Source organism: Intrasporangium sp. (genome assembly GCF_032907665.1).
Lineage (GTDB): Bacteria > Actinomycetota > Actinomycetes > Actinomycetales > Dermatophilaceae > Intrasporangium.
The window spans coordinates 36,934-78,573 of the sequence record NZ_JAJJPG010000004.1; the positions used below are offsets into that span (position 1 = coordinate 36,934).

Sequence of the window (41,640 nt, forward strand, 5' to 3'; positions counted from 1 at the left end):
TGAGGAGGGGGTGAGAAGAGCGATCGTGCGGGTAGGACACCTGCCGTGAGCGGGTCGGTCGGGCGAGGAGGAGGGGGTCGGGACACAGCCCTAGCAGACGCTGCGCCCGGCAGGCAAATATCACTGTACGGCTTGACGTGGGGTGCATGACACGCTTGTAATTTCATTGTTGTACTTGTCGGCTGGCCCGCCTTAGGCCAGTCCTGAGGGGGGAGCAACCGACAAGGGACGCAACAAAGGCAGTGCTGACAGAGGAAGTCAGGGTCGAGGAGGGGTCATGCACGAGCTGGTATTGGTGATGTCGGATGTGGGTGGACAGGAGGGCGAGCTCTCCTGGCAGGAGCGGTCGCTCTGCGCCCAGACCGACCCAGAGGCGTTCTTCCCGGAGAAGGGAGGCTCCACACGCGAGGCCAAGAAGGTCTGCGTGGGGTGCGAGGTGCGTGCCGAGTGCCTCGAGTACGCCCTGGCCAACGATGAGAGATTCGGCATCTGGGGCGGCCTCTCCGAGCGGGAGCGTCGCAAGCTGAAGAAGCGCGCGGTCTGAGCATGCGGTCCGAGCCCGGGGCCCGCACGGCACCCGGGTGGAGGAGCACGCTGTGCCCGACGAGCTGAGCCAAGGCAACACACCACCCGCCGGCGCCGGGGCTGCCGCATCGTCCTCTCCCCCCTCCACGGGACGATCGGCCCCCGCCGTGGGCGCGCTGGTCAGCGCCGTGCTCGTCGTGCGCAACGGCGCCCGCTGGCTTGCGGAGTGTCTGGACGGGATCGCCGCCCAGACGGTTCCCCCAGCCCGCCTCATGATCATCGACCTCGCGAGCACGGACACGTCGGCAGCGATCGCGCAGGCCCACTCCCGAGTGCGACGGGCCGTCGCCGACGTGCGGATCCACCGCATGGACCACGCGGTCCCGATCGGCCGGGCCATCGACGCCGCCGTCGACCTGCTCGGAGAACCGGTTGGCGTCATCCACACCGCGGAGAGCGACACCCCGCGCGGGGGTGCGCCGCCCGAGTGGATCTGGGTGCTGCACGACAACTGTGCACCGGGGCCGGCCACGCTCGCGCGCCTGCTCGCGGCCGTTCGCAAGTCGCCCTCGGTCGGCATCGCGGGTCCGAAGGTCGTCGACTGGGACGACTCGCGACGCCTCGTGTCTCTCGGGATCCAGGTCACCAGGTCGGGTCGACGCATCGCCTCGCCTCTCCCGGGAGAGGCCGATCAGGGCCAGCACGACCGGCGGACGGATGTGCTCGCTGTCAGCACGTGCGGCATGCTCCTGCGGCGCGACGTCCATGCAGACCTCGCCGGATTCGACCCTGCCTTCGAGGACGCCGGAGCCGAGCTCGACCTCGGTTGGCGGGCCCAGCTGGCCGGACACCGCGTCATCGTCGTCCCGGAGGCAGCGGTGCGAGCCTCGTCGGCAGACGGGGACCGCGATCCGGCGACGCCGACCCTGTCCGCCGACGCCGACGGGCGGACCAGGCGGGCGGCACGTCAGGTGGCCCTGGCCCGGTGCTCGTGGCTCGCCCTGCCCTTCCTGGCCCTGTGGATCGCGGTGTCGGCGGTGGGCGCCGCCCTCTTGCTGCTCGTCGCCAAGCGCCCCCGTGCCGCCTGGCGCGAGCTCGGAGACGTCGCGGCGCTCCTCCGGCCGGCCGCCGTCCTGGGGGCGAGGTGGCGCGGTCGTCGCACCCGACGACTGCGACGCAGCGACCTCAGCACCCTCTTCGTCTCGCCCACGGCTGCGGCCCGTTCCACGCTCGATCACATCCAGGACGTCATCACCCCGGAGCGCACCCGGGCCGCGCGCGAGGCAGCGCCGACGACAGAGACCGGTCCCACCTCGGACGAGGCCGAGGCCCTCGGCGCGCTCCCGCCGGCCCTACCCCAGCGCATCGCCACCCATCCCGGCTTCCTGGCGGTGGTGACGATGCTCGTGATGACCGCAGCGGCCTGGCGCGACGCGATCCGGGACGGGGCCCTGTCACCGACGCGCACGGGTGTCGCCGGCGGCGAGCTCCGGCCCGTGGCGACCGACTCCTCCGGCCTGTGGCACGCCTTCCGGGACTCGTGGCACGGTTCAGGGCTCGGCTCGAGCGCGGAGCCGAGCCCACACCTCGCCGTCCTGTCCGGGCTGACCTGGGTGGCTGAGCTCCTCCCAGGAGTCTCGGACAGCCGGTCCAGTGCGGGCCTCACGGCGGCCTGGCTGCTCTTCCTCGCGCCCATTCTGTCGGTCGGATCCGCCTACCTCGCAGCGCGCGTCGTCCCGGCGGGGCCCGTGGCGCGGGCCGTGATCGCGCTGGCCTGGGGAGCCTCGACGGTCGTCACCACGGCGGTCAGCGACGGACGGCTCACGGCGGCACTCGGACACGTGCTCCTGCCATTCGTCCTGGCCGGCTACGCCCTGGCGGCTCGACGGCACGGCACCTTCACCGCCACGTTCGCCACGGCGCTGGCCACGGGTCTGCTCGGAGCCTTCGTTCCCCCGCTCCTCGCCGTGTCGTCGATCGCGGCCCTGGGCCTGCTGCTGCTGGGGCCGGGCTCCCGGCGCCTGCGGGCGCTGGTCCTCCTGCTCGTCCCGCCGGCTCTCCTCGGGACGTGGGTGGGGACCGTCGTCGAGGACTGGCGGCACCTGCTCTCGGGGCCGGGCCTCGTCTCGACCGCGGAGGCCCCTGAGCCGTGGCGGCTCGTGCTCGGACAGGCAGAGACCCTGGCCGCGCGGTCCACGACGTCGGCGGGTGAGGCGCTGGCCGCAGTCGCTGAGCGACCGGTGGTGGCTTTGTGGGCTGCCGGACCGCTCGTCATGCTCGGACTGCTGGGCTATGCCGTGCGACGCAGGAACCGGGCCGAGGGTGTCGGCCTCGCCGTCGCAGGCGGCCTGGGCCTCGTCGGCCTCGCTGCGGCCCTCACTTCGGGGCGCGTCGTGCTCGGGTCGGCCGAGACCGGCGTCGGAGTCTCGGAGACCGCCTACCCGTGGTCAGGTATCGGACTGGAGCTCTGGACGGCCAGCCTGCTCGTCGGCCTGCTCGTCGGCAGCCGCGTGGTCGTCGAAGGGCCGGACCGGCGCCCTCAGCCGGCCGGGGCACGCGGGTGGCACGCCGTCGGCCGCTGGTCCCTCGCCGGACTCGTCGTGGTGCCCGTCCTCGTCCTCGTCGGGACGTGGGGCGTCTCCGGCGCGAGCCGCACCCTGACGGTCGGCGAGGCCACCCTGCCAGCCGTGGCGGTCGAGCAGTCCCACGACCCCCTGAACAATCGACTGCTCCTGCTGAGACCCTCAGCCGAGGTCGTGGACTTCGTGCTGAGCGGTCGGGAGCCCGGTGACCTGCTCCGGGATCTCGACCGCACAGTGAGCGCCGACGACCGACCCCTGGTGGACGCCGTGGCCCGCCTCGTCGGCGGGAGGTCCGCCGACCAGCTCGACGCGTCCGAGCTCGCGGATTGGGCGATCGGTTTCGTCCAGGTCCGCGCCGACAGCGCCGCTCCACTGGTTCGCCGACTCGACGCGACGCAGGGGCTCACCCGCCTCGGCGCAAGCGAGCACGGGATCCTGTGGAAGGTGCTACCACCGCCCGTCGCTCCCGGAGGCATATCACCCGCAGCTCCTTCCAGACTGCGCATCGTCGACGGCGAAGGCCGCCTGGTCGCCGCCGTGCCGACCAACGGACCGCACGGCGCAGCCGACGAGTCGATCCCGCCGGCACCTGATCCCGCGTCAGGTCCCAGGCGCCTCGTGGTTGCCGAGCCAGCAGAGTGGTCGCAGCACGCTGTCGTGCTCCTCGACGGCCGCAGGCTCGAACCGGTGACCGGACAGCCGCAGCCGGTTTATGACCTGCCGCCGGCCGGGGGCCAGCTCCGGGTCGACCTTGCGGCCGCCCAACCGTGGTGGCGCCTCGCACAGGGCCTCGTCCTGGCTGTCGTCGTCTTCATGGCCCTGCCCTTCGGCAACCGCCGGTCGAGGAGGCCGCAACCATGAACGAGTCCCGTCAGCGCCCCAGCCCCGCACCCGCCCCTCGCCCCCGTCGGCCCTGGGACCGCCGAGGACTGATCCGTGCCTCACTCATCACCGTGGCTGCGGCGGGGCTCGCGCTCGGGGCAACCGGGGTCGACGGCACGCTCCAGCTGGCCGCGCCGACCGAGCGAGCCGGGCTGCCGCAGTCGTCGGACGTGCTCATCGAGTCCGCGGCGCTGGTGTGCCCCGGTCAGCAACGGGTCGGGACCCAGGGCATGCGGGACGTCAGCGGCGACGTTCAGGTGGCTGCCGGAGCAGCCCCGAAATCCGTGATCGTCGGGCTCCCGACGACGGCGCCCCCCGCAACCGGCACGGGCGCAGCCCCGGGGCGCGTGTCCCTTCTCGACCCCAGTGGCAGATCCGTGGCCTCGACCGACCAGCGTTTCGATCCCGTGGTCGCGCCGATCGAGAAGGATGCCTTCGTCCTCGTCAGGGCCGAAGGCGACCTCGCGCCCGGCGTGGTCGCCACACAGAGCTGGCTGCGCCTGTCCGACGATGACCGCGGTCTGGCGGTGACACCATGCCTCGAGCCGTCGGCTGACGTCTGGCTCCTCGGGGGTGGAGGGGGGCCGTCACGGACCGAGCGAGTCGTCATGACCAACCCCGGCGCCAACGCCGTGAGCGTCCGTCTGGAGATCTTCGGGGCCGAGGGCCCCGTCGACACCTCCGATCGCGGGGCGGTCTCGATCCCGCCGCAGTCCCGCGTCTCCCTGTCTCTCGATGCGCTCGCCCCCGAGGAGCCCCGGCCGGCAGTCCACGTGGTGGCGACCGGCGGGGTCGTCGCTGCGGTGCTCAACGACGCCTGGGTCGACGGGGCCACGGCGCGAGGAGTCGACGACGCGACCGCGGCCGCGGTCCCCGCAGAGGACCTCGTCGTGGCCGGCGTCGACGCGGCTGCGGCAGGCCAGGGGGAGACCACCCTGCGTCTCGTGAACCCGGGCTCGACCGAGGCGGTGGCTCGCGTCAGCGTTCTGACGCCGGGCGGCCCGGTGCAACCGGCGGGACTGCGGGCCGTGCGGGTCGGCGCAGGTGCGACGTTGGACGTTCCCCTGGCGCTGGCTCCGGGCTCCAACGGCCTGCACATCACATCGGACGGGGCCATCACGGCGGCCGTTCTCGTCGACCGGAGACAGGCGAGGGAGACGGATCGGGAGGGCGACTTCGGGTGGACGCCTGCCCTGCCGCCCCTCGTGGGCACCGGCGGCATCGTCCTGGCCGGTCCCACGCGGCCCGGCACGACACGAACGCTCCACCTCGCCGCTGGCTCGACCGGCGGCAACGTCACGACGACCGTCGGAAGCGGCGACTCGGAGCGCACGGTCACGACGACGGTTGCTCCCGGGAGCACGGCGAGCGTCCCCCTCGCGGATGCGGACCGGGTGTGGCTGTCGACCACTGCACGGGACATCAGGGCCGTCGTGACGACCGGCTTCGACGACCGCGGCGTGCCCTACTACGGCATCGTGCCCATCCGGAGCGCACCGACCACCGAGACCGCGGTTCCGGTGCGCCAGGTCACGAGCTGACGCGCGTGCGCGCATGCGGCACGCGGGGCGGGCCTCACTCGCCGAAGCCGGGATCCAGCTCCTCGGGCGAGACACCGAGCAGTCCAGCGACCTGCTCGGTGACGATGTCCGCCACGAGCGCCGCCACGTCGCGTGGGTCGGACACGCGCGTCTCGACCGGACGCCGATAGACGACGATGCGCGCCGGGCGGCTGCCCGTCGCGGGGTAGAGCCGCCCCAGTGGGACCTCCCGGTGCTCCCAGGGGGCGGGGCCGCGAGGGACGTCCTCGACGGCGAACTCGACCGCGGGAAAGGCTCGTCCCCAGGTGGCCTCGAGGCGGGCCGCCGCGTCGAGAACGAAGTCGTCGAAGCGGTCGCGTCGGCTCGTCATCGCCGGCACCGGCGGCCACGCCATTGGACCTCGAGCCCCGCGGCCGTGCCGGTCGCGGCGGCGCGACCGCGCGGTCTGGCCCGGGACGTGCCGGTGGCTGGTGCTCACATCCCCACTCTAGATCGGCGATCACGGCGTGGTGTGTCGTCTCGACTCCGCGGGCCGACTAGAGTCCACGCTCGTGGGTCTCACACGAGGTTGCTCGAAGACCGGATGCGCTCGCCCGGCGGTCGCCACCCTGACCTACGCCTACGCCGACCGGGCCATCGTGCTCGGTCCCCTCGCGACCTACGCGGAACCACACACCTACGACCTGTGCCGCGACCACGCCGAGCGTCTCACGGCCCCCAGGGGCTGGGACGTCGTCCGGGTCGGAGGGGAGTTCTCCGAGCCGGTGCTCGCGGCAGATGACCTGCTCGCCCTCGCCGACGCCGTGCGGGAGGCTGGTCGGCCGGGATCGCGACGCGGGTCCACCCGGGCAGCCGGCACCGGGACTGCCGGGGCGGGGTCGCCGGACACCGCGACCCCGCGGGGGCAGGCCAGCGCGGAGGCAGGGTCCGGGGTCGTCGAGTCCCGGCGGAGAGGCCACCTGCGCATGCTCAAGGACTCGTGACGACTAAGGTCGTCGACGTGCCCGTGCTCACCGACTTCGTCAAGGCCTACGACGTCCGGGGTCTCGTCCCCGAGCAGCTCTCCGCGGACGTGGCTCGCGCCCTCGGCAGCGCCTTCGCGGAGGTCATCGTCATCCCGGACGAGAAGAGTGGCGTCGTCGTCGGGCACGACATGCGCCCGAGCTCGCCCCAGCTTTCCGCCGCCTTCGCGGAGGGGATCACCGCCCGTGGAGTCGACGTCATCCTCATCGGGCTCTGCTCGACCGATGGGCTCTACTACGCGAGCGGGGCGCTCGACCTACCGGGGGCGATGTTCACGGCCAGCCACAACCCGGCCCGCTACAACGGGATCAAGTTCTGCCGCTCCGCGGCTCGACCCGTCGGCCAGGACACGGGTCTGGCCGAGCTCCGCGATCTCGCCCAGTGGCTCCTCGACGGGCGGGCGGGCCTCCCGGCGCCGCGGACCGCGACCGGCACGGTCGAGGTGCGCGACCTGCTCTCCGACTACAGCGCGTTCCTCCGGGACCTGGTGGACCTGCGCGGCTCCCGCCCGCTCAAGGTCGTCGTCGATGCCGGCAACGGCATGGGCGGCCTGACCGTGCCCGCCGTCCTCGGCACGGCCGCGGGACTGCCGCCGCTCCCGCTCGAGATCGTCCCCCTCTACTTCGAGCTCGACGGCACTTTCCCCAACCACGAGGCCAACCCGCTCGACCCGGCGAATCTTGTCGACCTGCAGGAGGCCGTGCGTGAGCACCGAGCCGACATGGGGCTGGCCTTCGACGGCGACGCCGACCGCTGCTTCGTCGTCGACGCCGAGGGGAGAGCCGTCTCCCCGAGCGCGATCACGGGTCTGGTGGCGGCACGGGAGATCAGCAGGGCCCGGGCTGCCGGCGAGAACGACATCGTCGTGGTCCACAACGTCATCTCGAGCGCCGCCGTCCCGCAGGTGGTGCGGGAGCACGGCGCGACGCCGATCCGGACTCGGGTCGGGCACTCCTTCATCAAGGCGGAGATGGCCCGGACGGGCGCCGTCTTCGGGGGCGAGCACTCGGCGCACTACTACTTCAGGGACTTCTGGTTCGCCGACACCGGGATGCTCGCAGCACTGCACGTCCTCGCGGCTCTCGGCGAGCAGGACCGACCTCTTGCCGAGATCGCGCGCGACTTCGAGCGATACGTCTCCTCCGGTGAGCTGAACTCGACCGTCGAGGACCAGTCCGCGGTCGTCGAGCAGGTCCGCGCCTGGGCCGCGAGACAGGACGCCGGCATCGACGAGCTCGACGGGCTCACGGTGACCGCCCCGGCGGGCGCCGAGCTGTGGTGGTTCAACGTGCGCGCGTCCAACACGGAACCGCTGCTGCGGCTCAATGTCGAGGCGGCCGATCATGAGACGATGACCCGGATCCGCGACGAGGTCCTCGCGCTCATCCGAGCCGGCGCGGCCGACTCACCCGAGGACCAGGAGGAGCGTCCCGAATGAACAACGAGACCATCGAACCGTGGCTGCGGGAGATCCTGCGCTGCCCCCGATGCAAGGGCGAGCTGACGGACGAGGAGGGTGCCCAGGGGCCTGAGCTGCAGTGCTCGGCGTGCCGGCTCGCCTATCCCATCGAGGACGGCGTTCCCGTCCTGCTCGTCGATCTCGCCCGGCAGACCAAGGCCTGAGCCCGCGTGTTCGACGAGGCCCGGCTCGACGACGTCGAGGGACTCGAACGCCTCGACACGCGCGACACGCTGCGCTCCCTGGCGAGCTCGGGCGCCAGCGTCCGGCGAGCCCTCCAGCTGTCGGCGGACGCCGGCCTCGAGCGGCTCTCGGGCCTCGAGCCGCGGGGGGTCGTGGTCGCGGCCGCCGGTGGCTCTGCCGGCGTGGCGGAGCTCTTCGAGGCAGTCGCCAGGAGCGGTGGGGCGATACCCGTGCAGAGCTGCACGAGCATGCCGCTACCCGGGTGGGTGGGGGCCATCGACCTCGTCATCGCGGTGTCCCAGTCCGGCCGTGCCGCAGGACCCTTGGCGCTCGCGGCCGAGGCGGCACGTCGCGGCGCCATGCTCTTGACCATCGGCGCGCCCGACTCGCCGCTGGCCGAGCTCAGCGCCCGGTCGCGCGGGATCCACGTTCCCCTTGCCATGCCCGAGTCCTCGTCGCGGACCGCGATGTGGGCCCACGCCACCCCGCTGCTCCTCGCGGCCGACGCCCTCGGGCTGGCCACCATCTCCGCGTCCACGGTCCAGGCTCTCGCTGATGTGCTCGACGAGCGGGCAGAGGAGGCAGGCCCGTCCGTGGCTGCCGTCGAGAACCCCGCGAAGACCTTGGCCACCGATATCGCGGAGTCGTCGGCCATCGTGCTCGGCTCGGGTCCTCTCGGCGCCGTGGCGGCCGGCCGGGCCGTCGCGATGTTCGGGCGCACCGGGAGGGTGCCGGTCGCCTCAGGCGTGCTCCCCGATGCAGCGAGCCAGATCGTGGCGTGTTTCGATGGCCCCCTCGCCGGGGGCGAGTCGACCGGGCAGGACGACATCTTCGCCGACCCCTACCTCGACGGACCTCGGCGTCCACCTCTTCGACTCGTCATGCTCCGGCACGCGTCGGAGGCGGGAACCGACCTGCAGATCCTGGGCGACACGGTCGTCGCGGCCGCGGAGGACGCCGGGGTGCGCGTGTCCCTCGTCGACGCGGTCTCCGACGACCCACTGCTGCGCGTCGCCTCACATGTCGCCACCACCGACTTCGCAGCCACCTACCTCGCATTCGGCCAGGGCTTCGACCCCGCGACCTCGCCGCACGTCAGACTGCTGCGCGACGCGCGAACCGGTTGACGGTCGCGCCACCCTACGATGTAGCCCATGGCAGGTGGACTGGTCGCGCTCCTCGACGACATCGCGGCCCTCGTGAAACTTGCGGCGGCCTCGGTCGACGATGTTGGTGCGGCAGCGGCCCGCGCCAGTGCGAAGGCGACCGGCGTCGTGATCGACGACACCGCCGTGACGCCGCGCTACGTCCAGGGCCTCGACCCCGAGCGTGAGCTGCCGATCATCAAGCGGATCGCCATCGGCTCCCTGCGCAACAAGCTGCTCGTCATCCTTCCGGTCATCATGCTGCTCAGCGAGTTCCTGCCCTGGCTGCTGACCCCGATCCTCATGGTCGGCGGGGCCTACCTCGCCTACGAGGGGACCGAGAAGATCTGGGAGGCCGTATCGGGCCACCACGAGGCCGAGGTCCCGGTCGCCGTCGACGCGTCCCAGGAGGACACCGTGGTCTCCGGCGCGATCCGCACCGACTTCATCCTGTCGGCCGAGATCATGGTCATCGCCCTCAACGAGATCGCCGACGAGGCGTTCGTCTCACGACTCGTCATCCTCGTCGTCGTCGCACTGCTCATCACCGGACTCGTCTACGGCGTCGTCGGCCTCATCGTCAAGATGGACGACATCGGCCTCCGGCTCGCCCAGCGCACCTCATCAACCTCCCAGACGGTCGGTCGCGCCCTCGTCAAGGGGATGCCGGTCCTGCTTCGCCTCCTCTCGACGGTCGGCATCGTCGCCATGCTGTGGGTCGGTGGCCACATCCTCCTCGTCGGCATCGACGAGCTGGGCTGGCACGCGCTCTACGACGTCGTCCACCACCTCGAGGAGGCTGTCCAGGGAGTGGCCGGACTGGGTGGGGCCCTGGCCTGGGTCGTCAACACGATCGCGTCGGCCCTTCTCGGCCTCGTGGTCGGCGCCATCATCGTCGCGGTCATGCACGTCATCCCCAGACGGCGTGGGGCCGACGTGCGGAGCGAGGCCGACGCGCACTGACGTAGAATCGAGCACTCCGGCGTGGGTGACGACCCGCGAGACCCAGAGGGGCGCGCCGGGTCTGCACACCCATTCGAGGAGATCTTCCATGTCCTTTGACCACAAGGTGGCCGACCTCAGCCTCGCCACCGCTGGCCGGCACCAGCTGCGCCTCGCGGAGCACGAGATGCCGGGGCTGATGGCCCTCCGGGCGGAGTACGCCGACAGCCAGCCCCTCAAGGGAGCCCGGATCGCCGGGTCCCTCCACATGACCGTCCAGACCGCGGTGCTCATCGAGACGCTCACCGCCCTGGGAGCCGAGGTCCGCTGGGCCTCGTGCAACATCTTCTCCACGCAGGACGAGGCGGCCGCGGCGGTCGTCGTGGGCCCGGATGGCACGCCGGAGGACCCCAGGGGCGTCCCCGTCTTCGCCTGGAAGGGCGAGACGCTGCCGGAGTACTGGTGGTGCACCGAGCAGATCCTCACCTGGCCGGCGACTGACGGTGGTGAGGTCAGCGGGCCGAACATGATCCTCGACGACGGCGGCGACGCCACGATGCTCGTCCACAAGGGGGTCGAGTGGGAGGCAGCGGGCCAGGTGCCCGCGACGACCGATGAGGACTCCGAGGAGTTCGCGGTCTTCAAAGAGCTGCTCCGCCAGAGTCTCGCCACCGAGCCGCAGAAGTGGACCCGGGTCGCCGCCGGCATCAAGGGAGTGACGGAGGAGACGACGACGGGCGTGCACCGCCTCTACCAGCTCGCCGAGACCGGCGACCTGCTCTTCCCTGCCATCAACGTCAACGACTCGGTGACCAAGAGCAAGTTCGACAACAAGTACGGCTGCCGCCACTCGCTCATCGATGGCCTCAACCGGGCCACGGACGTGCTCATCGGCGGGAAGACCGCCGTCGTCTGCGGCTTCGGCGACGTGGGCAAGGGTTGCGCCGAGTCCCTCGCCGGTCAGGGCGCCCGTGTCATCGTCACGGAGATCGACCCGATCTGCGCGCTGCAGGCGGCCATGGAGGGTTACCAGGTCGCCCGGCTCGAGGACGTCGTCGACCAGGCGGACATCTTCATCACCGCGACCGGCTGCTACGACGTCATCACGGCCGAGCACATGCAGCAGATGAAGAACAAGGCGATCGTGGCCAACATCGGCCACTTCGACAACGAGATCGACATGGCCGGCCTCGCACGGGTCCCCGGCGTCACGAAGACCGAGATCAAGCCGCAGGTCCACGAGTGGAGCTTCGCCCCGGCGGACGGCGAGGCGGAGAAGTCCATCATCGTGCTGTCCGAGGGCCGGCTGATGAACCTCGGCAACGCGACGGGGCACCCCTCGTTCGTCATGAGCAACTCGTTCTCCAACCAGACGATCGCCCAGATCGAGCTGTTCACCAAGAACGACGACTACACCAAGCAGGTCCACACCCTGCCGAAGGCCCTCGACGAGAAGGTTGCCCGCCTGCACCTCGATGCCCTCGGCGTTCGCCTCACCGAGCTGACGAAGGGCCAGGCCGAGTACCTCGGGCTCGACGTGGCAGGCCCGTTCAAGCCCGACCACTACCGCTACTGACCGCAACAGGCCAGTCCACCCACAGCCGCCCACGATGACGTATGCCGCTGAGCCCCCCAGCCCAGCGGCATACGTCCCGCTGTGGTTGGGTGGGTCCCGACGCGACGGCGCCGCGACGGGCGGTGGCGGGTGACACATGCCGGCCGGCCCGGCCACGGCACGACGATGGGCACCGGGGACGGGACCGACGAAGGGGTGACCCGGGGTGGGTGACCAGGGAAGGTGGCGAAGCAGATGGGACACGGCAGGTGAGGGTGTAGTGAGCAGGTTCATGAGCGGTGCGGTCGCACTCGGGCTCACCGTGTCCCTCGGTGCGTGCTCGACGCTCGAGGAGGCCCTCAGCAGCCCCGGCCCCGCGATGTCTGCCCCTGCGGGCGCGGCGAGCACCCGGCCGACGACCCCGACCCCCACGGTGACGCCCACGCCGACCGAGCCCGCCATCGACCAGTCCACACCGGAGGCCGCGATGGAGTCCTGGCTCTCCGCCCTCGTCGCGGGCGAGGGAGAGACGGTCTGCGCCCTCATGGCCGCGGATGGTCGTCCGGTGGGTGATCTCAAGGGGGCGGCCCCCGCGTGCGGCGAGGCGCTGACCCCCCTGCTCTCCTCGCTCACGGAGCTCAAGGACATGTTCGACGGCGTCAGCATCGCGGGCGCCACCGTCGTCGACGACCTCGCCACGTTCGAGGCGGCCACGACCAAGCCGGCCCTCGCGGCCCAGGTCATCCACCGGTTCAAGGCGGTCCAGATCAAGGACAAGTGGTTCGTGACCGAATGACCGGACCGCGTCGTCGCACCACCCCAGGCACCGCCCACGTCCACCACCCGCGCGGGGGACGGGGCTCCCCGAGGCGACCGCACGTCAGCTCTGCTGTGTGATGATGTGGCCATGACGTGCGGCGCCGCCGGGTGCCGTGAAGGGAGAAGACGTGAAGGGTCGGGTTCTGGTCGTCGACGATGACCTCGCGCTCGCCGAGATGTTGGGCATCGTGCTACGCAACGAAGGTCTCGAGGTCACCCACGTGGCCGACGGGACCGAGGCGGTCCCCGCCTTCCGCGAGACACGCCCCGACCTCGTCCTGCTCGACGTCATGCTCCCGGGGCTCGATGGCATGGAGGTGTGCCGCCGCATCCGCGCGGAGAGCGGGGTGCCGATCGTCATGCTCACAGCCCGCACCGACACTGTCGACGTCGTCGTCGGACTCGAGTCCGGTGCGGACGACTACGTCGTCAAGCCGTTCAAGCCGCAGGAGCTCATCGCGCGGGTTCGCGCCCGGCTGCGTCGCGGCGACGAGCCGGCACCGGAGAAGCTGACGATCGGCGACCTCGACATCGACGTCGCCGGACACTCGGTCAAGCGGGACGGCACGGCGCTGTCCCTGACGCCTCTCGAGTTCGACCTGCTCGTGGCGCTCGCACGCAAGCCGTGGCAGGTCTTCACCCGTGAGGTCCTGCTCGAGCAGGTGTGGGGCTACCGGCACGCGGGTGACACTCGCCTGGTCAATGTCCATGTGCAGCGGCTCCGTTCGAAGATCGAGCACGATCCCGAGCACCCCGAGATCGTCGTCACCGTCCGCGGAGTGGGCTACAAGGCCGGTCCATCCTGAGGGTGACCTTCGGCCCTGCGCGACGGACCGAGCGGCGACGTGAGAGGTGACCCGTGCGAGGATCGATGGACCCGAACGGTGCACACGAGCGGCGGACATGAGTGACTGACATGGGCGAGACCACCGGGATCCCGGGCTCCCGGGGCACCAAGGAGCGGCTGGGCCCCCGGATGAGGGAGCTGTGGCAGCGGCCACTTCACCTCTGGCGCGCCTCGCTCGGCTTCCGGGTCGTCGTCACGACCATGCTGCTCGGCATCCTCGTGCTCACCGCGGTGGGGACCTATCTCTACGGGTCCATCGCCCAGGGCCTCGTCGACGGGCGACAGCGCATCGCGGCGCTCGACTCGCAACGCGACGCGAAGGACACCCAGAACTACTTCCAGTACACCGACAAGGTGGCCTCCACGGCAGACGTCAGCCAGACGGCGACCGACCAGATCCGGTCCCTGGAGCGCGACAGCGGCACCGAGGTCCGCTACGTCGTGCTCGCCCGGCTCGAGACGAACGACAACCCCAACATCATCGGTCCGATCGAGAGCGGCTCGGTGGGTGCGCGGTTCATCCCTGCCGAGCTGTCACGGGCCGTGGCGGAGAACCCCGACCGCCAGCAGGTCCAGATCGCCACGGTCGAGCAGGGCGACAACGCGGTCTCCGCACTCATCGTCGGGCAGCAGGTCGCGCTGCCGGTGGTCGGCCCCTACGGCCTCTACTTCATCTATCCCATGCAGCGCGAGCGCGACATCATCAATCTCGTCGGCCGCACCTTCCTCTTCGGTGGTATCGCCCTCATCCTGCTCGTCGGGGCCATCGCCTTCGTCGTGACCCGGCTCGTCGCCGATCCGGTGCGACGCGCGGCCATCGTTGCCGAGCGATTCGCGGACGGCAACCTCAACGAGCGGATGCGCGCCCGGGGGGAGGACGACCTGGCCCGGCTCGGCAACTCCTTCAATGCCATGGCGGCCTCGCTCCAGCAGCAGATCGCGCAGCTCGAGAACCTCTCGCGGGTCCAGCAGCGCTTCGTCTCCGATGTGTCTCACGAGCTGCGCACCCCGTTGACGACAATCCGGATGGCGGCAGAGCTCATCCACGACTCACGCGGTCACTTCGACCCGACCGTCTCACGCTCGGCCGAGCTGCTCATGGGCGAGCTGGACCGCTTCGAGTCCTTGCTCACGGACCTGCTCGAGATCTCGCGCTTCGATGCTGGAGCGGCCGTCCTCGAGATCGAGGCCAACGACCTGCGGGGGTGTGTCGAGCGGGCGGTCGATGCGCACCGCGCCCTGGCCCAGCGCAAGGGCACCGAGCTGGTCGTCCACGACCCGGGCGAGCCGGTCGTCGCGGAGATGGACTCACGCCGGATCGAGCGGGTCCTGCGCAACCTCGTCGCCAACGCGATCGAGCACGGCGAGGGACGCCCGGTCGAGGTGACACTGGCTGCCAACGACTCGGCGGCTGCAGTCAGCATCAGGGACCACGGTGTCGGCCTGCGTCCCGGTGAGGCAGCGCTCGTGTTCACCCGTTTCTGGCGTGCCGATCCGGCCCGAGCCCGGACGACCGGCGGCACCGGTCTGGGGTTGGCCATCTCCCTCGAGGACGCCCGACTCCACTCCGGCCGGCTCGAGGCGTGGGGGGCCCCAGGAGAGGGCTCCTGCTTCCGGCTGACCCTGCCCCGCCATGCGGGCGCGACCATCACGAGCTCCCCGCTGCCGTTGAGCCCGCTTGCCAGGGAGCCCGAGCCCGAACCGCCCGGACCGGGCGGCCGGGTCGGGAACGGCGGCGACGGTTCCTTGCGGGGTTCGCCCGACGACACCGTCAAGCTCCGCCGGATCAGCCGGCCCGCACCGCCCACCGGGACGCAGGCCGGCGCGTCCGGAGGGGGGCCAGCAGCCGGGTCTGCCGCCACCTCGCCCACCCGCGCCGAGGTGTCGGGGTCCTCGGAGGGATCGTCATGAGGCGCAACGTGCTGCGACGGGTGCGCGCGGCCCTGGCCGGCCTGGTCGTGGCCGGAGCGGTCGGCGCCTGCGCCGGACTCCCCGAGACCAGCCCGGTCACCGAGGGGCGCCGCCTCGACGAGCCCATCAACGAGCCGCAGATTCGCGTCGCGGCGCAGGGGCCGGTTCCCGGAGCCACACCGGAGCAGATCGTGCGGGGCTTCATCCGCGCCGGCGAGGACGAGAGCGAGACCCACGACACGGCCAAGGTCTACCTCAGCCATGCCTCGGTCGACCTGTGGCGCTGGGCGGCCAAGGAGACGGTGATCTACAACCGCGCCAGCGACCTTCGCATCGAGCGCACCGGCGACTCGACGATCCAGGTCAGCGTGGCACCGGTCGGCATCCTCGCCACGAACGGCCGCTATCACGACGTGCCACCGGGGCAGGTCATCCGCACGACGTTCGGCCTGACCCAGGTCGCGGGGGAGTGGCGCCTCGAGCTCCCGGAGGACGGCTTCGGCCTCTGGCTCGAGGCCAGCGCCTTCGACAACCTCTACGTGGCCGCGCCGGTCCACTACGTCACGCCGTCGGGACGTGAGCTGGTCCCGGACACTCGCTGGTTCCCGAAGGGCACTCGCCTCGCCACGAGCCTCGCCCGTGCGCAGCTCGAGCCGGTGCCTCCCCACTTGGCGGGCGCCGTGATCACCGGCTTCCCGGCCTCGACCCGTCTGGCCGTCAACTCGGTCCCGGTCGAGTCCGGACATGCCCAGGTGAACCTCAATGACGCTGCCCGAGCCGCGGGACTGGAGGAGCGGCGCGCCATGTGGGCCCAGCTCTCGGCCACGCTGGCGAGAGCGTTCGTCTCCTCGATCTCGATCTCGGTCGAGGGCACCGAGTTCGAGCTCGCCGGCCTCGGGACGACCCTGTCGAGTCCGCAGGAAGTGGGCTACGGGTTCACCCCCGCCCCGGTCTTCGACTCCGCCCTGATCCGGAACGGCGAGACCTTCAAGCGGATCGACCCGACCTTCATCCCCGATGACCTGCCGGCGCAGGACCGTCGCCGGGATGGTAGCCAGTCCCTGGCCCCGGACGACCCGGACGAGATACCGGATGGGTGGGTCCGGCTGACCCTGTCGCGGGACCAGAAGCAGGTCGCGGCGATCGGAGGCGACCTCCTGGAACTGTCCATCTGGACGGCGAAGGACGAGCCCCTGCGGTTCAAGCCAGGCTGGACCGGACTGGAGCGGCCGGTCTACGACCGATACCAGTACCTGTGGGTGGCAGGGGAGAAGGACGGCACCCCACGGATCTGGAGCCTCAACACTGCCGCCCTCGTGCCACCGCCCGAGCCGGCACCGGTCGAAGTGCCCTGGCTCGGCGAGGACGACGTGGTGGCCCTGACGATCTCGGCCGACGGCACCCGCGCGCTCGTCATCACCGAGGACGCCGAGACGCGCGCCACGCAGCTGTCCGTTTCCGGCGTCGTCCGGGCGCCCAACGGGCAGCCCACCGCCCTGGCCGAGCCGCTCCGCCAGGCGCAACCGCTCGCCACGATGCAGGACGTCACCTGGCTCGATCGCGAGTCCTTCGCCGTGCTCGGTCGCCTCTCCGACCGCGACGAGATCGCGCCCTGGATCGGCCACGTCGGGGCCGGCCTCGACGGGCTTCGGGTCCGTTTCGGGCAGACGGACCCGACGAGGGAGCGTCTGAGGCCGGTGCCCGGCGCTCGGACGATCACCACGGCAGGGGGGCTGCGCGGCCTCATCTGCATCACCGCCGACGGTCACGTGTTCGCCAAGGCGGGCCTGGGCTGGCGAGAGATCGCGACCGGAACGGACCTGCTCGTCCCCGGTCGGTGATCTTCCCCAACCCGCCTGGCGACCCGCAGCCATCCACAGCTCGTCGCGGACCCGTTCCCTCGCGCGGAGGGCCACGGTGGGATGGTCACGTGCGCAGCCATCTCTCCGACCTCCTCGACCTCGTGCTGCCGATCGAGTGCGCGGCGTGCGGCCGTCCGAGCGGCCCCTGGTGTCGACGGTGCTCCATCGCTCTCGACGACTCCGGCCTGCCCCCCGGAGCACGGCGTGTCGCGCCCGACCCGGTCCCGCACGGCCTTCCCGAGAGCTACGCCTGGGGTCGATACACCGGTCCGCTCCGGGTCGGCATCCGTGCCTGGAAGGACGCAGGTCGGCGAGACCTCGACCGGATCCTGTCACGCCTGCTCCGGGACGCCCTGGGCACGGCGCTCGACGAGTCCGGCTGGCCGCCCGGACCGGTGCTCGTCGTGCCGGTCCCGTCGTCGGCGCGGGCCGAGCGTCTCAGGGGCGATCGACCCCTCGAGCGGATCGCCCGACTCGCGCTCGTCGGACTCGGTGACGAACGGCGTGACACAGGCGTCCGTCCCGTCGGGCCTCTCCCAGCGCTCCGTCACCGGCGCGTCGTCGCCGACCAGGCCGCCCTCGGGGCCGCCGGCCGCCGTGCGAACCTCCACACCTCGATGGCGGTCACCGCTCGCTCGGCCCGGATCGTCGGGGGACGCAGGTGCATCCTCGTCGATGACGTGCTGACGACGGGCAGCACGCTGGCGGAAAGCGCTCGGGCCCTGCGGCAGGCCGGGGCGGTGGACGTCCGGGCAGCCGTCATCGCCGCGACCCCTCGCCGCGCGCCCGGGCATCCAGCACGAGCGGAGCGAGGTCGCCCCGCACCTGTCGTGTGACTTCCGTCGCGCCGAGCGACGCCTTCCCACGAGTGACCCGGCGAAGTACTGTCATCGAGAGAGCCCCGGTCCCGGGACGGCGTCATCCGGACGGCCGTCGACCCGGGGGCCTGATCGAGGGAAGGGGTGGTGCCGAGGTGACGCGTGGGCCTGTCCCGGGCCCCACAGCAGGATCACTGAGCGCCCCGAGCGCGATCAAGGAGGAACCGTGGAGATTGTCGTGACTGGACGCCATGTCCAGATCCCTGACCGATTCCGTGAGCTGTTGAACGAGCGCCTGGGCAAAGTACCCTCGCTCGCGCCCAAGGTGCATCGCATCGACGTCGTCGTCACGCATGAGCAGGTCGCTCGTGGTCGCGGGTCAGAGCGAGTCGAGATCACCTGTCGGGCCAAGGGGCCCGTCATCCGGGCCGAGGCTGCGCTCGACGACAAGTACGCCGCGCTCGACGCGGCGGTCGACAGGCTCATGGAACGACTTCGCAGGGTCAACGACAAGCGCCGCGTGAGCCGGGGGCGTCGCGTCCCCGAGTCGGTGGCCCAGGCCACGGCACGGATCGAGGCAGACAACGGCGCTCGGTCCCAGTCGGACGAGTCAACCCCGGAAGAGGCCGCCCCCTTCGGCGCCGTCGGCAACTCTCCCATCGAGGTCCGCGAGAAGGTCCACACGGCTGCCCCGATGTCCCTCGAGGACGCGGTCAACCAGATGGAGCTCGTCGGGCACGACTTCTTCCTGTTCCACGACATCGACACCGATCGGCCCAGCGTCGTCTACCGCCGTCGTGGCTGGAGCTACGGAGTCCTGCACCTCGAGACGGAGCCCGCCGTCGCTGCCACCGGCTGAGCATGACCCGGAGGGCGCCTGCCACTGCGGTGGGCGCCCTCCACCGTGCAGCCGAACGCCCGGGATGTCGGTGTCGCCTGACAGGATGACTCCGTGAGCCAGGCGCCCCTCGATGTCATCAGAGTCCTCATCGTCGACGACCACGCACTCTACAGGCGAGGCCTGCAGACCGTCCTGGCGACGGAGGACGGCATCGACGTCATCGGCGAGGCCGCTGACGGCAACGAGGCCGTCGACCTCGCCGAGGAGACTGTGCCCGATGTCATCGTCATGGACGTCGGCATGCCCAAGCGGGGTGGCATCGAGGCCTGCCGCGTCATCAAGCAGCGCATCCCTTCGGCAAAGATCATCATGCTCACCAGCTCTGACGACGAGGAGAACCTCTTCGAGGCAGTGCGTGCCGGGGCAAACGGCTACCTGCTCAAGGACGTTCCCCCCGAGGAGGTCGCAGCCGGGATCCGGGGCGTCTTCCACGGACAGTCCCTCATCTCCCCGATGATGGCCTCGAAGCTGCTCACCGAGTTCGCCAACATGAGCAGGCTCCCGGAGACGGCAAGCGCTCCGACTCCGGAGCTCGAGCTGCCTCGCCTCACGGAGCGAGAGCTCGGCATTCTCAGACTCGTTGCCCGCGGCAGGCTCAACCGCGAGATCGCCGGCGAGCTGTTCATCTCCGAGAACACCGTGCGCAACCACATCCGCAACATCCTCGACAAGCTCCAGATGCACTCGCGCATGGAGGCGGCGATGTATGCCGTGCGCCAGAAGCTCATCGAGCCGGGGGAGTGACGGCACGCATGCACGCCGGTCCGGTCCGCAGACTCACCCGTGCCCAGGCTCGCCGTGTGGCGATCGCGGCGCAGGGGTTCCTCGACCCGCGCCCGGCCCCCTTCGCGGCGACCATGCGCCACGTCCAGCGCGTCATCGACCGGGTCGGCGTGGTGCAGATCGACAGCGTCAACGTCCTCGCGCGGAGTCACTACCTGCCGTTCTTCTCGCGACTCGGGCCTTACGACCGGGCCATCCTCGACCGGGCGCGGGACCGGTCACCACGGCGCCTCGTCGAGTACTGGGCCCACGAGGCGAGCCTCATCCCTCCCGAGACGTGGCCCCTGCTCGATCATCGAATGCGGGTTGCCGCGGACAAGGCCTGGGGTTCGATGCGCCGGATCCTCGCCGATCGCCCGGAGCTCGTCAGCCTGGTCCAGGCCGAGGTCGAGCTGCGGGGGCCGATGACCGCCCGCGAGGTGGAGGCGGCGCTGGACCACGACCGTCCCCGCTCGACGGAGAACTGGGGGTGGAACTGGTCCGAGGTGAAGCAGGCGCTCGAGTACCTCTTCTGGGCCGGCCGGATCAGCTCGGTGGGGCGGACCGCGCAGTTCGAGCGGAGGTACGCAGCGCTCGAGACGACGCCTCCCAGACACCTCCGTGACGCGTGGCGGCAGCGACCGGGCCCGGAGGCAGACCCGGAGCGCTTCGTCGAGCTGGTCCGGATCGCGGCGCGGGCCCACGGCATCGGGACCGAGCTGTGCCTCGCCGACTACTTCCGGATCACGCGCAGCGACGCACGCCGCGCGATCGCCCGCCTCGAGGCCGACGGCGAGCTCATCCCCGTCGAGGTCCCGGGCTGGCGTCCGGCGTGGCTCCACGCCTCGGCCAGGTTGCCGCGGCGGGCTCACGTGGAGGCCCTGCTCAGCCCCTTCGACTCACTCGTCTGGCAGCGCGACCGGATCCACGCGCTCTGGGACTTCCACTACCGCCTCGAGATCTACACCCCGGCCCACAAGCGCGTGCACGGGTACTACGTCCTGCCGTTCCTCTTCGGGGACGCCCTCGTGGCACGGTGCGACCTCAAGGCAGACCGCGCCGGTGGTGTCCTGCGCTGCCATGCGGTCACGTGGGAGCCGGGTGCACCGTCGGAGGCTCGCGCGGCGCTCCACCGCAGCCTCGAGTCCATGGCGCACTGGTTGGAGCTCGACCACGTCACCATGGCCACGGAGACGTGAGAGGCCGCTCGGCGGCATACGTCCCGAATCCGGTCTGGGGAACTCACCGGGCGCGCCGGCCCGTTGGTCGGGAAGGCGTGGCTACGACTAGCCTAGGCAGGTCCCGTGACCCACACGGGCGATCGTGCCCCCATCGGCGGGTGGCATCACGTTGAGTCGGGAGTGAGTACGCACCATGGTCTTGGGCATCGACAAGCTGCTCCGCGCGGGCGAGGGCAGGACCCTGAAGAAGCTCCAGGGCATCGCCGCGCAGGTCAACGCCCTCGAGGCCGACTTCGAGAAGCTGTCCGACGAGGAGCTGCGCGAGGAGACCCCGAACTTCCGCAAGCGGCTCGAGGCGGGGGAGAGCCTCGATGACCTCCTGCCAGAGGCCTTCGCCGCCGTCCGGGAGGCGAGCAAGCGCACCTTGGGCAAGCGTCACTTCGACGTGCAGATCATGGGCGGCGCAGCCCTCCACCTCGGAAACGTCGCGGAGATGAAGACCGGTGAGGGCAAGACGCTCGTCGCGACGCTCCCCTCCTACCTCAACGCCCTCACGGGCGAGGGCGTCCACATCATCACCGTCAACGACTTCCTCGCCGAGTACCAGTCCGAGCTGATGGGTCGCGTCCACCGCGCGCTCGGTGTGGAGACCGGCTGCATCCTCGCGTCGATGACGCCCGAGCAGCGCCGCGCCGAATACGCCAAGGACATCACCTACGGCACGAACAACGAGTTCGGTTTCGACTACCTCCGCGACAACATGGCGTGGGAGCCGTCCGAGCTCGTCCAGCGCGGCCATCACTACGCGATCGTCGACGAGGTGGACTCCATCCTCATCGACGAGGCCCGGACGCCGTTGATCATCTCCGGCCCTGCCGACATCGCGACGAAGTGGTACGTCGAGTTCGCCCGCATCGCCGCCCGCCTCAATCGCGGCGAGGACGGGCGCGGTGACTACGAGGTCGACGAGAAGAAGCGCACCGTCGGGGTCCTCGAGTCCGGAATCGCACGCGTCGAGGACCTGCTCGGCATCGACAACCTCTACGACACGGTCAACACGCCGCTCATCGGCTACCTCAACAACTCGATCAAGGCGAAGGAGCTGTTCAAGCGCGACAAGGACTACGTCGTCATGAACGGCGAGATCCTCATCGTCGACGAGCACACCGGCCGCATGCTCCCGGGGCGCCGCTACAACGAGGGGATGCACCAGGCGATCGAGGCGAAGGAGGGCGTCGAGATCAAGAACGAGAACCAGACGCTCGCCACGATCACCCTGCAGAACTACTTCCGGATGTACGACAAGCTCTCCGGGATGACCGGCACCGCCCAGACCGAGGCGGCCGAGCTCAACTCGATCTACAAGCTCGGCGTCATCCCGATCCCCACGAACATGCCGATGATCCGCAAGGACCAGGCCGACCTCGTCTACCGCACCGAGATCGCCAAGTTCAATGCCGTCGTCGATGACATCGTGGAGCGGCATGCAATGGGCCAACCCGTCCTCGTCGGCACGACCTCGGTCGAGAAGAGCGAGTACCTCTCGCAGCAGTTGAAGAAGAAGGGCGTCAAGCACGAGGTGCTCAACGCCAAGCAGCACGAGCGTGAGGCCGCGATCGTCGCCGAGGCCGGACGCAAGGGCGCCGTCACCGTCGCGACGAACATGGCGGGTCGCGGCACCGACATCATGCTCGGTGGCAACTCCGAGTTCCGTGCCGTCGCGGAGCTCAAGCGCCGCGGCCTCGACCCCGAGCAGACCCCGGAGGAGTACGAGGCAGCGTGGGACGAGGCCCTCGCCGACGCCGAGGCAGCCGTCGCGACCGAGCACGACGAGGTCACCGCATTGGGTGGTCTCTACGTCCTCGGCACCGAGCGTCACGAGTCCCGCCGCATCGACAACCAGCTGCGTGGACGCTCCGGCCGTCAGGGCGACCCCGGGGAGTCCCGGTTCTACCTCTCGCTGCAGGACGACCTCATGCGGCTGTTCAACGCGGCCCTCGTCGACCGCTTCATGGTGTCGGCCGGGATGGAGGACGACCAGCCGATCGAGTCGAAGATGGTCACGAACTCGATCCAGAAGGCCCAGGCGGCCGTCGAGGCGCAGAACTACGAGATCCGCAAGAACGTCCTCAAGTACGACGACGTGATGAACCGGCAGCGCCAGGTGATCTACGAAGAACGCCGGGCCGTGCTCGAGGGACGAGACCTCCACGAGCAGCTGCGGATGTTCGTCAACGACGTCGTCGGGGGTTACGTCGACGCGGCGACCGCCGAGGGCTTCGCGAACGACTGGGACCTCGAGCAGCTCTGGGAGGCCCTCAGGCAGGTCTACCCGGTCGGCATCACGATCGAGGAGCTCGAGGAGCTGGCCGGAGGCCGCGGGTCGATCACCGCCGAGCTTCTCCGCGAGCAGCTCATGTCGGACGCGCACCACGCCTACGACCAGCGGGAGGAGTCTCTCGGGTCCGACACCATGCGGGAGGTCGAGCGCCGTGTCGTGCTGTCGGTCCTGGACCGCAAGTGGCGCGAGCACCTCTACGAGATGGACTATCTGCAGGAGGGCATCGGCCTGCGTGCCATGGCCCAGCGAGACCCGCTCATCGAGTACCAGCGCGAGGGTTTCCAGCTCTTCGAGGCCATGATGGATGCCATCAAGGAGGAGTCCGTCTCGCACCTCTTCTCGGTCCAGGTCGAGGTGGCCCCCCAGGCGCCGCAGGTCGGTGCAGCGCCCGTGCCCGTCGGTGACCTCGTCGGTGGCGTGGCAGGTGCTGCTGCGGCCGATGCTCCGGCGCAGCGGCCTTCCTCCGGCGCGACCACCCCGGCTGCCCCGGCCGCGCCCTCCCGGGCGTCAGCGGCCGCTGACGTGAGTGGAGCGGCCAGGCGCGCCGGTGGCGTCAGGGTCTCGGGCGTGGATCTCGCAACGCCGGGCCAGCGACCGTCTGCTCTTCGCTACTCCGCTCCCGGCGAGGACGGCAGGGCGGTCGAGACGGGGCAGCAGCCCGTCGAGCGCAAGGCCGACCGTCGCGGCAAGAAGGTCAAGCGCCGGCGCCGCTGAAACGCGCTGTGGTGCGGCCCTCAGCCGATGGCGACCTGGGTCATCAGCCAGCGACCGTCGAGTCCCTCGAGTCGGAAGGCCAGGGCGCGAACTCTTCCGTGGGCGATGACCACGGCGCAGGCCTCGACAGTGCCGTCGGCGGGCTCGCAGAGCCGTATCCTTCGCACGACCGCGCGACGCCGGGCCCCGTTGCCGAGTCGGCGAGTTGACACGAGCGCTCGGCGGGCGAGAAGGGAATACACGGTCGGGCTCGTGTGCCTGATGAGCTGCGTCGCTGGTCGCTGTCCGGTGATGACCTCGACGACGGCTTGGGCGATCTTGGCGACGAAGGGCTCGGGCTCGGGCAGGTCGCTGGAACGCGTCGGCCGTCGTGCGAACTCGTCCTCGACAGCAGGGAAGAAGTCCAGCGCGAGGGCCTGTTGTGTGTAGGGGGCCGACTCGATGCTCCACGCGTCGTCAGCGCTGATCGGGCGGGGGGCGGTGTCGGGGATGCGGCGCACGCTGAAGGCCGTCGAGAGACGCGGCGCGACCTCCCCGCGGGACGAGTCCCGAGCAGAGTCAGCCGTCACCGGGTCACCTCCGAGGCCGGCACGCGAAGCTGCTGACCCGGCAGGATGAGGTCGGGGTTGCCGCCGATGACCTCCCGGTTGGCCTCGAACCACCGGGGCCACTCGCCGGCGATCTCCGCGTCAGTGGCACGAGGTCCAAGGTGGTCGGCGGCGATCGACCAGAGAGTGTCACCCCGCTGCACCGTGACGGTGTCGTTGGCTGTGCCCGTGGGGCGCAGCGTGCCGCCGAGGAGCCCGGTCTGGTCTGACTGCATCACCCGCGACGGCGCGTCGGGAAGCCACCCGGGAGCGGGGACCGGCGAGCCTGTCTCCTGCGCGGGGCGGTCCGGGCCGTCCGCGGTTCCGTGCGGGGCGGAGTCGGCGATCGCGGGTGCTGTGGGCACCGTGACGATGCCCACCAGGGAGCCGAGCGAGAGGGACAGGGCGCGGCGGAGGAGGTGCGGTGTCAGCCATCCAGCCGTTCGCGCCGCCGCCACTCCCACGGCGCCGGGCACCGCGCCGAGGAGGACGACCGCACAGCTGAGCGTGAGCCAGCCCGCGAGGCCCGTGGACACCCATGCGAGGGCGCCGCTCACGATGTCCTCCACGGCGGCCGGGCCATCCGTCGTCGCGCTGGGCCAGCCATGCGAGGCGAGGACTGCGAGACCGCAGGTCGCTGCACCGGCAGCCGTCGTTGCCGTCCCACTCGTCATCACACGTGTCGTGCCGCTGGGCCTCACGCCGGTCACCGTGCGAGCCGGTCCGAGCCGGCCATTGATCTCCCCTGAGCGTTGCATGGACTGCATTTAATGCTGTTTGCCTGCGTTTGACAACATCAGATGTCCAAAGCTGTGGATGGACTCCAGTAGGGTCACGGGACAGGACGCCGATGCGTGAGGACGCGAGACGGGAGATGGTGCGAGATGAGGTGGGAGCGGCTGTTCGAGGACCTGGAGTCGCGGTTCGACAGCGACTCGAGGCTCGAGACCGAGCTGGAAGTGGCCGACCGGACTCGCCGAGAGCGCGCCCTGATCGCCCTGCATGGCAGACTGCTCGCGAATGTCGGTCAGACGGAGGTGGCGGTCCGGCTCGCTGCGGGGGCGACCGCGGTGACGACGACGGGGACGATCAGTGACGTCGGCCCCGACTGGCTTCTCCTGGCCGAGACACCTCGACAGTCCGTGCTCGCAACGCTGGCCGCGGTGCGGGGGGTGGTGGGCCTCAGGCCGGGCGCCCAGGAGGCGAGCCTCGTCGGCAGACGGTTCACTCTCGGGGTGGCCCTTCGGGGCATCAGTCGTGACCGGGCTGGTGTGCACGTGTCGGATGTCGACGGCAGGGTGGTGACGGGCACCATCGATGCCGTGGGGTCGGATCACATCGACCTGGCAGAGCACGCACTCGACGAGCCACGTCGAGGCCGCCATGTCGTGCGCAGACACGTCGTCCCCTTCAGCGCGATCAGCTCCGTCCGCCGGAGGTGACCACAGGGCCAGAGGTGTCCGGGCGGACGGTCACTCCTCTCCCGCGCCTCCGAAGGGGTGGGCCTGCACGAAGGAGCGAGTCTCTGCGTACATCCGCTGGATGTAGTTCTCCAGCTCCGTGACCTCGACTCGCCACTGACCGCGGCCGCCGATCTTGATTGCGGGCAGCTCGCCTGAGCGCACGAGCGCGTAGGCCTGCGCCGAGGAGATGTTCAGGATCTCCGACACCTCCGCCAGCTGGAGAAACCTCTGGGCCACGATCGCTCCTTCACTTCGTTGCCGAGTCCGGCGGGCGTCCACCCGCGAAACGTCGTCGAGCAACTCATACCCCGGCCGGCCCACCCGTGCACAATCGCACGGCGGCGCAGGCAGTCCTATGGTAAGGAACGGCGGATCCGGTTGATTCGGGTATCCACAGTTGATCTCCTCCAGAGGCGGTTTGCCGCCGAATGCGGCAGTATGTCCCGCGACGTGGCCGAGAGGGCCGTTCCCGCCGTTTCCGTCAGGGGGCTGTACACGGATGAGTGACCTTGCCGCGCCGACCGCGAAGCGCCTGCAGCGGCCTTCATGGAAGGACCATCGACTGCTCCTGGGCGTCATCCTCGTCCTCGTGGCCGGGACGCTCGGTGCGCGGCTGGTCGCGAGTGCCGACGATCGGACGCCGTACTACGTCGCGGCGGTCAACCTCGTCGCCGGTGAGCGGGTGACGGCAGACTCCTTCAAGCGAGCCGATGTCGCGCTCGCTGACGGAGTAGGCCGCTACGTCTCCGCTGACGCGCCGGTGCCGGACGGAAAGGTGCTGCTCAGGGACATCAGGGCCGGTGAGCTCGTCCCGGCCTCGGCGCTCGGCGCGCCCGGGACCGTCGACCTGCAGCGGGTCACCGTGCGTGCGGATGCCGTGTCGACCGCTGGACTCCAGCGCGGGCATCGAGTGGACGTCTACGTCACGCCCGATACGGCACACAGGGCCGTGGGCGACGAGAAGCCGCCGCAGACGAGCCGGCTGCTCTCGGAGGTCGCGGTCGTCGACGTGCTGCCGGTCGAGGGCGGTTTCGGTGCGGCCGCGATGACCTCGGTGCAGCTCCACGTGCCGGCGGACCGGGTGAGGACTGTCGTGGAGGCGGTTGACCAGGGGGCCAAGCTCACCCTTGTCCCGGTCACGGGACCTCGCACGGGTGCGGAGACGCATGACTGATGTCATCACCGGCCTCGGGCCGGAGTGGGAGTCCCTCGTCGCCATGACGCTCGAGTCAGCGTCGGGCCTCACCGTCATTCGCCGGTGCGCCGACGTCGCCGAGCTGCTGTCCGTAGCCGAGGCGGGGCTGGGGGAATGCGCCGTCGTGAGCGAGGATCTGCGAGGCCTCGACCTGTCCGTCGTCCGCCGGCTGAGCCAGTGCGGCGTGCTCGTCGTCGGCCTCTACCCGGCGGGGGGCGAGGCCGCCGAGCGACGGCTGCGACAGCTCGGCATCACCGCGGTCCTTGCGGCCGACGCCGATGCCGATGCCTTCGGCGTCGCCGTTCGCGACGGGGTCGCGCGCGACACCGGTGGAGGGGGGATCGCCGCGAGGTGGCGCGGGTCGGGGCCGTCAGGCCAGCAGGGCCAGGACCGGCCTGTGGACGTTCCCGACCATCCCCCTGCTGAAGCGTTCGACGGCGGGCCGGTGCCGGACGACACCGACGTGGCAGGAGCGCCGCACCCCTTGTCAGCCGATCCGAGGACGACGGCGGCGCCGTCCGATGACGGTTGGCAGCCCCGGGGTGCCGAGGTCAGCGCCGGCCGTGGCCCAGGACTCGACCCTGATGCTGGGGCGACCCACGCGACCGTCGTGGCGGTCTGGGGCCCCCACGGCGCACCAGGGCGCACGACGACAGCGATCAACGTCGCGGCGGAGCTGGCGTCACGTGGCCAGCAGGTCCTCCTCGTGGACGCGGACACCTACGGCGGTTGCGTGGCTCAGGCCCTCGGTCTCCTCGACGAGGCTCCTGGCATCGCTGCCGCCTGTCGCGCCGCAGACCAGGGGGCGCTGGACCTGCCTTTCCTCGCACGTCTGGCGCCCTTCGCGATGCCCGGCCTTCGGGTGCTCACGGGACTGCCGAAGGCGGAGCGATGGCCGGAGCTCCGGGGTGCCGCTCTCGAGCGGGTGCTGGACCTGGGGCGCCAGCTCGCATCGGTCGTCGTCGTCGACTGCGCCTTCTGCCTCGAGGACGACGAAGAGCTGAGCTACGACACGACGGCGCCTCGGCGCAATGAGGCCACCCTCACGACCCTTGCTCGCGCCGACACGGTGCTCGCTGTCGGCGGCGCCGACCCGGTTGCGCTCCAGCGCTTCGTGCGGGCGCTCCAGGAGCTTGGCTCGGTGCCTTCGCCGCCACCCGTCCCGGTCGTCAACCGGGTCCGCAGCAGTGCCGTCGGCGCGCGGCCGGAGGACCGGATCGCCGAGTCGCTGCGACGCTTTGCCGGGCTGGATGGCCTGCATTTCGTGCCGCACGACGGTGCCGTCGTCGACGCCGCCCTGCTCGCTGGTCGATCGGTCGTCGAACACGCGCCGGAGTCCTCGCTGCGCGCGTCCTATGCCGCGCTGGCCACGGAGGTGGCGCCGTGGACGGGCACCCGGGCCGGGATGGGCCGCCGGCGGCGCCGACGACGTTTCGGAGCGGTGGGCTGAGCCGGCGCTCGACGTGCCGCCCGGGGAGGCTCATGGCTCGAAGAGGATGGTCAGTCCGGCGAACGTGTAACCGAGCATGACGACCATGAGGGGGACCTGACCCACGACGGCCGATCGTCGGTCGAGCACCGTCACGGCCCGCTCGTGGACGGCCAGCACGCCGAGGAGGTGCCCGGTGACGATGCTGACCGCCTGGATCGTGGCCACCAGGGTGGCCTGGACGAGGGCGTCGCCCGGGGTGATCCCCGCGGTGCCGAGAAGATCCGCTCCCGTCCCGAGGGGGTCGCTGAGCAGCGCCAGGCCCACCGGCGCCTGATAGACGAACAGCGACCAGTAGTGCGCGATGACGTAGCCGCCAGCGATGGGGATGAGGGATGGGGCGATGTCGGAGACGAAGGCGACCGAGTCACGAATCCCTCTGCCGGACAGTGTCGTCGACACTGCCGCTGCGATCCAGAGGGTGCCGGCGACGGCGCCGAAGAAGGCGATCAGCGTTGCCGTCTTGAGCACCGATGCCGGGACGGTCGAGGTCTGCACGAAGGTTGCCCACGAGAGGTTGGCCGAGAACCCGTCGTAGGCCGTGCTCCCCAGCATCACCGAGACGGTCGCGACGAGGCCGCGCTCCCCACGGAGCTCGTTGACCCCGTGTAGTGGGGTCCGCAGCACCCACTGCCCGTCGTCGCGTCGCCCGAGCGGCGAGAGGGAGCCCAAGAGGCGGGACCATGCCTCGAACGGGTCGGCGCGCTCGAACCAGGCCCGTCCGAACAGGCCGGCCCCCAGGACGGATACGACGAGATAGCCGACGACGAGGAGCCGGAGGAAGGGCAGGCTGGTGTTGTCCGAGGCGACCAGCTCGACCCAGGTGAACAGACCCAGCCCCGCCGCGGCCGGCCACCAGCCCGCGCGGTACGGGAGTACGGCGAGGTCTGGCGAGACCCGGGCCAGCCGGAGCAGGCCCGTGTGCAGCTGACGCAGCGGGTTGATGACCCGCCAGATGGGGCCGAACACCATCGACGCGAAGGCGAGTCCGACCCAGAGCCACACGTAGATGACGTGTGGCACCGGGTTCCGCGCGCTGTCCGGTCCCGCCAGGAGGGCCACGAGTGTCCAGAGGGTCAGCGCCACCGCCGCCGCCCGGGCCACGCGCCGGAGCCACGGGGAGTCGAGGACGGCCGCGAGCGGCGCTGGGAGGACGATGCCCTGCGACCTCCCCAATCGCGGCACTCGCCAGAGCAGGCCGATCGCCAGGAAGGAGATGACGAGGGCGGCCAGGGCGCTCGCCACGAGCGCCCCGAAGGGCAGGGGCAGGTCGGCCCGGCTGCCCACACCGTGGGTCGGCAAGGCGACCAGCACCACGTCGTATGCCGCTGGGCTCACGAGCGCTGCCCCTAACGAACCGCGATGGTCAGGAGCGTCAGGGCGGGGTCGTGGGTCTCGACCTCGAACACCCCCGACTCCGTGCCGACGAGTCGCACCGTCGACGGGACACCGGCCCTGAGGTCGGCCTCGGCCCCGTCGAAACCGTGGGCGTGCAGCTCGTCGTCATGGTCGACCGTCACGGTGAGCTCGATCGCCTCGCCGATGCCGAGGTCGACCTGCGTCGGCGGTGGGGACACGGTCGTGCCGCTCACGGTGACGTCGATGTGCCGGACGACCGTCGCGCTGGCTGCGGAGCGCAGTGGAGGTGAGTCGCTCGACCCGCAGGCGGCGACACCGGAGAGCGCGACAAGGCAGGCGGCATACGGCAGGACACGAGTCACACGCATGGAGCGGATCCTATGTGCACCGGTCTGGCAGAGTGAGAGCATGTCGGACCGGCTGACTTCCCTCGACGCGTCCTTCCTGTATCTCGAGGAGCCGACGACCGCCATGCATGTGGGGTCGGTCATGGTCTTCCAGCCGCCGGGTGATGGCTTCGACCACGACAAGCTCGTCCGCATCATCGAGAACCGGATCGGCGCGATCCCGAGGTTCAGACAGAAGGTCCGCGACGTCCCCGGACGAATCGCCAACCCCGTGTGGGTCGACGACGAGGCCTTCGACATGAGCTACCACGTGCGCCGGACGGGGCTGCCCCGACCGGGCACCGACGAGCAGCTCCAGGACTTCGTCGCGCGGGTCCAGCCTCGCCGGCTGGACCGCACGAGGCCGCTGTGGGAGGTGTACTACGTCGAGGGGCTCACGGGGGGACGGTTCGCCATCGTCACCAAGACACACCACGCTCTGATCGACGGCGTCAACGCGCTGGACATCGCGCACGTCATCGTCGACTCGGCGCGCGGAGACGGCCTCGGGGCGTCCCAACGGTGGGAGCCGAGGGCGTCACCCTCCTCCGTGGAGCTGGTCGCCGGCGCCGTCGTCGATGCGGTGCGCCGCCCCAGGCAGGTCCTCGATCTCGTCCGCGGTGGCCTCAACGATGCGCTCAACGTCGGTCTCAAGGCCGTCGAGTCGGCAGGGGCCGTCGTCTCGGCAGTGGCCCGGACGGCTGCCCGGCCTGCTCCGACGTCCCCGCTGAACGCCGAGGTCGGGTCCGCCCGCCGGTGGATCATGGTCGCAACCGACCTCGAGGACTACCGCGCCGTGCGCAAGCGGCTCGCCAAGGGCGCCTACGCCGAGGACGTGACGATCAATGACGTCGTGCTCGCGACGATCGCCGGCGGCTTCCGCGCCTGGTTGCTCGCCCGAGGTGAGCCAGTGCACGGCGGGAGTGTCGTGCGCGCCATGGTGCCGGTGAGCGTGTATGGCGACGACCCCGCAGGCATGTACGCCAACCAGGTCATGGCATGTGTGGTGAGTCTGCCCGTGGGGGAGCCCGGGGCGTCGATGCGCCTGCATCAGATCGCCTTTGCGATGCGGCAGCAGATGGAGGGCGGGCAGGCCGTGGGGGCGACCGCTCTCGCCAACCTCGCGGGCTTCGCACCACCGACTCTCCACGCCCTCGGGGCCCGGCTCGGCTCCGCGATGTCTCGCCGGCTCTTCAACGTGATGATCACGAACGTGCCCGGCCCGCAGACACCGCTCTATGCCGGGGATGCCGAGATGCTCTCGACCTACCCGGTGACTCCGCTGGCGCGCGGCCAGGCTCTGTCGATCGGGATCACGTCCTACAACGGCGGCGTGTACTACGGACTCAATGCCGACCGTGACGCCATGCCCGATGTCGACGAGCTCGGGCAGTCGATCGTCGAGTCGCTGGCAGAGCTGAGGAGCGGGAGGGAGTCGTGATGCCCGTCGTTCGCATCTACGTGCCGATCGGCCGCCGTGAGCTGGAGGACCTCGCCGGCCAAGGTCTGCTCGACGCGGCCCCGACGAGTCCCCGCCACGCCTTCGCTGTGACCGACGTGCTGCGGTCACAGGCGGCCGGACTCGACGTCGAGGAGCTCGAGTACTCCGCCTTCTCCGACGCCGTGGGCGCCTCCGCTGGTGTCCGCTCGTCGCCGGAGGACCGGCGCATCGTGGCTGCGGCTGATGCCGACCCGACCTGGGTGGTCGCGCGGGAGGGCGGTCCCGCCAGCTCGGTCGACCTCGTGGCTCCCGTCCCCCTCAGTCGCATCGCCTCGTTCCACGTGGACGAGGGTGCGGGGGAGATGGCCGGGGGAGACGCCGATGACCTGCTCTGGTACGACGTCACGGAGCTCGACGAGGTCCGCACCCTGTTCCCCTGATGCGAGAAAACCCCTTGTCACCGCCGAACGTTCGTGCTTTTATCTAGTTCGTGAGCAAAGGCGAGCAGACGAAGGCGGCGATCCTCGACGAGGCCAGCGACCTCGCGTCGCGCCTCGGACTCGGTGGCCTCACCATCGGCACGCTCGCGACGGCCACGCGGCTGTCCAAGAGCGGGCTCTACGCCCACTTCGCATCGAAGGAGTCTCTTCAGGTCGAGGTGCTCCAGTATGCCCGGGACCTGTTCACCGACCATGTCATGCGACCGACCGTCAAGGCCCCCCGCGGTGAGCCCCGCTTCCGGGCCTTCTTCGACAACTGGCTCGCCTGGCAGTCCAACCGCTTCGCCGGAGGTTGCATCTTCGTCGATGCGGCCAGCGAGTTCGACGACCGAGAGGGGCCCGTCCGGGACGAGCTCGTGCGGGCGGAGCGCGACAAGCTCGAGTCGGTCGCCCTGGTGATCTCGACGGCCATCTCGGAAGGCCACTTCCGTGCCGATGTCGACCCCCAGCAGGTCGCCTACGAGCTGGAGGGCATCCTCCTGGCCCACCATCACGCCCGTCGACTCATGCGCGATCCCCGCGCGGACGAGCTCGCTCGGCGCGCCTTCGAGCGCCTTGTCGAGTCCTGCCGCGCGCACCCCGCCTGACCGGGCGGACCACCTCCACACCGGCCGTCCGCGATGGGCGGCCCTTCCGAAGGAAACTCACATGGCACACACCTCGGCTAAGAAAAGCACGATCGGTCGTTCGTTTATCCACAAGACCGCGACGGTGGGTTTTCGCGCGGCAGACTGGCTTGCACCGGGGCTCGCCTCGGCCTGGGCCTATCGGCTCTGGTTCGAGCTGCCGCCGCCTGCCCGCGTCACGCCCAGCGAGACCGGTGACATCCTCGAGCTGCTGGGGAGCCCGTTCGAGGTGACCCTGCGCGGTCGGAGGATCCGTGGCTGGAGCTGGGGTGCAGGACCGGTGGTCTACCTCGTCCACGGGTGGAGCGGGCACGCCGAGCAGCTCCAGCCCCTCGTCAAGCACCTGCTCGACCAAGATCTCCAGGTCGTCGCCTTCGACGGCCTGAGCCACGGGCACTCGGACCCGGGCGAGCATGGCGCGGGGTCGAGCGACGCAGTGGAGCTCGGCCGCTCCCTCGATGCCGTCGCGGCTCGATTCGGCCCCGCTCGCGCCGTCGTCGCCCACTCGATGGGGGCGCTGTCGGCGCTGCTCGCGCTTCGTGACGGGTGGGTCGCGACGGAGCGGCTGGTCCTCATCGCACCGGTCGAGGGGGTGCCGGACTTCGTGAAGCGGTTCCGGGCCCAGCTTCGTTTCGGTCGACGGACGGAGCGGCGACTCCTTGCTCGTGCCGAGGGTCGCACCGGCTACGCAGTCGCCGATCTCGACGTCGCCCGCCTGGGGCGGCAGCTCGACCCGCGGCCGGAGCTCCTCGTCATCCACGACCTCGACGACCGGGAGACGGCCCACGCGCCCTCCGCACGACTCGTGGCGGGATGGCCCGGTGCGGAGCTGTACTCGACGGCCGGGCTGGGACACCGCCGGATCATCGCCGATGCCGCTGTGGGCGGCACCGTGGCCCGGTTCGCCGCCCGGCTCCCGGTCGAGCCATCCCTCCACGGGGGAGACGTGCCGCAGCCGTTGCCCCAGTTCGAGCAGCGGCGGAGCAGCGTGGCCTGACTCCCCGGCCGGGACGGCAGTCCAGCCCGTGAGCGGTCGGGCGCCACCGCCGGGTCCACCTTGTTACCGTGCGGCATGGACTTCACCGCTGACGAGTACGCCCGCCGCGACGTCGACCGCCTTCGCGAGGTGCTCGTCGGCCCGCCGGTCACGTGGACCTTCCTGGGCGACAGCATCACGCAGGGCGTGACCCACACCCACGGGTGGCGCAACTTCGTGGAGCTCTTCGCCGAGCGCGTCCGCGGTGAGCTCGGACGACGCGGCGATGCAGTCATCAACTCCGGGGTGGCGGGCAGCACGGCCAACGATCTGCTCAGTGAGTTCCACTGGCGCGCAGGGCGATTTGCACCTGATGTCCTGGCTGTCATGTTCGGCACCAACGACATGCTCGACTCCGAGGAAGGCGTTCGCGGCTTCCGGTTCCGGCTCGACCAGATCGTCCAGCAGAGCAGGGACGTCGGCGCCACCGTCATCCTGCAGACACCGCCGCCCGTGCGTGCCGACGGTCCCCGCACGCCCGAGGTGCTGGCGCACTACGCGCAGACCGTTCGGGACGTGGCGGAGGCGCGAGGGGTCGTCCTCGTCGACCACGCCGCTGCCTGGGCCCAGGCGGCCCTGGAGGCCGGTGAGGAGATCGCGCCCCGGGGCTGGTTGGACGACTCCTTCCACCCCGGAGCGCAAGGGCACCAGGTCATGGCGCGCACTTTGCTCGAGGCGCTCGGGCTCGACGACCCGGCCAGTGCGGTCTTCTCCCTCGCCGATGGCGCCCACGCGGCCGCGCGGGTCTGAGACGCCCCCGCGCGGCGACCGGAGGCACCGCGGTCTCCACTGAGCGGCATACGGCATGGTGGTGGAGCCACGGGGTCAGGGTGCGATCAGGGTGCGATGGGGGACGACCTCCATGGCGGCGACCGGGCCAGGGCCCGCACACTGGACACATGAGCTACCCGTACCAGCCCGACCCCACCCGTGACGCCGTCGCCGTGAGCGACGACGAGCGCACCTGGGCGGTTCTCGGCCACATCTCGACCATCGTCGCCGCGGTCCTCTCCGTCGGCTGGCTCTCCTTCCTCGGCCCGCTCGCCATCTGGGCGATCTACAAGGACAAGAGCGCCTTCGTGCGCCAGTCCGCCGCCGGCGCCTTCAACTTCAACCTGGTGATCTGGGCCATCACCATCGTCGGCTGGATCTTCTTCATCACGCTGATCGGCATCCCGATCGCCATCATCCTGTGGATCGTCGCGTTCGCCGCGAGCGTCTACTGCCACGTGCGGGGCGCGGTCCTCGCAAGCCGCGGCGAGCTGTACCGCTACCCGTGGGGCCTGCCGGTCCTGCGCTGAGCACCTCTGCTGCTCCGTCCCGCGGAGGCGTGGAACGATGGGGTGGCCGCCCACGAGGCGGCCATCCCAGCGCCGTTGCGACGGCGCCCACGCACAAGAGCAGGAGACCTGATGGACGCTGTGACACACGTGCCAGCACCGGTGAACGAGCCGGTGCACGACTACGCGCCCGGTTCGCCCGAACGCGCCGCGCTCGAGGTCGCGCTGGCCGAGCTCGGGTCGACACAGGTCGAGCTGCCCCACGTGATCAACGGCGACCGGGTCACCGGCGCCGGCGAGGAGATCGCCGTCCGCCAGCCGCACGCCCACGCGAAGGTGCTCGGCACGCTGCACAACGCGACGACCGACGATGCCGCGAAGGCGGTGGCGGCCGCGAAGGCAGCTGCGCCGGGCTGGCGAGCGCTCTCGTTCGACGACCGAGCGGCGATCCTGCTCAAGGCGGCCGAGCTGCTCTCCGGGCCCTGGCGCGCGCGGCTCAATGCTGCCAGCATGCTCGGGCAGTCCAAGACGGCGTTCCAGGCAGAGATCGACGCCGCGTGCGAGCTCATCGACTTCTGGCGGATCAATGTGCACTTCGCGCGCCAGATCCTCGAGGGGCAGCCGCCGCTCAACGCCAAGGGCGTGTGGAACCGGTCGGACTACCGGTCCCTCGAGGGTTTCGTCTATGCGATCACGCCGTTCAACTTCACGTCCATCGCCGGCAACCTGCCCACAGCACCGGCCCTGATGGGCAACACCGTCATCTGGAAGCCGGCGGTGACCCAGCAGCTCGCGGCCACCCTGACGATGGAGCTGCTCGAGGAGGCGGGGCTGCCGCCGGGTGTCATCAACATGGTCACCGGCCACGGCGCGGAGGTCTCGAAGGTCGTGCTCACCGACGAGGACATGGCGGGCATCCACTTCACCGGCTCGACGCCGACGTTCAAGCATCTCTGGAAGGAGGTGGCGGCCAACCTCGACCGCTACCGCACCTACCCGCGCCTCGTCGGTGAGACCGGGGGCAAGGACTTCATCGTCGCCCACCCGACCGCCGACCCGGCGGTCCTGCGCACGGCGATGGTCCGCGGAGCCTTCGAGTACCAGGGCCAGAAGTGCTCGGCCGCCTCCCGCGCCTACGTGCCGGCGTCAGTGTGGAGGCAGGTCCGCGACGAGATGGTGGACCTGACGAACGGTCTGCAGCAGGGCGATGTGACCGACCTGTCGAACTTCATGGGTGCCGTCATCGACGACCGGGCCTTCGCCAAGCACCGTGACGCCATCGACCGCGCCCATGCGACCGACGGCGTCGACGTCATCGCAGGCGGCACCTACGACGACTCGGAGGGATACTTCATCCGCCCGACGATCCTCGAGATCTCGGACCCCACGGATGAGTCGTTCCGCACCGAGTACTTCGGGCCGATCCTGTCGGTGCACGTGTACGAGGACCGCGACTACGACCGGGTCCTCGACCAGATGGAGGGTTTCGCCCCCTACGGTCTCACGGGGTCGATCATCGCCCAGGACCGCCGTGCGATCGCCGACGCCACGGAGCGCCTGCGCTTCGCCGCCGGCAACTTCTACATCAACGACAAGCCGACGGGGGCGGTCGTCGGGCAACAGCCGTTCGGCGGTGGCCGGGCCTCGGGCACCAATGACAAGGCGGGCGCGGCCCAGAACCTGCTCCGGTGGACGAGTGTGCGTTCGATCAAGGAGACGTTCGTGCCGCCGGTCGACCACACCTACCCGCACATGCACTGAGGCAGGCCGCGACGGTCAGCGGCATACGACAGCCGCCGTATGCCGCTGGGCCGGCTCCTCGTGCGCGCGACCTCCCGCAGGTGGCTGGACAGGGGCGTCCGGTTGACCCGTCAGGTGCGCTCTGCGAGCCAGCGGCGACCGGACTCGTGCTCGCTGCGAAGCGCTCTGATGAAGGCGGGGGCGGCGGCCTTCTCGATCCGGCTGCCGAGGAGCGGGATGTGCGCCCTGAGGTCGCCGGCGATGGTCAGGTTGGTCCCTCCCTCCACGGGCTCCACTCGGACCGTCCCGCGCATCGCGACGGGGGCGCCCGCGGCCTCCACCGTGAGTGTCCCGTCCCTGGATCCATTGGCCGCGGGGCCGTACCACTCGTAGGTCTCGGTCACGGAGAGGCGTGCGCCGACGATCGACTTGACGAAGTCGGGCAGGCCGTCGGTCGACAGGTCACGCCTCGTCACGACGAGGGCGCCTGCGCCGTTCTGCCGCACGGCGACGTCGTGCTGAAGGGCCCCGGAGTCGGCGCACTTGCGCTCCTGGAACTCGGGGTTCGTCTTCATCGCGTAGACCACGTCCACGCTGGCGTGGTACGTGATCGTCTCGGTGATCCGCATGCTCACACGCTAGAGCACGGGACGCCGGGAACCGTCACGACCCGAGCCGTGCGCGCTCGCTGAGCCGGGCGAGCGCCGGCCCGGACCGCGCGAGCTCACGGGCGACGCGGGCCAGGTCCTTGCCTTCGGCAGCGGTGACCCGGTTGAGCAGCTCCTGGAGGCGCTCTCGGGCCTGCAGTCGCTCCGCCGGGTCGACCCGGCTGGGTCCTCGGGCCTCGACGACGAGGTTGCCGTCGAGCACGAGGTCGACTCTCGCCGCTTCGTCGGCGAGGGCCCTGGTCCGGGCCGAGCCGGCGTGGACGGTGGCCGTGAACGACTGGAGGGCGGCACCGACGACGTCGAGCTCACGGGCCAGCCGTTCGAGCAGCTGGCGCTCCCGAGCCGAGAGGTCGGGGTGGCTCCGGCGCCGGCCGCGCTCGGCGGCGTCGGTGAGGTCGACGACGAGATCCGCGAGCGTGAGGGCCTGCTGGCGTAAGGTCCCTCCCAACGCGGAGACGGAGCCCGGGTCGCCGAGTCCCGTCATGGGCGGTCCCTGCCGTGACGGGAGGGCGCGGGCAGTGTGGCGGTGTGCCCGGGCACGGGGTCCATCCTCGGCACCCAGGTCGGCGACACGTCGGTGCGGTCAGCGCGACCCCCGGCGACGAGCCGCTCCTCGATGGCCTCGGACAGGGCGCGGAGTGTGTCTGCGGCCTGCTCCACCCAGGTGTCCAGCTCGCGCTGGGTACCGATGTCGCCGACATCCGGCAGATGGGTGAGCAGGTCGTCGGCGAGGTCCCGTGTGACGCGCCGCGCACGAGTGAGGGCGCGCAGGCTGGCTCGGTCCGCCGCTCCACCGGTGGGGGCGGCATCCGTCCCGAAGCCAGTCATGGGCCCACTGTAGGGATATCCCGGGGTCGGGTGCTGGCGTTCTCCACCGGTCGGCGGGCCTGGTTCGGGACGGGCACCCGGCCGGGATAGGCTCACATCGTGAGATGCGCGCCACGACGGTGTGACGTGCACTGGCCCATGATGAGGAACAAGAGCATCGCATGTCTGCGCCCCTCGAACAGTCCCGGATCGATGTCCTCCAAGCGGCGGCTGAGGCCCTGAGGCCGACCCCCACCAAGGCCAGGGCGAGGGCCAAGGCGGCCCCCCGGCCCGGCGCGGACTCCTTCCTCAAGGCGTACTACCGCCTCGTCGCGACCGAGGACCTCATCGCTCGCGATCCCGCCGAGCTGGCGGCGATTGCCGTGGGGCACAGGGAGTTCGCCGCACTCCGGCCCAGCGGCACCTTCAACGTCCGCGTCGTCAACCAGGACGTCGACGCCAGCGGCAACGAGGTCTCCTACACGAGCGTCGACATCGTCGTCGACGACATGCCCTTCCTCGTCGACTCGGTGGTCGCGGCCCTCGGCGGATTCGACCGGGGCGTGCACATCATCTTCCACCCGCAGCTCAACGTCACCCGCACGGTGACGGGAGAACTCGTCGACGTCGTCACGGACCCGTCGACGCAGGTCCCCGATGACGTGGCACTGGTGCGTGAGTCGTGGATGCACCTCGAGATCGACCGCGTGCCCGGGACGTCCCTCGACGAGGTCGAGGGACGCCTGCGACTCGTGCTCGACAACGTCCGCGACGCGGTCGAGGACTGGCCGAAGATGCGGGCCCACGCCCTGACCATCGCAAGCGAGCTCAAGTCGGCGACGCCGCCCGGGACGAGTCCGCACGAGGCACGCGAAGCCGGTCGGTTCCTCGAGTGGCTCGCCCACAACAACTTCACCTTCCTGGGATATCGCGAGTACTCGCTCACTCGCGAGAACGGCAACGACATCTCGCGGCAGGTTCCCGGGACCGGGCTGGGACTGCTGCGCTACGACAGGCCCAAGGCCGGAACCGGACTCGTCCTCACGCCGGCCGCGAGCCGTGCGGCACGGGACTCCACGATCCTCATCATCACCAAGGCAAACTCACGGGCCACCGTCCACCGCGACGTGTACCTCGACTACATCTCGGTCAAGAAGTTCGACGCGCGTGGCGAGTGCGTCGGTGAGCAGCGGTTCCTCGGGCTCTACGCCTCACCCGCCTACTACGACACCATCCACGACATCCCCCTGCTCGACGTCCGCGCCCAGGAGGTGCTGCGCCTCACCGGGCTCACGGCCGAAAGCCACTCGGGCAAGGACATCCTCCAGATCCTGGAGACCTACCCACGCGACGAGCTCTTCCAGACGAGCGCAGCGCAGCTCGCCGACATCGCCACGAGCGTGCTGCACATCCAAGGGCGTCGCAAGACCAAGCTCTTCCTGCGCCGGGACGAGTTCGGACGGTTCATGTCCTGCCTCGTCTACCTTCCCCGCGATCGTTACAACACCACCGTCCGACTGAAGATCCAGGCCATCCTCGTCGAAGCGTTCGGCGGTCAGACGATCGACTACACGACCCGCGTGAGTGAGTCGACGCTGGCGCGACTCCACTTCGTCGTCCGGGTTCCCGCGGGTGTCGAGATCCCGGAGGTCGATCCGGAGGCGCTGGAGCAGCGCGTCATCGACGCCACCCGGACGTGGGAGGAGGACCTCGTCGAGGAACTCGGCCGGCGACGCGGTGCCGAAGGGGCAGCGCAGGCGATGGCCGCCTACGCCAAGGAGCTGCCCGAGGCCTACAAGGAGGACTTCGCCGTCGACATCGCCGCTGAGGACCTCGACCGGATCGAGGCGCTCGGCACGTCCCCGTCGGCAACCGGGCTCCACCTCTACCAAGACCCTCAGTCGAGCGACCCTGACGAGCGCCGCTTCAAGCTCTACCGGCGTGGCAGCATGTCCCTGACCCAGGTGCTGCCCCTCTTCACGCATCTCGGCGTCGAGGTCACCGACGAACGGCCTTATGAGCTCGTGGGGTCGGACGGTCGTGAGCTGCACATCTTCGACTTCGGTCTGCGTGCTCCCTCGAAGAACTGGGGTCACGGGTCAACGGCCGACCAGGTGAAGGCCCGCTTCGAGGAGGCGTTCCGGGCCGTCTGGGAGGGCGAGATCGAGTCCGACGGCTTCAACGCCCTCGTGCTCGACGCCGGCCTGACGTCGCGGCAGGTCGTCATCCTGCGCGCCGTCGCCAAGTACCTGCGCCAGACCGGCTCGACCTTCTCGCAGGACTACGTCGAGTCGACCCTCGTGGCCCACACGGGCATCGCCCGCAGTCTCGTCGAGCTCTTCGAGGTGCGCTTCGACCCTGATCTCTTCCCGGACACGGACGCCGGTAAGGACAAGCGCGCCGCGAAGGCAAAGCGGCTCGTCACCCGGATCCGGGAGGCCCTCGACGACGTGGCCAGCCTCGACCACGACAGGATCATCCGCGCCTTCCTCGGCGTCATCCTGGCCACGCTCCGCACGAACTTCTACCAGGTGACCGAGGGCGGCGCGCCGCAGCCGTACGTGTCGCTCAAGCTCGACCCGAAGAAGATCCCGACCCTGCCGGCGCCCCGTCCGATGTTCGAGATCTGGGTTTACAGCCCGCGCGTCGAAGGAGTGCACCTGCGGTTCGGCAAGGTCGCCCGAGGCGGACTGCGCTGGTCCGACCGTCGCGAGGACTTCCGGACCGAGATCCTCGGTCTGGTCAAGGCGCAGATGGTCAAGAATGCCGTCATCGTGCCGACAGGGTCCAAGGGAGGGTTCTACGCCAAGCAGCTGCCCGACCCCGGGATCGATCGGAGCGGCTGGCTCGAGGAGGGAGTCGCCGCCTACAAGATGTTCATCTCGGGCATGCTCGACATCACCGACAACCTCGTGTCCGGCGAGGTCGTGCACCCCGACCGCGTCGTGCGGCACGACGACGACGACACCTATCTCGTCGTGGCCGCCGACAAGGGGACGGCCAAGTTCTCCGACATCGCGAACACGATCTCGGCCGACTACGGCTTCTGGCTCGACGACGCCTTCGCCTC

38 protein-coding genes are annotated in these 41,640 nt (G+C 70.5%); 29 read left to right on the forward strand and 9 right to left on the reverse strand.

Going from position 1 to position 41,640, the window contains the following annotated elements; all coding sequences use genetic code 11:
• Positions 1–277 precede the first annotated feature (277 nt).
• From LOY02_RS01225 to LOY02_RS01235, 3 genes are all read left to right on the forward strand, one after another.
• Positions 278–544 carry a WhiB family transcriptional regulator gene (locus tag LOY02_RS01225; RefSeq protein ID WP_317180491.1) on the forward strand — a complete coding sequence of 89 codons (267 nt, stop codon included), beginning with the start codon at positions 278–280 and terminating at the stop codon, positions 542–544.
• A gap of 148 nt (positions 545–692) precedes the next feature.
• The gene (locus LOY02_RS01230; RefSeq protein ID WP_317180492.1) at positions 693–3,968 is read left to right on the forward strand and encodes a glycosyltransferase family 2 protein; all 3,276 of its coding nucleotides are present in this window, start codon (positions 693–695) and stop codon (positions 3,966–3,968) included.
• Positions 3,965–5,530, forward strand: coding sequence for a DUF5719 family protein (locus LOY02_RS01235; RefSeq protein WP_317180493.1), 1,566 nt, complete (start codon positions 3,965–3,967; stop codon positions 5,528–5,530). Before LOY02_RS01230 ends, LOY02_RS01235 begins: the two co-directional genes overlap by 4 nt.
• A 34-nt stretch (positions 5,531–5,564) precedes the next feature.
• Here the strand turns inward: LOY02_RS01235 and LOY02_RS01240 are convergent, their stop codons facing one another.
• Positions 5,565–5,900: a metallopeptidase family protein gene (locus LOY02_RS01240; protein ID WP_317180494.1), complete on the reverse strand. Its 336-nt coding sequence runs from the start codon at positions 5,898–5,900 to the stop codon at positions 5,565–5,567.
• 181 nt (positions 5,901–6,081) lie between these two features.
• On the opposite strand from LOY02_RS01240, the gene LOY02_RS01245 reads away from it, so the two are divergent.
• From LOY02_RS01245 to secA, 15 genes are all read left to right on the forward strand, one after another.
• The gene (locus LOY02_RS01245) at positions 6,082–6,513 is read left to right on the forward strand and encodes a DUF3499 domain-containing protein (protein WP_317180495.1); all 432 of its coding nucleotides are present in this window, start codon (positions 6,082–6,084) and stop codon (positions 6,511–6,513) included.
• Positions 6,510–7,991 (forward strand): phosphomannomutase/phosphoglucomutase, encoded by a 1,482-nt coding sequence (locus LOY02_RS01250; RefSeq protein WP_317180496.1) that lies wholly within the window; start codon positions 6,510–6,512, stop codon positions 7,989–7,991. The genes LOY02_RS01245 and LOY02_RS01250 overlap by 4 nt, the downstream gene beginning before the upstream one ends.
• Positions 7,988–8,176, forward strand: coding sequence for a Trm112 family protein (locus tag LOY02_RS01255; protein ID WP_317180497.1), 189 nt, complete (start codon positions 7,988–7,990; stop codon positions 8,174–8,176). The genes LOY02_RS01250 and LOY02_RS01255 overlap by 4 nt, the downstream gene beginning before the upstream one ends.
• Before the next feature lie 6 nt (positions 8,177–8,182).
• The gene (locus LOY02_RS01260; RefSeq protein ID WP_317180498.1) at positions 8,183–9,322 is read left to right on the forward strand and encodes an SIS domain-containing protein; all 1,140 of its coding nucleotides are present in this window, start codon (positions 8,183–8,185) and stop codon (positions 9,320–9,322) included.
• Between the two features lie 27 nt (positions 9,323–9,349).
• Positions 9,350–10,303, forward strand: coding sequence for a DUF808 domain-containing protein (locus LOY02_RS01265; protein ID WP_317180499.1), 954 nt, complete (start codon positions 9,350–9,352; stop codon positions 10,301–10,303).
• Between the two features lie 88 nt (positions 10,304–10,391).
• The gene (gene ahcY / locus LOY02_RS01270) at positions 10,392–11,858 is read left to right on the forward strand and encodes an adenosylhomocysteinase (protein WP_317180500.1); all 1,467 of its coding nucleotides are present in this window, start codon (positions 10,392–10,394) and stop codon (positions 11,856–11,858) included.
• A gap of 271 nt (positions 11,859–12,129) precedes the next feature.
• Positions 12,130–12,633, forward strand: a complete 504-nt coding sequence (locus LOY02_RS01275) for a hypothetical protein (RefSeq protein WP_317180501.1) — start codon at positions 12,130–12,132, stop codon at positions 12,631–12,633.
• A 151-nt stretch (positions 12,634–12,784) separates the two neighbouring features.
• Positions 12,785–13,462 carry an MtrAB system response regulator MtrA gene (mtrA, locus tag LOY02_RS01280; protein ID WP_317180502.1) on the forward strand — a complete coding sequence of 226 codons (678 nt, stop codon included), beginning with the start codon at positions 12,785–12,787 and terminating at the stop codon, positions 13,460–13,462.
• Positions 13,463–13,572: 110 nt separating this feature from the next.
• The gene (gene mtrB, locus LOY02_RS01285) at positions 13,573–15,414 is read left to right on the forward strand and encodes an MtrAB system histidine kinase MtrB (RefSeq protein ID WP_317180503.1); all 1,842 of its coding nucleotides are present in this window, start codon (positions 13,573–13,575) and stop codon (positions 15,412–15,414) included.
• Positions 15,411–17,255: an LpqB family beta-propeller domain-containing protein gene (locus LOY02_RS01290; protein ID WP_317180504.1), complete on the forward strand. Its 1,845-nt coding sequence runs from the start codon at positions 15,411–15,413 to the stop codon at positions 17,253–17,255. Before mtrB ends, LOY02_RS01290 begins: the two co-directional genes overlap by 4 nt.
• Before the next feature lie 89 nt (positions 17,256–17,344).
• Positions 17,345–18,112 (forward strand): ComF family protein, encoded by a 768-nt coding sequence (locus LOY02_RS01295; RefSeq protein ID WP_317180505.1) that lies wholly within the window; start codon positions 17,345–17,347, stop codon positions 18,110–18,112.
• Positions 18,113–18,320: 208 nt separating this feature from the next.
• Positions 18,321–18,953, forward strand: a complete 633-nt coding sequence (hpf, locus tag LOY02_RS01300) for a ribosome hibernation-promoting factor, HPF/YfiA family (RefSeq protein ID WP_317180506.1) — start codon at positions 18,321–18,323, stop codon at positions 18,951–18,953.
• 93 nt (positions 18,954–19,046) lie between these two features.
• Entirely contained in the window at positions 19,047–19,739 is a 693-nt protein-coding gene (locus LOY02_RS01305; RefSeq protein WP_317180507.1) for a response regulator transcription factor, read from the forward strand.
• A gap of 8 nt (positions 19,740–19,747) precedes the next feature.
• A complete protein-coding gene (locus tag LOY02_RS01310) occupies positions 19,748–20,956 on the forward strand; it encodes a winged helix-turn-helix domain-containing protein (RefSeq protein WP_317180529.1) in 1,209 nt (402 codons plus the stop codon).
• Between the two features lie 175 nt (positions 20,957–21,131).
• Positions 21,132–23,993, forward strand: coding sequence for a preprotein translocase subunit SecA (gene secA / locus LOY02_RS01315; RefSeq protein WP_317180508.1), 2,862 nt, complete (start codon positions 21,132–21,134; stop codon positions 23,991–23,993).
• Positions 23,994–24,013: 20 nt separating this feature from the next.
• On the opposite strand, the gene LOY02_RS01320 is transcribed toward secA, so the two are convergent.
• Positions 24,014–24,562 (reverse strand): Rv3235 family protein, encoded by a 549-nt coding sequence (locus LOY02_RS01320; protein ID WP_317180509.1) that lies wholly within the window; start codon positions 24,560–24,562, stop codon positions 24,014–24,016.
• A complete protein-coding gene (locus LOY02_RS01325; RefSeq protein ID WP_317180510.1) occupies positions 24,559–25,347 on the reverse strand; it encodes a LysM peptidoglycan-binding domain-containing protein in 789 nt (262 codons plus the stop codon). Before LOY02_RS01325 ends, LOY02_RS01320 begins: the two co-directional genes overlap by 4 nt.
• 117 nt (positions 25,348–25,464) lie before the next feature.
• Between LOY02_RS01325 and LOY02_RS01330 the strand changes: the two genes are divergently transcribed.
• A complete protein-coding gene (locus LOY02_RS01330) occupies positions 25,465–26,022 on the forward strand; it encodes a hypothetical protein (protein WP_317180511.1) in 558 nt (185 codons plus the stop codon).
• A 30-nt stretch (positions 26,023–26,052) separates the two neighbouring features.
• On the opposite strand, the gene LOY02_RS01335 is transcribed toward LOY02_RS01330, so the two are convergent.
• Positions 26,053–26,280, reverse strand: a complete 228-nt coding sequence (locus tag LOY02_RS01335; RefSeq protein WP_317180512.1) for a helix-turn-helix domain-containing protein — start codon at positions 26,278–26,280, stop codon at positions 26,053–26,055.
• Positions 26,281–26,542: 262 nt separating this feature from the next.
• On the opposite strand from LOY02_RS01335, the gene LOY02_RS01340 reads away from it, so the two are divergent.
• Entirely contained in the window at positions 26,543–27,217 is a 675-nt protein-coding gene (locus tag LOY02_RS01340; protein WP_317180513.1) for an SAF domain-containing protein, read from the forward strand.
• The gene (locus LOY02_RS01345; RefSeq protein WP_317180514.1) at positions 27,210–28,688 is read left to right on the forward strand and encodes a ParA family protein; all 1,479 of its coding nucleotides are present in this window, start codon (positions 27,210–27,212) and stop codon (positions 28,686–28,688) included. The genes LOY02_RS01340 and LOY02_RS01345 overlap by 8 nt, the downstream gene beginning before the upstream one ends.
• A gap of 30 nt (positions 28,689–28,718) precedes the next feature.
• Here the strand turns inward: LOY02_RS01345 and LOY02_RS01350 are convergent, their stop codons facing one another.
• Both LOY02_RS01350 and LOY02_RS01355 read right to left on the reverse strand, forming a co-directional pair.
• Entirely contained in the window at positions 28,719–30,065 is a 1,347-nt protein-coding gene (locus LOY02_RS01350) for a hypothetical protein (RefSeq protein ID WP_317180515.1), read from the reverse strand.
• An 11-nt stretch (positions 30,066–30,076) separates the two neighbouring features.
• Positions 30,077–30,454 carry a hypothetical protein gene (locus LOY02_RS01355; RefSeq protein WP_317180516.1) on the reverse strand — a complete coding sequence of 126 codons (378 nt, stop codon included), beginning with the start codon at positions 30,452–30,454 and terminating at the stop codon, positions 30,077–30,079.
• A gap of 40 nt (positions 30,455–30,494) precedes the next feature.
• Between LOY02_RS01355 and LOY02_RS01360 the strand changes: the two genes are divergently transcribed.
• From LOY02_RS01360 to pruA, 7 genes are all read left to right on the forward strand, one after another.
• Positions 30,495–31,913, forward strand: a complete 1,419-nt coding sequence (locus tag LOY02_RS01360; RefSeq protein ID WP_317180517.1) for a wax ester/triacylglycerol synthase family O-acyltransferase — start codon at positions 30,495–30,497, stop codon at positions 31,911–31,913.
• Positions 31,913–32,353 carry a DUF6912 family protein gene (locus LOY02_RS01365; protein ID WP_317180518.1) on the forward strand — a complete coding sequence of 147 codons (441 nt, stop codon included), beginning with the start codon at positions 31,913–31,915 and terminating at the stop codon, positions 32,351–32,353. Before LOY02_RS01360 ends, LOY02_RS01365 begins: the two co-directional genes overlap by 1 nt.
• A gap of 50 nt (positions 32,354–32,403) precedes the next feature.
• Entirely contained in the window at positions 32,404–33,000 is a 597-nt protein-coding gene (locus tag LOY02_RS01370; RefSeq protein ID WP_317180519.1) for a TetR/AcrR family transcriptional regulator, read from the forward strand.
• 124 nt (positions 33,001–33,124) lie between these two features.
• Positions 33,125–34,036: an alpha/beta fold hydrolase gene (locus LOY02_RS01375; RefSeq protein ID WP_317180520.1), complete on the forward strand. Its 912-nt coding sequence runs from the start codon at positions 33,125–33,127 to the stop codon at positions 34,034–34,036.
• 75 nt (positions 34,037–34,111) lie between these two features.
• Complete coding sequence (locus LOY02_RS01380; protein WP_317180521.1) at positions 34,112–34,825, forward strand: SGNH/GDSL hydrolase family protein; 714 nt, start codon at positions 34,112–34,114, stop codon at positions 34,823–34,825.
• A 149-nt stretch (positions 34,826–34,974) separates the two neighbouring features.
• Positions 34,975–35,376, forward strand: a complete 402-nt coding sequence (locus LOY02_RS01385) for a DUF4870 domain-containing protein (protein WP_317180522.1) — start codon at positions 34,975–34,977, stop codon at positions 35,374–35,376.
• A 111-nt stretch (positions 35,377–35,487) separates the two neighbouring features.
• On the forward strand, positions 35,488–37,116 hold the full coding sequence (pruA, locus tag LOY02_RS01390; protein ID WP_317180523.1) for an L-glutamate gamma-semialdehyde dehydrogenase: 1,629 nt from the start codon (positions 35,488–35,490) through the stop codon (positions 37,114–37,116).
• 110 nt (positions 37,117–37,226) lie between these two features.
• On the opposite strand, the gene LOY02_RS01395 is transcribed toward pruA, so the two are convergent.
• The 3 genes from LOY02_RS01395 to LOY02_RS01405 are packed head-to-tail and all read right to left on the reverse strand — an operon-like array spanning position 37,227 to position 38,591.
• Positions 37,227–37,724, reverse strand: coding sequence for a DUF2505 domain-containing protein (locus LOY02_RS01395; protein WP_317180524.1), 498 nt, complete (start codon positions 37,722–37,724; stop codon positions 37,227–37,229).
• A gap of 34 nt (positions 37,725–37,758) precedes the next feature.
• Complete coding sequence (locus LOY02_RS01400) at positions 37,759–38,247, reverse strand: hypothetical protein (protein WP_317180525.1); 489 nt, start codon at positions 38,245–38,247, stop codon at positions 37,759–37,761.
• Positions 38,244–38,591 (reverse strand): hypothetical protein, encoded by a 348-nt coding sequence (locus tag LOY02_RS01405; protein WP_317180526.1) that lies wholly within the window; start codon positions 38,589–38,591, stop codon positions 38,244–38,246. The genes LOY02_RS01400 and LOY02_RS01405 overlap by 4 nt, the downstream gene beginning before the upstream one ends.
• A 161-nt stretch (positions 38,592–38,752) precedes the next feature.
• Between LOY02_RS01405 and LOY02_RS01410 the strand changes: the two genes are divergently transcribed.
• On the forward strand, positions 38,753–41,640 hold a 2,888-nt coding region (locus tag LOY02_RS01410; RefSeq protein ID WP_317180527.1), incomplete at its 3' end, for an NAD-glutamate dehydrogenase domain-containing protein.

Coding starts and splice junctions, on each gene's coding strand:
- LOY02_RS01225 (WP_317180491.1), top strand. CDS start 278: ATGCACGAGCTGGTATTGGTGATGTCGGATGTGGGTGGACAGGAGGGC.
- LOY02_RS01235 (WP_317180493.1), top strand. CDS start 3,965: ATGAACGAGTCCCGTCAGCGCCCCAGCCCCGCACCCGCCCCTCGCCCC.
- LOY02_RS01240 (WP_317180494.1), bottom strand. CDS start 5,900: ATGACGAGCCGACGCGACCGCTTCGACGACTTCGTTCTCGACGCGGCG.
- LOY02_RS01255 (WP_317180497.1), top strand. CDS start 7,988: ATGAACAACGAGACCATCGAACCGTGGCTGCGGGAGATCCTGCGCTGC.
- LOY02_RS01265 (WP_317180499.1), top strand. CDS start 9,350: ATGGCAGGTGGACTGGTCGCGCTCCTCGACGACATCGCGGCCCTCGTG.
- ahcY (WP_317180500.1), top strand. CDS start 10,392: ATGTCCTTTGACCACAAGGTGGCCGACCTCAGCCTCGCCACCGCTGGC.
- LOY02_RS01275 (WP_317180501.1), top strand. CDS start 12,130: ATGAGCGGTGCGGTCGCACTCGGGCTCACCGTGTCCCTCGGTGCGTGC.
- mtrB (WP_317180503.1), top strand. CDS start 13,573: ATGGGCGAGACCACCGGGATCCCGGGCTCCCGGGGCACCAAGGAGCGG.
- LOY02_RS01290 (WP_317180504.1), top strand. CDS start 15,411: ATGAGGCGCAACGTGCTGCGACGGGTGCGCGCGGCCCTGGCCGGCCTG.
- LOY02_RS01310 (WP_317180529.1), top strand. CDS start 19,748: ATGCACGCCGGTCCGGTCCGCAGACTCACCCGTGCCCAGGCTCGCCGT.
- secA (WP_317180508.1), top strand. CDS start 21,132: ATGGTCTTGGGCATCGACAAGCTGCTCCGCGCGGGCGAGGGCAGGACC.
- LOY02_RS01325 (WP_317180510.1), bottom strand. CDS start 25,347: ATGCAGTCCATGCAACGCTCAGGGGAGATCAATGGCCGGCTCGGACCG.
- LOY02_RS01330 (WP_317180511.1), top strand. CDS start 25,465: ATGAGGTGGGAGCGGCTGTTCGAGGACCTGGAGTCGCGGTTCGACAGC.
- LOY02_RS01340 (WP_317180513.1), top strand. CDS start 26,543: ATGAGTGACCTTGCCGCGCCGACCGCGAAGCGCCTGCAGCGGCCTTCA.
- LOY02_RS01345 (WP_317180514.1), top strand. CDS start 27,210: ATGACTGATGTCATCACCGGCCTCGGGCCGGAGTGGGAGTCCCTCGTC.
- LOY02_RS01355 (WP_317180516.1), bottom strand. CDS start 30,454: ATGCGTGTGACTCGTGTCCTGCCGTATGCCGCCTGCCTTGTCGCGCTC.
- LOY02_RS01360 (WP_317180517.1), top strand. CDS start 30,495: ATGTCGGACCGGCTGACTTCCCTCGACGCGTCCTTCCTGTATCTCGAG.
- LOY02_RS01365 (WP_317180518.1), top strand. CDS start 31,913: ATGCCCGTCGTTCGCATCTACGTGCCGATCGGCCGCCGTGAGCTGGAG.
- LOY02_RS01380 (WP_317180521.1), top strand. CDS start 34,112: ATGGACTTCACCGCTGACGAGTACGCCCGCCGCGACGTCGACCGCCTT.
- LOY02_RS01385 (WP_317180522.1), top strand. CDS start 34,975: ATGAGCTACCCGTACCAGCCCGACCCCACCCGTGACGCCGTCGCCGTG.
- pruA (WP_317180523.1), top strand. CDS start 35,488: ATGGACGCTGTGACACACGTGCCAGCACCGGTGAACGAGCCGGTGCAC.
- LOY02_RS01395 (WP_317180524.1), bottom strand. CDS start 37,724: ATGCGGATCACCGAGACGATCACGTACCACGCCAGCGTGGACGTGGTC.
- LOY02_RS01400 (WP_317180525.1), bottom strand. CDS start 38,247: ATGACGGGACTCGGCGACCCGGGCTCCGTCTCCGCGTTGGGAGGGACC.
- LOY02_RS01405 (WP_317180526.1), bottom strand. CDS start 38,591: ATGACTGGCTTCGGGACGGATGCCGCCCCCACCGGTGGAGCGGCGGAC.